Here is a 57671-nt window from a genome sequence, read left to right as displayed (position 1 = left end):
GAAAGCGAACGCGCCAAAAGCGGCCGTCCGATTGTACCGCCAATTTGAACAGCAATCGTTGCAAACCGTGCAGCACGGAACAATCCTCTCGTTTGGCAGCCATTTGGCCATGCTCCCGGACCGATGCCCGGATTTGTCCGGCTTGAAAGTGGTGCGCGCTGGCCTTCATCTTGGCGAGGCCAAAAAGGAGCGGTTTGAGCCGAACCATGCCCTCGCCTTGGCGCTGCGAGCGGACGAAGCGAAGCACGTGCTCGACTTATCAAGCGACAGCCGGGAATGCCTTCAGTATTGGCGCGGCGAAACGCTGTCCACCGGCGGCGACCGCGGCTGGCTGCTTGTGACGGTCGACGGGTTTCCATTCGGCTGGGGAAAAGAAGTCAAAGGGACGGTGAAAAACTTTTATCCGAAAGGGCTGCGCCTGATCTAACGGCGGGGCCGCACGAGGCTGGAACGGCCAAAAAAAGGTGTCTCATTGCCTTTGAGACACCTTTTTTCTTCCAAATAGACGCCGACAAGATTCACGATGTTGCACGGAAACGTTGACGTCAACGTTTTTACCGCGGACGGTTTGTCGGGATCGTTAAGGTAAATACGATTTCATCGGCCGCCAAATCGATTTTTTTCGCCGCTACTTGATACCCGTTGCCAAAACGAATCTCATGGAGCGCCACATAAATGCGGGCCCGTCCCGGATCGATGATGACTTCATCCGGCAGCGGCGCATGCTTTTGCAAGTAGCGAAGCACGTACGTCACCGGCAGCTTCCAGTCGCCGAGCGAAATGACCGGTTCGACAAGTTCGACGTTCCCGCCTTTCACGACTTTCGGCACAAACGAGACGACGAGCTCGACGTTGCGCCCAAAGATCGGAATTTCACTCGAGACGTAAACGCGGTCGGCGAGCCAAACGTCATAGCGAAGCGGATGGTCTTTCGTTTTTTCCGCCAAATAATCGTTAATGACAGCGTTCAAGTGCGCTTTTTTGGAGTACACCGTAAACGAAGCCCCTTCCACATCCGGGCGCTCCGGCCGTTTCACCGGCGGAGACGGCTGCAGCAGCCAAACAGCGGCAAGAATGAGCACAACAGCATTCACAGCCGCCAAAACGAAAAACGATCGTTTCCAATTCATTCCAACATACTCCTTATGCTGCTTCATTTCGTTTCCATCAGTTCGCCCACCACTCTTTTCGCGCATCGAGCGACTCATACACCCGCACTGCCATTTGCGCATATCCCTCGGCGTTCGGGTGAAATTCATCGCGGTGAAGCAAATCATCGCGGTTGGCAAACATGTCTTGAATATCCACAAAGATCGTGCGCGGATAGCGGGAAACCACTGCTTGGCTTGTGCGGTTCCATTCGGCGATGACATCATCGATTTCCGGGATGTTCGGCAACGTGGCGGAAAACGGATTGTACAAGCCGATCAGGACAACGACCGCATCCGGGTTGATCGTGCGCAACAACATCAACAAATGATCGAGCCGCTCGGCAAATCGTTGGCTCTCGTTCGCAAACCGCTCGTACGATAAGTCAAAAAAATGAGCGCGGACGACATTCATCACGTCATTGCCGCCGATCGTGATCATGACGATATGAGCCCGCTCAAGCTCCGCCTGATGGGCGCGAATAACCGGTTCAAGTTCGGTGATGCGCCGGCCGCGCTTTCCGGCATTCGTGACGGTCACCGTCCGCACCCCATCCTCCGCCGCCAAAAGCGGGACAAGGCGGCCGACATAGCCGCCTTTCCTTTCACCGTCTCCGACTCCTTCGGTCAATGAATCGCCTAACGCGACGAGGTGAATGTCTTTCGGCAACGGCTTCGCTTCCGGCTGGCTGACGGCGGTTTCATGCGGGCGGTCCGGCTTCCCGCCGGCCGGGAGCACCGTGCACCCGGCAAGCAACACCCCCACCATGATGAGCCATCCCCATCGCATCATGTGTGACACCTGCCTTTTGCCGCAACAGGGGAAAGACGAAAAGAAGGCAAAACGGCGTCCGTTTTTGCCTTATCGCGACGACTGCAAAATTTCAATATGCTCTAAAATCGTATCGTACGGCACATCTTGCACACCGCTGTACGTCTGAACCACTTTTCCGTCCGGCCCGACTAAATAAAAGCTTGTGCCGTGGATGACTTGGTCATCGCCAGCCGGCTTTTGCACCATCGTTTTAAAGCTTTTTTGCGCCAGCTCGCTGATCTCGGTTGGGCGGTACCCGGTCAGGAAATGCCAGTTTGCTAGGTCATTTGTAAATTGTTTCGCATAAGCCGCCAGTTTTTCCGGCGTGTCAACTTCCGGGTCGACACTGAACGAAACAAATTCAACATCGAGCCCCTTTTCTTCCGCCTTCTCTTTCAGTTTGGCCATGTGGGCGGTCATCGGCGGACACACCGTTTCGCAATTGGTAAAAATAAAATCGGCGACCCACACTTTTCCTTTCAGATCGCGAAGTCCAAACGGCTTGCCGGTCTGATCGACAAACGTAAAGTCAGCGACCGGCCAGTTTTTGGCATCCGGAATTGTTTTTCCGCACGCGGCAAGCAAACAAACGGCTGCCATCATCATGATTCGTTTCCACATCCACTGCTCGTCCCTTTCATCCTGTATCGCTTTGTTTCAAACTGCGCCCGACCCCTTGTGCTCCCCTTCTTCCGTATAATACATCAGCGCAAGCGCGCCGGGTCCGGTATGAATCGAAATAACCGGCGTCGTTTCAACAATGTCAACCGGCACAGAACCGATCGCCTCAGCGACTGCTTCTCTCAGCCGCTCCGCCCAGCGCCCGGCATCGGCATGGGCAATGGCGACCGCGCGCACCGGCGCTTCCGCCTTCTCCTCAACCAACCGGCCCGCTAAATCGGCGATGGCTTGCGAAAAGCTGCGCACGTTCGACACCGGTGTATACAGCCCGTCAACAAGCGCAGCGATCGGCTTGATGCGCAGCAACGAGCCGACGAGCGCTTTGCCGCGGCCGATGCGGCCGCCTTTCGCTAAATGATCGAGCGTATCGAGCACCACATACAGCCGCGTACGACGGCGCACGTCGTCTAAGCGCCGGATGATCTCGTCAACGCTTCGACCCGCCTTCGCCAAGCGGGCGGCTTCAAGCACTTGGAATCCAAGCGCATACGAAATGAATTGGGAATCGACGACCGTCACGTTCGCTTTGGTCAGGGCCGCCGCATGCTCAGCCGAACGGACCGTGCCGCTCAGCTCGCCGGCCATATGGATCGATATGATCTCGCTTCCGTCCGCCCCGAGCCGGTCATAGACAGCTAGAAACTCACCGACCGACGGTTGCGAGCTTTTCGGCAGTTCACGCGCTGCCTTCATCTTCGCCATAAACTGCCCTGGTGTGATCGTCACCCGGTCGATAAACGCCTCCCCATCCACTGTCAAATGAAGCGGAACGACTTCAACGCCGTGCTCGGCAAGCACCGCCGCCGGCACATCGACCGTTGAGTCGGTTACAATTTTGATTGATTTCATTCGTTCACTCCTAATACTGATGATCTCGTTTCCATTATATAATGAAACCGGCGAAAATCCCACCAAAAAAAAGTTGTTTTGCCGCCAAGGGCAAAACAACAACAGTCATGCATTATGCTTTAACGCCGTTTCTTTAAAGATCTGTTCATATACAGGCCATTTCAGCACTTTCTTCAAATGTTCGCGGAACGAATACACAGAACGGCTCGTTCTCGATCGGTACACCTTTGCAATAAACGCCTCCAAGCGCAGTTGGATCATGAATCGGTATGTGTTCTCTTCCTCCAATACTGGGATTTCGATAATCTTGACCTTCTGCCCATACGCGTTTTGAAACTCGAGGCTTTTGAATAGCAAAATATCAATCCTCTTTTTCACCGATTTACTTTTATTATACACCAATCCGGTGAAAAAGTATGTCGGAATGCGGCGAATTTGTTCCGACTTTTTTCGTCAAATCAATAGATGGAACAAGTTCGGGTCTTTGTTGACCTCTTGGAACGGGAAACCTTTTTTCTTCATCCGCTCGATGAGCGGTGCGTAGTCTTCGCGCCGTTTCAGCTCGATGCCCACAAGCGCCGGTCCGCTTTCTTTGTTGTTTTTCTTCGTGTATTCAAACCGGGTGATGTCATCCGTCGGCCCAAGCACTTCATCCAAAAACTCGCGCAGCGCCCCGGCCCGCTGCGGGAAGTTGACGATGAAATAGTGCTGCAGCCCTTCGTAAATCATCGAGCGCTCTTTAATTTCCTGCATCCGGTCGATGTCGTTGTTGCCGCCGCTCACCACGCAAACGACCGTCTTGCCGCGGATATGTTCCTTGTAAAACTCGAGCGCGGCGATCGGCAGCGCCCCAGCCGGCTCGGCGACGATGGCGTTTTCGTTGTACAGCTCCAAAATCGTCGTGCACACTTTCCCTTCTGGAACGACGACGATGTCATCAAGCACCCCGCGGCATAAGGCAAACGTTTTTTCCCCGACCGTTTTGACGGCGGCGCCGTCCACGAACTTGTCAATCTCCTCAAGCGTGACGACACGTCCATGCTCGAGCGCCGTTTTCATCGATGGGGCGCCGGCCGGTTCGACGCCAATCACTTTAGTGGACGGGGAAATGCTTTTCACATACGTCCCCAGCCCAGCCATCAATCCACCGCCCCCGATGCTGGCAAACAAAAAGTCAATCGGCTCATCGCAGTCGTTGAGCACCTCGACGCCAATCGTCCCCTGTCCGGCGATGACGTATTCGTCATCAAACGGATGGATGAACGTCCGCCCTTCCGCCTCGGCGCACTTCACCGCTTCGTTGTAGGAATCGTCAAACGTGTCGCCGACAAGCACGATCTCAACCATGTCTTTGCCAAACAGCTGCACTTGCGACACTTTTTGCCGCGGCGTCGTCGCCGGCATATAAATTTTCCCATGCACGCCAAGCGCTCGGCATGAATAGGCCACCCCTTGGGCATGGTTGCCGGCGCTGGCGCATACCACCCCGTTTCTCCGCTCCTCATCCGTTAAATGCTTCATCCTGTTGTACGCCCCGCGCAGCTTAAACGAACGCACGACTTGCAAATCCTCGCGCTTTAAGTAGACATTGCATTCGTAGCGCTCGGATAACAGCGGATTTTTTTGCAGCGGCGTATGGAACACAACATCCTTCAACGTATGATACGCGATCAAAATGTCCTCGACGTATACTGCCCCTTGCTTTCGTTTCAGCTGTTGTTCCATGTTCTCGTTCCCTTTCTTTTCTAAGTTGTCTTTGATTTGTAGATTATATCACAAATTCGTAAAAAGAAAAGGGAATTTTCGAAAAGTTTTTGAGTGAAGAGGGGCTGGCTCGCGATCATCGCGATAATCCCGCTTTACCGGACGCTTCCGCGGTCCTAGCTTGACGTCATCGGATGAGCTTCTAGAAACCTCTTCCACTCGGCCAATACAGGCACAGCGAACGGCTCGTTCATGCGCAAGCGGACCGAAAAAACGACCGGCGCTATGTCCGGTCGTCCTCTTTTTTAAACTCTTCTTCCTCGGCAAATTCCGTTGCCCATCTTCCTTCATCATACCAGCGGTGCTCTTCTTCCCTCCTTGCCTCTTCGAGAACATGGCTTTCCATATACAAGTGGAAAAACGCTTCAACCGCCCCGATCGCCAAGGCGCTGAAAAATGCGCCGTATGCCATGTTGACGGACGGGGCAATGAGGGCAAAGCTGGACGGCCAAATCAACAAAAAGGAAAGCGGCACGTCAAGTGCGGCAGCAACAAAATGGCCGACGCGCGGCAAGATGAACACATCGCCGATGACGTAAGACACGAGCGCCGTGATGACCGTCATGAGCGAAATCAACGAAAGCGGGGCGTTGAAGATCGTAAACATGGAAAATAAGACGACGCTCCAAGCGGCGAGCTTGACGATAAAAGGAACGATATGCTTCATTTGTCTTCCTCCATTTCCATTGTTGGGTCTTACTTGTTATCGTTCCTTGTTCGCCCCGCTTCTATGCAAAAAGACGCGCCCAGCCAAAAGCTAAGCGCGCCCTGTTTTTCGCTCATAAATGAGAAAGGCGTGATCGTATCGGTTTTTTTCATCGATCGTTCCTTGCGTATATGAAACGATCTCCCACTCTTGCTCGGAAATCGGCGGATAAAACGTATCGCCAGGGAACGAGGCGAAAATTTTCGTCACATACAGTCGGTCGGCAAGCGGCATCGTCGCCTGAAACAGTTCCGCTCCTCCGATGATAAACACCTCTTCATCGTTGCGGCCGGCGGCCCACTGTTTCACCTCGTCGAGCGAGTGAAGCACAAGGCAGCCTTCCGGGCGAAACGAACGGTTGCGCGTGACGACGATGTTTTCCCGGCCGGGAAGCGGCCGGCCGATCGCCTCAAACGTTTTTCGCCCCATCACGATGGCATGCCCCATCGTCACCCGTTTGAAATACGCCAAATCAGCCGGCAAATGCCAAGGCAAACCGTTGTCTTTGCCGATCACCCGGTTTTCATCCATCGCCACAATGTGCGACATCATCGCGCTCTCCCCTTCACACCGCCACCGGCGCTTTAATCGCCGGATGCGGATCGTAGCCGACGATTTCAAAGTCGTCGTATTCATAGTCAAAGATAGACGGCGGCTTCCGTTTGATCACGAGCTTCGGCAGCGGGCGCGGCTCGCGCGTCAGCTGCAGTTTCGCTTGTTCCAGATGATTTTTGTACAAATGGACGTCGCCGCCGGTGAAAATGAGTTCGCCGACATCGAGGTCGCACTGCTGGGCGATCATATGCGTCAACAACGCGTAGCTCGCGATGTTAAACGGCAACCCTAAAAACGTATCAACGGAGCGCTGCTGCCACATGCATGACAACCGGCCGTTGGCGACGTAAAACTGGAAGGCGTAATGGCACGGCGGCAGCTTCATCTCGTCCAATTCCGCTACATTCCAAGCGCTCACCAGCAGCCGGCGTGAATGCGGATTTCGTTTGATCTCTTCGACAACCCATGCGATCTGGTCGATGGTTTTCCCGTCTGCTCCCTTCCACGAGCGCCATTGCGCGCCGTAAATCGGGCCGAGATCGCCGTTTTCGTCCGCCCACTCGTCCCAAATCGTCACGCCATTCTCCTGCAAATAGCGGACGTTCGTATCGCCTTTTAAAAACCAAAGCAGTTCATAAATGATGGAGCGGATATGCAATTTTTTCGTTGTCACGAGCGGAAATCCATCTTGTAAGTTGAAGCGGAGCTGGCGGCCGAACACCGACAGCGTGCCGACGCCCGTTCGGTCTTCTTTTTCGACGCCGTTTTCCAAAATATCCTCCAAAAGCTGTAAATATTGCCGCAATGTCCTCACCTCACGCTCTATCATACCATAAAGCAACACATGGTGAACCATTTGTCCATAAAAAAACGAGCCTTTTACGAGGCCCGCTCCGCCAATCCACGGATGAATGCGTATGTGTTCGGCGCTGCCGCCCGCAGCGTGTGCCGCGTCTCTTCACTTGCGTAATAATAGGCAAACGACTCGGCAAAATACTCTTCTGGATAGGTCAAAAAATAAGATTCGCCAGGAAAAAGCCGCGGCGCCTCCTCCCGCCAAATCGCTTGAAATTCGTCCGTTTCATGAATGCGGTCAAATACGATGTAATCGAGCGAATGAGCAAACTCATGCAGCTCCAAATTGACCGAGCCGTGTCCTTTCCCTTTTTCGCTATGGCCGAGACGGACGAGCACCAAATGCGACCCGCCGATGCCCGGCACGTCATCCCATGTTTTGGATCCCGGCGCATAGCCGCGCGGGGTTTTCCCACGCAAGTGGCGAGCTGTCGGTTCATTCGTAATAGGGCCTGTCAACAGCTGAATGTAAATATGATGAGCAGCCGCCTGCTCTAAAATGCTGCGATCCATGCGGGCAAGCGTCTGAATGGTCTTGTTCGCCTCCGCAGCGGGAAACGCTGTCTCGGGCACGATCACAATGCGGCCGAGCACGTCACGGGACGGAATGTCCCGAAGATCAAGGCCGCTTTCTTGAAGCAGCACGCCGTGGGCGGCCGGGTACGGCGAAAGCGATAGAAGCGGAATCGCGAACAGCGCTGCCAACAAACTAGTCCACAATCGTTTCATGGTGTTCCCCCGCTTCTTTTATTCTATGAAAATGATATCATAGAACGAAGCAGGGAAAAACGCGCAAAATCAGGAAAGAACCGCAAGCGGTTTATGTGCGCCAATTCGGCGGCGTATTTTTGGACCAGTAGATTTTCCCGAGTTCATAGTGAGCTTGAAAGCCATCATCGCAAGTATGATAGTGAAATTGAAACCAGTACCCGTCCTGCGGCGGATGTTCGCGGCGGACGTGGAAGCGAATGACATCTTCTCCCGTATCGGCGCGGTAAATATGGAAAATGCGTTCTCCTTGCCCGCCGGACGGATTTTCCGATACGGCCAAATAACGGAGCTCTTCTTCCGGACAGCGTTCAGCCAGCCCGGCAATCACCTCTTCGATGCGCGGCAAGATGACGGTGCGAAATTCATCTTCAATAACCGGGGCGATTTTGCGGCCGAACTTTTCGTACGACTGCGCCACTGCCTTTTCCATCGTCTCTTCGATAAACTGTTCACGAGTTAACGAAACAGAAACAGCTTCCGCCGCATGGTCTGCTTGGGAATGCTTCCAATCGGGAGACGGGGCGTCATCTGACGGCGGCTCTTTGGCCGCGAGCAGCGAAGCGGGCGGTGTGACGAGTCCAAACGTGCAGACGGTAATGGCGACAACAAGCGTTTTTCGAAGCCAAGACGGCAGCTTCATCGCCTTCACCTCCCACTACCGCCGATCAGCGGCTAAAGACGCAAACAAGCCGGTCGCTTTTAATTTGGCGACCGCCCGGCGCAACACCGCCTCCGGCTGGACGAGGGCGATGCGCACATAGCCCTCGCCGCTTGGCCCAAACGCGTGCCCGGGCGTGACGACGACGCCCGCTTGGTCGATGAGCGCCTTCGCAAACGAAAGCGATGTAAAGCCGTCCGGAATTTTCGCCCACACGAACATACCGGCTTGCGGACGGTCAACCGCCCAGCCGATGTCGGCCAACCCGTCAACGAGCGCATCGCGGCGCGATTGATATATCGCGCGGCTTTCGGCGCAAAAGTCGGCCCCATGACGCAGCACTTCGGCCGCCGCTTTTTGAATCGGCCAAAAGACGCCATAATCCAAATTCGACTTAAACTCGGCGAACGTGCGAATCACCTCGGCATTTCCGCACAAATAGCCGACCCGGCAGCCGGCCATGTTGTAGCTTTTGGACAACGAATTGATCTCCACGCCAACGTCCTTTGCGCCTGGAACAGAAAGAAAACTCACCGGTTTGTTTCCGTCATAATACAGCTCGCCGTAAGCAAAATCGGACACAACGAGAATATCGTACCGCTTCGCAAACTCGACCACTTCGCGATAAAACGATTCTGTCGCTATAGATGGAACTGGATTTCCAGGGAAGTTGATAAACATGATTGTCGCCCGTTTGGCAATGTCCTCCGGGATCGCACGCAAATCCGGCAAAAAGCGGTTTTCCTCCCTCAGCGGCAGAAAATACGGCTCCGCTTCCGCCATTGCCACCCCCGCCGCATACGCCGGATACCCGGGATCCGGCAATAAAATGACATCCCCCGGGTCGGCGAACACCATCGGCAAATGCACGAGCCCGTCCTGTGATCCGATGACGTACGTTACTTCCGTCTCCGGATCGAGCACGACGCCATGCGCCGTGCGATAATAGTCGGCGACCGCTTCATGAAACTCGCGAATGCCCCTTAATGTGTAGCCGTACGCATTCGGCTCGTTGGCGTAGCGGGCGATCGCCTCACGCACAAACGGCGCCGGGGGCAAATCCGGGCTGCCGACGCTTAAATCGATCCACTCGTCATGAAGATGGCGCCGCTGTTGGCGATACGCCGCCAATTCGGCAAAAATCGATGCAGAAAATGCGTTCATTCGTTTCGCCCTTTTCATCGTCTTTCCTCTCCCTTGCCAAAACAAAAACCGCTTTTCCTTTTCACTTTTGTTGGTATATACTATGATTACATGAATAGTGTATCATATGTTCAAGGGGAAAACATAGACAGAAAGGCGGGAAAACAGCGATGACAACCATCTTTTTTGCGGCCAGCCTCATTACGTTGTTGTATTTCATTTACAGCTGCATCGCCAATGCCTGACGGCGGCAGCGAAAACGGAGCTCCGCACAGGAGCTCCGTTTTCTTTCAGTCGATTTTCGTTTTTTTGCGCGCAGAATCAAGCTCGTAGGCGCCTGTTTCCGTTTGCGTCGTGCCTTGTCCCCTCACCTCCGGGGCGCTGACGCCCGTTTTCGAACGGTCTTTTTTCCGCTTCGGCACGCCGATCACCTCCGCCCTTATCGTTCCCCGGCGCCGGCAGCGGTATGCAAGGCCTGGGAAGGCATAAGGCATCAGTTGCAATATTTGTCAAACGCAGCCAAAATGTTTTCCATCACGTCCTCCATCGAGTGAAACTCGATGTCTTCGCGCGGGATAAAATGAACAACTTCCTTTCCTTTTAAGAGCGCCATCGACGGCGAGGACGGCGCATAGCCGACAAAGTACTCGCGCATTTTCGCCGTCGCCTCTTTGTCTTGGCCGGCGAATACCGTCACAAGATGATCCGGCTTTTTCTCGCTCCTAAGCACCGCCTGCGTCGCGGCCGGGCGCGCCAGTCCGGCGGCGCAGCCGCACACTGAGTTGACAAAGACAAACGTCGTTCCTTCCACTTGTTCCATAAACTGCTCGACTTCCTCACTCGTGCGCAATTCGCGGAAACCGGCGCGGACGAGCTCATCGCGCATCGGCTGCACGAGCTGACGCATATATTCTTCATATGCCATCGACATGGCCATCATCCCTCCATATGATCATCGTTGTGCTATCAGCATACTATACTTCGCACGAAAAAATCAATGAAGACGGCTGCCAGCGGCAAGTGAAAAGCCGATGGCCGGGGGAAGACGCCCCTCCAAATCAGCGCCGGCTGGGAAACAGCCGCAAACCCGAAAATGAAGTGGCTGCCGTCAGTGACTGCAGCGTGGAACATTCAAATAGAATGAACGTATCTTGAGCACAACCGTGACGACTTAACAAGAATCGCTTGTTTGGCCAAAGAAAGAGACGCGCCGGCCGGCGCGCCTTTTTTTATTTCTCCGTCTTGTTCTCTTTTTTTCGACTTTCCGTCATTTGCTTCCAGACGGAGCCTTTCGCCTCTTCGCCGCCTTCAATCCGTTCGATCGCCATTTTCACTTGCAAGCTGACCTCAAATTCCGGATCGTTTTCCGCCGCTTTTAACGCCGGCAAGGCCGATTCATCGCCGACTTCGTACAAAAACATAGCCGCGCGCCAACGAACGAGCTTGCTTTCGTCCTTGAGCGCCTCGATCATGGCCGGAATGGCCTCCGGATCGCCGATGTCGGACAAACAGTCGCCGGCAGTGCGGCGGACAGCGACAGCCGGATCTTTTAGCGCTTTGTACAAATACGGAAGCACCTTTTTCCCGCCGATCATGCCAAGGTATGCCGTCGCCAGGCGGCGAATCGCCATTTTTTCATCCTTGAGCGCCTTGGCCAACACCGGGATATCGTCCTCGGTCGGCTCAGCCATTTGTTCGAGCGCGGCATACCGTTTGCGCCAGTCCGGGTCATCGAGCATCTCGCTTGTCACTTTGATGCCCGGCCGTTTTTGCACCGTTTTTTCCTGCTCGCCGCGGTGGAACATGTTGACGATTCGCTCGAGCCGCTCCGGCGGGTAGGCGGCTGACAGCTCGTCGACGATTTCGCGGCCGATTTCTTCGAATGTGCCGTAACGCACCCCTTTTTCGACCCATTTGCGCTCAAGCACAACATTTCCCGCGTATTTTTGCGCCTCAATGACTGCGTCCATAAACGGTTTCGGCAGCCCGACGCGGTGTTCGCGCTCCCCATCGACAAGCTTCACTTGCATCGGCAGACCGTACAGCATTTGCACGAACACTTTCACTTCGCCAAAATGTTCGTTCACCGTCGGCTTTTCCTCTTCCGCTTCCCCCACATCTTCGCCGAACACTTCGCGCACTTTCGTCAAAATGTCGCGCCAATCGTACTTCGGATGACGCTCGACGGCCAGAAAATCGGCGACATGGTAAATGCCTTTCACCCCTTCAATGCGCATGAGCGCCTGGATGATCGGCGGCGCGGCGGCGACGTTGTCCGGCTTGTAGTTATGGCTCGTGCCAAACGGCAGCTCTTCATCAAGCAGCACTTTCATCGTATTCGGGCTTGGTGTCGGTTCAATCGCTTTAATGCGCAAGCGCAACCCCCTCCTTTGACTGTCCCACTGTCTTACAGCAGTTTTTCGATGTCTTCTTTCAGCTCACTCGGCTTTGTTTGCGGAGCGAAGCGGGCGACGACGCGTCCATGGCGGTCAACCAAAAACTTTGTGAAATTCCATTTGATCGCCTTTGTCCCCAACGCCCCCGGCGCCTCTTCTTTTAAATATTGAAACAATGGATGGGTGTTATCGCCATTCACATCCACTTTCGCAAACAGCGGGAACGTCACGCCATAATTCAACTGACAAAACTGCTCGATCTCCGCTTCCGTCCCCGGCTCTTGGCCGCCGAACTGGTTGCACGGAAAGCCGAGCACCACAAACCCGCGATCACGATATTCGTCATACAGCTCCTGCAGTTCTTTATACTGCGGGGTAAAGCCGCAACGGCTCGCCGTGTTGACGATCAACAACACTTTTCCTCGATAGGCAGACAACGGCTGTTCTTCTCCGCGAATCGTTTTGACGCTGAATTCATACACACTCATCGTTCTCACCTCACCCCCATCATAGCCGATTTCTCCGGTTGTTTCCACTTTTTGCACCGTTACTGGTCGGCAAATGGCTGCAGCTGTTCGAGCGAGGAAATCATATACGGCACCATTTCCGGTAAATCGGCCGCGTTTTCTTCGTAAATAAGGCGGGCAAATTCGACCACGGCTTCATTTTCATACGAGCCGCGTTCATGCGGAAACGGAAAGCGGAGCGTTTGCCGAATGATTCGCTCCTTGCCCCAAATCGTCCGCAGCGTTCCTTCGATAAGCGCACAAACGGACAGGCGGCGCACCGGCAAGGCGAACGAGACCGCAAGCCGGCAGCCGGCCTGGCCGTGATGGAGCCGTTCATTCACCAGTTCGGCAAAATCGATCGCAAGCCGCACCGTGCAGACGACCGGCGGTTCAGGCGCACCGGCCTGTTGAAAGGAAATGGCGTACTCGCGCGACAGGCGGGCCAAATCGGCGAGATCGCGGCGGTCGGTGACGGCAATGCGCCCTTGCAAGTCGGCATCATAGACGGCTCCTTCCAACACCGTTTTCAAATTGTCAAACGCCGTCGGATCCATTCGTTCCCCCCCTTATTTTCTTTCGCTGTTGAATGTCCACGAACGAAAAAATGAATTGAAGAAAGTCAATAAACTTTTTATAATGGAATTATTTAAAAAACGAGAACGAAACGGAGGGGACATCGTTGCCAATCAACATTCCAAAAGATTTGCCAGCAAAAGAAATCCTCGAACAAGAAAACATTTTCGTCATGGACGAAGAACGGGCGTATTCGCAAGATATCCGCCCGCTCAATATCGTTATTTTAAACTTAATGCCGGAAAAAGAAAAAGCGGAAACGCAGCTATTGCGCCTGCTCGGCAACTCGCCGCTGCAAGTGAACATCACCTTTTTGCGCCCAGAAACCCATGAGCCGAAAACGACAAGCAAACATCATTTAGAACAATTTTACACCATTTTCCCGCATATTCGCCATCGCAAGTTCGACGGGATGATCATCACCGGAGCGCCGGTCGAGCAAATGCCGTTTGAAGAGGTCAACTATTGGAGAGAGTTGACGGAAATAATGAAATGGACGAAAACGAACGTCACCTCGACGTTGCACATTTGCTGGGGAGCACAGGCCGGCTTGTATTACCATTACGGCATCCCGAAACATCCGCTGCCAAAAAAATGCTTTGGCGTGTTCAACCATACGCTCGAAGTGAAAAATGTCAAACTGCTGCGCGGGTTTGATGATGTGTTCCGCATGCCGCACTCCCGCCATACGGATGTCAAACGCGAGGACATTGAAAAAGTGCCGGAGCTGACGATTTTGTCGACCGCCGACAAAGCCGGTGTTTCTCTCGTCGCTTCGAACGACGGGCGGCAAATTTTCTTGACCGGCCATCCAGAATATGATGCGACAACGCTCAAAGAAGAATATGAACGCGACTTGGCGAAAGGGCTACCGATTCACATTCCGGAATCATACTTTCCGAACGATGACCCAAGCCAGCCGCCGCTGAACACATGGCGCTCGCATGCCAATTTACTGTTTGTCAACTGGCTGAACTATTACGTGTATCAAGAAACGCCTTATGAATGGGAATGAAATCAATATATGCAATCATTTCACTTGAACCATCCCGAAAAAACGCCTTGCTGAAACATATGCAAGGCGTTTTTCTCATTTTGGACGATTGTTTTCGTGTTTCGACAATCGCCCTGTTCTTTTAGTTTTTTTTGACATACAATACGATAGATTCCACCAGGAGGTGAACATGATGGGCGCTTGGCATGGAAACAGCTTTGCGTTGATTGTCGTTCTGTTTATTTTGTTGATTATTGTTGGATGTGCCTGCTTGGGCGGATATGCCTACTAACCGAAATCACTGATTGCCTTCATCCGGCCGGCTTGCAGCGGGAACACGAACGCTTCCCGCTTTTTTTATGCTGGGCTGTAGACAACCATGCATAGGAATGAAGGCATCGTCCATGCTAAACGTATGACAACGGCAGCCAAAGGAGGTGGAGCTCATGACGAAACGCCCAAACAACGGCAGCCGCAATCAAAACGCGCCAACGCAAGATCCGATGGCCTTGCTTCGCGGCCCGGTTTCCGGCGATAACAGTAAAGGACGTCGGCAAAACAAAATCCAAAATGACAAAACCGATGAAAATGCCTAACCTGCAAAAAAGCGGCTAAAAAACGGCCGCTTTTTTGCTTCTAAAATTCAATCCCTTTCATCGCGGTCCTTCCTTGTTCATAGTCATGCTTGACCCACTTCATTTCCGTAACGATATCGGCAGCCGCCATCAACTCCGGGCGCGCCGCGCGCCCCGTGATGACAAGATGGAGCGACGGCGGGCGCGTGCGGATCAGCTCGAGCACCTCGCTGACTGATACGATATCTTCAACGGGAAAGCGGTCAATGGCCAACACATTGTTCAGTTCATCGAGCACAATCATATCATACCGTCCGGAATACACATATTCTTTGGCCACCGCCCAGGCACGCTTCAATGCTTCCCGGTGGATGTCCGGCGTTTTCGTCCAAGTGAAGCCAGCGCCGAGTTGGCGCACCTCGACACCGAGGCGGCGAAGGGCGAGCTGCTCGCCGTACGTGCGCTCTGGAGACTTGACAAATTGCAAAATGGCGACGTTCATTCCCCGCCCAACCGCGCGCAGGGCAAGCCCCAATGCGGCCGTCGTTTTTCCTTTTCCATCGCCCGTATACACGATGACACGCCCGCTACGACGAGGCGTCGGCATTGACCACGCCTCCTTGCCCCTCTGGAAACCATTGAATCGTCTCACGCAGGCGAACGACATCGCCGATGATGATGATGGCCGGATGGGAAATGCCGGCCTTTCGCGCTTCAACCGGCAACGTCGCCAGCGGCGCCGCCACGGTGCGCTGCCGCTCAGTCGTCCCCCATTCAATGACGGCCGCCGGTGCATCCGACGGCTTGCCCGCCGCCATCAGCCGGCCGCAAATATCCGGTAAATTGGCCGCTCCCATGTAGACAAGGATCGTATCGCATCCGCGGGAGAGCGCCTCCCAATCGACTTGCTCGCTCCGATGCCCGCTGACGATCGCCACCGAGTCAGCGTAATCCCGGTGGGTGACCGGAATGCCGGCATACGCCGGAACAGCGATGCCGGATGTCACCCCGGGAACGATTTCAAACGGAATGCCGGCTTTCGCCAACACTTCCGCTTCTTCGCCAACGCGGCCAAACACACACGGATCGCCGCCTTTTAAGCGGACGACCGTTTTGCCTTGTTGCGCATGCCAAACGAGCAGCTCGTGAATTTGTTCTTGAACGGTGTCATGTTTTCCCGGCTCTTTGCCGCAGTAAAGAACCTCAGCGCCCGGCTTTGCGTAGCGCAGCAGCTTCCGGTTGATGAGCCGGTCGTAAATAATGACATCCGCCCGCTCTAGGCATTCGCGGCCGTAAACCGTGATGAGCTTTTCATCGCCCGGCCCGGCGCCGACTAAATACACTTTGCCGATGGTCATTTCCCGTTCTCCCCTTTCGCATCAGCGGTGGAAACGCCTGCCGAAGCGAATGTCGCCATTTCGTTCACCATCGCCGTTGCGGACACCAAGAGCGGAAACGCCACAGCAGCTCCGCTTCCTTCGCCAAGGCGCAGGCCAAGATCCAAAAGCGGCTCTTTCCCAAGCAAACGAAGGGCTATGCTGTGCCCCGGCTCTTCGGAACGATGGCCGGCAATCATATAGTCGGCGACGTTCCCGGCAAACTGGCGGGCCACAAGGGCAGCCACCGTGCAAATAAAGCCGTCAAGCAAAATCGGAATGCGCCGTTCAGCGGCTGCCAACATCGCCCCGGCCATAGCCGCAATCTCCAACCCGCCGATTTTCGAAAGCCATTCAACCGGCTTCGCCGGATTGGGGCGATGAAGCAAGAGCGCCCGGCGGATGACGTCCCGTTTATGGGCAAGCATCTCCTCTTGAATGCCGCTTCCTTTGCCAACGATGCGCTCAAGCGGCTCCTCGGAGAGCGTGGCCAATAAAGCGCTCGCAGCGGTTGTATTGCCGATGCCCATTTCGCCGACAATAAGCGTGCGGGCGCCTTGTTCAATGATGGATGCCGCCTGCTCGTAACCGACATAAAGCGCCTGTTCGGCCTCGGACGGCGTCATCGCTTCCGTTTTGGCGAAATTGTTCGTTCCCGGGCGCACCTTCTTCTGAATGACACGCTCATCAGCAATTGGCACGGCGACACCGACATCAATGACTTGAAGCAACGCGCCGATTTGCCGGCTGAAGGCGTTGATTGCCGCTCCGCCGTTGGCAAAGTTGTACACCATTTGCGCCGTCACTTCGGCTGGATAGGCGGACACCCCTTCTTCCGCGACGCCATGGTCGGCCGCAAACACGAGCACTCCGGGCGGAGTGACGCGTGGGAGCAGCTCTCCAGTCATACCGGCAAGCGCGGCCGCCACTTCTTCCAGACGGCCGAGGCTGCCGGGCGGTTTCGTCAGCTGATTGATGTAATCACGTGCTTGTTCCACCATTTCACGGCGGATCGGTGGGATGGAAGCATTCATCACGGTCGCACCATATCCCCATCAAGCGGGAATAGGCGCTTCCTCCTTTCTCGTCTATGATTGAGGGGCGAAAAAGCAGCTTTCCCCCGTCACGCTTTAGCGAAGAGGAAGGCCGGCCACCTCCCGCTTTACAGAGGAATTCGCAGCCCCCAAACCGAGCCAATCGCTCGGCAAAAGCGGGCCATATCGGCCGTTCCTCCGCACCACCATTTTCCATATCGATCACAGCCGCTGAAATTGACGCATCATCTGTTCGATCCGTCCGACGTCGACATGCTCGCGGACATGGGCGGCAAGCCGGTCAAACATCGCTTCCTTACGGGTGTGAAACGATACAGCGCCGTGCAACGGAGCTCCCTTTTCGCGGCGAATAGCATTCAAAAAAGCGGTGCGGAACGCATCGTTATGAAACAAATCGTGCATGTACGTGCCCAGCACCCGCTCATCACTGTGCTTCGCCCCTTCATGACGGCCGTCCGCCTCAATAAGCGGCGCATAGCCAGAAAGCGGCGTCGAGCGGCCCATATGAATTTCGTATCCTTGCACGGCAAATCGCTCTCCGCCCCATGTAAGCACTCCTTCGGAACGGATCGTGATTTTCGTCCGCTCAAGCGTTGTTTCCATCGGCAGCAACCCAAGCCCTTTGACTTCCAAAAGCGGCGTCTCGACTCCATACGGATCGCGGATGACGGCGCCAAGCATTTGGTAGCCGCCGCATAAGCCGACGACCCTCGCTTTTCCTTCATTGACAAGCGACACAATGCGGGAAGCGAGTCCTCTTTTCTTCATATAAATCAAGTCTTCGATCGTGTTTTTGCTTCCCGGCAGCACGATCACATCCGGCTCGCCGAGTTCACCCGCGTGCGTCACCAACCGGACGCGGCAGTCCGGTTCGGCCAAAAGCGGGTCGATATCGGTGAAATTGGCGATTTTCGGATAGCGGATGACGGCGATGTCAATCGCTTCCTCTCCCCCGACAGATGAAGCAAACCGCTCAAGCGACAGCGAATCTTCCGCATCGATCGTCAAATCCGGCAAATAGGGGACAACGCCGAGCACCGGCACGCCGGTGCGCTGCTCAAACCAATCAAGCCCCGGTTTAAGCAGTGACACATCGCCGCGAAACTTGTTAATGATGACGCCGATGACCCGCTTTCGGTCCTCAGGCTCAAGCAGCGACAGCGTTCCGACGAGGCTCGCGAACACCCCGCCCCGCTCAATATCGCCGATCAACACGACCGGAGCGTTGGCGAGGCGGGCGATGCGCATGTTGACGAGCTCACGGTCGTTTAAATTCACTTCGGCCGGGCTTCCCGCTCCTTCGATGACAAGCCGATCGTATTCGTTCATCAGCGTTTCAAGCGACTGGCGAATGACGGCCAGTCCTTGGTCGAAAAACTCGTTTCGGTAGGCGAACGCCTGCATATTGGCATACGGTTTGCCAAGCACAACGATTTGCGACTCGTGATCGCGGCTTGGCTTAATCAAAATCGGATTCATCTCGACGCGCGCCGCCACTCCGGCCGCTTCCGCCTGAATGCCTTGCGCCCGGCCGATTTCTTTCCCGTCCGGCGTTACATATGAGTTTAACGACATGTTTTGCGACTTAAACGGCGCCGTCTTCCAGCCGTCTTGGGCAAACATGCGGCAAAAGGCGGTGGCGATGACGCTTTTGCCGGCATCGGAATGGGTGCCTTGAAACATGACTGGCAGCGCTCTAGCCATCGCGTTTCACCCGCTCGCATGCGGCGAGCCATCGTTCAGCCATCGCCGGGGCGGACGCGAAATGGAAATGGACGTAGCCGGCGACAAGCCGGTGCATTAGACAACCGTCCGGCTTTGTTCCTTTCCGGCCGCTCGTGTCATAAGCAAACGGCATCTCGCTCCGCGGTTCGTACACCGAATAATGGAATTCATGTCCGCGCGCTGTTTCTCCTTCCGGCAATAGAAAATTCCCTTTCCGCCCGCGCACTTCGCGATACCCAAGCGCCGCCAGCGTCCGCTGCATGACGACCCGCCCCGGAATGACGCCGACCATGTCGTACGCCTCCCCGCTCGTCGTCACAAGCTGTTCAGTGAGAAACATAAATCCGCCGCACTCAGCCAGCGTCGGCAAACCGGATTCAATCGCCGCCCGGATCGACTGTTTCGCCGCCGTCTGCCGCGCCAGCTCAGCGGCAAATTCCTCCGGGAAGCCACCGCCGATATACAGCCCGTCGGCGCCTTCCGGAAGCGGCTCGCCGGCGAGCGGGGAGAAATAAACAAGTTCCGCGCCATAGGCGGCCAATATCTCCAAGTTTTCTGGATAGTAAAAGTGGAAGGCGGCATCCTTCGCCACCGCGATGCGAACCGGATACGTCCGGCTTGGCTGGACAAGCGGCGCAGGCGCCTCCAGAGGCGGAGCGGACTCGGCGATTTGAAGCAGCGCCTCCCAATCGACTGTTTCCGCTACTTTTTCCCCAAGGGCGGCAAAAAAAGCATCCAATTCGCCGCGCTCCACCGACGGTACGAGCCCTAAATGCCGCTCGGGCAACGTCAGAGCCTCGTCTTTTGGCAAATAACCGACCGCCGGGATGCCGCACATTTGCTCGATGGCCGCCTGAATCAGCCGGAAATGCCCTTCGCCGCCGACGCGGTTCGCAAACACGCCGGCAATGCGGACGTTGGGGTGAAACGTTTGAAACCCGCGGACGATGGCAGCAGCGCTGCGGGCCATGCCGGCGGCGTCAATGACAAGCAGCACCGGGCTTTCCGTCAATGCCGCAATATCGGCTGTCGATCCTTCATCAGACAGCGGCTGCTTGCCGTCAAACAGCCCCATCACCCCCTCGATGATGGCGAGATCCGCCCCTTGGCAGCCGTTCGCCAACATTTGGCGCACGTTCGCACGGCCGGCCATCCAGCTGTCCAAGTTGCGCGCCGGCCGGCCGGTGACCGCCGTATGGTACGTCGGATCAATGTAGTCTGGTCCGCATTTAAACCCTTGCACCGTATATCCTTGCTGCCTCATGGCCGCCATCAAGCCGAGCGTTACAGTCGTTTTGCCGGCACCGCTTCCTGGCGCAGCGATGACAAGCCGTCGCATGGCTCGCTCTCCTTTCTGCGTCTGTGATCGATCAGTGCCACCGAAATCGTCACGTTGCCCGATTTCTTTTTCACGAGCGCCATTCGATCGGCCCCGCTGTACAATTTCGCCGCCGGCTCGCTCACCCCGTAGGCGCCGGTGTAGCGAAACACGGTCTCCGACGGCGCTTCGATCGGCACCGTGTTCAGCTCTTCTGGCGTATATGCAACCAATTCCCATCGATATTTGTTGACTACCTCCAAAAGGCCTTGTTCATCCTTTTTCAAGTCAATGGTGCACACCGCTTTGACGCTTTTGAGCGAAAAGCGCAGCTCATTGAGCGTCTCGCGGATGACCGCTTCGATTTCGTCAGCCGATGTGCCGCGGTTGCAGCCGATGCCAAGGGCGATCACTTTCGGGCGATACAAGACGCCGTTTTGCAAAATCGCTTCTTCTTCCGGCGCAAGCAGCCGGTGAGTGACCACAAGCGCTGCCGTCGGGCGGGCGGCCAGCGCCTCCGCGATCGAGCCGTACACGGTGATGTTTTTTGGCAGCGGGCGGCCCGCCGGCCACCAATTTGGTTCTCCTGACTCTTGCACAATGGCGACCGGTTCTTCATTGACAACAGCCGCGCTCACCGGCGTCAAGTTGTCATCCGACTCCCATTCCCAGCCGAATTCGCGGCCGAATAGATCAACAGCGATCGTCTGCTGCACATCGGAAGCGGTCGTAATGACCGGGCGGGCGCCCAATATGGCGGCCACACGCCGCGTCAGTTCGTTGGCGCCTCCTAAATGGCCGGATAATACGCTGATGACATGTTCTCCTTTATCATCAATGACGACAACCGCCGGATCGGTCTTTTTATCTTTCAGCAATGGAGCGATCATCCGGACGACCGCGCCGAGCGAAATGATGCAAATGAGCCCGTCGTAGCGGGCGAACAGCTCCGGCAGCAACGTCTTCACGTTGCCGGAAAACAAGCGGATCCCGTGCTCGGCTTCATCGCCGCGGGCGAATTTCTCCGTATAATACACGTCCGCTCCAACTAGAGCGCCGCCGAGCCGGCGGGCGATCTCGACCCCGTGTTTCGTAATGGCCACGACCGCATAGACGCCGTTCCTTTCGTTGTTTATGGCAACAGCCCCCACCTTACGCCTCCCCCTTTCGATATCCGTGCGTAAACGTCCGGTCATACAGCTTCGACCGATAGCCTTGTCCATGAATATGCGGATCGAGCGCCCAGCCGGCTAAGATGATGGCGTGCTTCGTCACACCATGGCGCCGCATATCCTCAGCCAATGTCGCCACCGTGGAGCGAATCACCACTTCATCCGGCCATGTCGCCTTATAGACGACCGCGACCGGCGTATCACCGCTCCAGCCCGCGTCAAGGAGCGCCGCGCTTACTTTTTTGGCAAGCGTCGCGCTTAAAAAAAGGACAAGGGTGCAATGATGCTGGGCCAGCTCCTGCAATTTCTCACGCGGCGGCACCGGCGTCCGCCCCTCGGCGCGGGTGAAAATGACCGTCTGCGTCAATTCGGGGACGGTGAGCTCGGCCTGCACGGCTGCCGCGGCCGCAAACGCCGAACTGACACCGGGGACGATTTCGACTTCAATTCCTTCTCCTTTCAATAAGGCGATTTGCTCGAGCGTCGCCCCGTAAATCGATGGATCACCCGTATGCACGCGGACGACGAGCCGGCCTTGCCTCACCTTGTCGGCCATCATCGCCACTATTTGTTCCAAATGCATGCCGGCTGTATGAAACACCTCTGCCTCCGGCTTCCGGTAACGCTCAATCAGTTCTTCGCTCACTAACGAGTCGGTGTAAAAAATGGCGTCCGCCGCGGCCAACAGCTCCGCTCCTCGAACGGTGATCAAATCCGGCGCTCCCGGCCCCGCTCCGATGATATACAGCTTCACTTTCTCACCACCAGCAATGTCAAATATTCGAGTTCTGCCCCTTCGAGCCGCTCAACGTCCCAAATGACTTCTTCCCTTGACGTCACTTTCGTCACCACTGCCGCCCGATGAAGCAAATCGAGCTCGCGCAGGAGGCGGATCATCAAGTCGATCACTTTTGCTACTTTAAAAAAGATGACACAATCATGTGCAAGAATCGCGGCTTTCATCGCTTCATAGTCGTCACGCGCCGGCACGATCGCCACTTGCTCATCGCCGTCCGCAAGCGGCAGGCGAAGCCGGGCGGCGGCGGCGTTCGCCGAGCTGACGCCGGGGACGACTTCGATCGGCGCGTCTGGATAGCGTCGCTCCATCACATGCATCAAATGGATGAACGTGCTGTACAACAGCGGATCGCCTTCGGTGACAAACGCCACATCGCGCCCAGCCGACAGTTCCGCCCAAATGGCGTCGGCTGCTTCGTTCCATTTTGGTTCAAGCACGGCCACGTCTTTTGTCATCGGAAAATGAAGCCCAAGCCGGCGTTTTTCCTCCGGCGCAAAATACGCGTCGATAATTTGTTCGGCATAGCTTTTGCTTTGCCGCCCTTTTTTTGGATAGGCGATCACCTCCGCCTCTTTTAGGCGGCGGTACGCCTTGACAGTCATCAGCTCCGGATCGCCTGGGCCCACGCCGATGCCATATAATGTTCCCGTCATTTCTCTCCCTCCCGCTTCGCGGCTATGATGTACACCGGATTGAGCGCCTCAAAGCGCGTCAAGTTCAAAATCGGCTTGCTTCGCGACACTTGCGCGAGCGTGATATCGACATGAAACCCGCGTTCGCTGAGCTCGCGGCTCGCTTCGGCTAGCGTCTCGATCGTCGCCGCATTGATGACGATGCGCCCATTTCGTTTCAAGCGGCGGCAGCACACATCCAGCAATGGCGCCATCGCCCCTGACGTGCCGCCGATAAAGATGGCGTCCGGGTCGGCAAATTCGTCGAGCCGATCGGGCGCCCTGCCGTGCACAAGCGTGATATCGACACGGAATTTGCGCAAGTTTTGCCGGCAAAGTTCGATATCTTGTTCATTTTTTTCAATCGCAAACACGGCGCCGTCGCGGGCGATTTTCGCCGCTTCAATCGCCACCGAACCGGTGCACGTTCCAATATCCCAGACGACGCTGTCCGGGCGCAAGCGCAAAGCGCTTAGACTTAAAACTCGGATTTCTTTTTTCGTAATCAATCCTTTGTCCGGCTTGCGCTGAAAAAACTCGTCATCCTCAATGCCGAGCGGCCAAACCGGACCGGGAGCGGTTTGCCGCAAAATGACTATATTTAATGGAAGAAACTCAGCTCCCGCCATCTCTTCCAACGAAAACAAGCGGCAACGCTCGTTCGGGCCGCCGAGCTCCTCACCGACAAACGCCTCATATTCCGTGATGCCGTACTCGAGCAAATAGCGGGCGATGACGGCCGGCGAGTTCGTCTCATCGGTTAAGATGGCGACTTTGCGCCGCCCGTCGATCCGTTGCACGAGGCCGGTGAGCGGGCGGCCATGGACGCTGATAAATGCGGCATCTTGCCAAGACTCCCCCATTTTCGCAAACGCCCATTGCACCGAGCTGACCGCCGGATACACCTCAATCGGCAATTTGCCGGCCAAATAGCTGCCGATGCCGTAAAAGAGCGGATCGCCAGACGCCAGCACGACAGTACGGCGCGTCTCGTGCCGAAGCCGCTCCACCAGCTCCGCCAGTCCGCGGCGGATGACGATCGTTTCTCCTTTGTAATCGGGAAACATCGCCAGCTGCCGCTCGCCGCCGACAAGCAGTTCGCTTTCATCAATCCAGCGCCGATACAGCTCAGGAAGACTTGCCTTCCCGTCAGCTCCCACGCCGATCAGTTTCATCGTCCCCATCAATTTGCACCGCCTTTCCTAATCGTTGTCCGTTCATGGTGTAAATGGACGTCGCCACCGTCAAGCCGCCTCCGACTTCGTTGAGCGCTGCCCGGCAACACGCCTCACACAACAGTTCGAAAAACTTCGTGCAGCCGGCTTCTTGCATCATGTCGCCGACTTGCGCCGCCGTGTTCGCGCCGCGCACCGCGGCCACCAACGCGGAAGAGGCGCCGGCTTGCTCAGCGAGCGCCGCCAAAAAACCGAAGTCAACCGGAGCGCTTTTCGAGTGCACCATCATCACCCCTTGGGCGACTTTCGAAAATTTCCCCATCATCCCGACCATCGACACCATCTTGATGCCAAGCCGTTTGCATTGCTTCAGCGTAAACCCGACAAAATCACCCATTTCAATAAATGCTTCTTCCGGCAAATGCGGATACTCTTGCATGGCATATTTCTCGCTCCGCCCCCCGGTCGTGATCACGACATGGCGGCAGCCGTTCGCTTTCGCCACTTGAAGCGCCTGTACGATGCTCGCCCGGTAGGCGGCGGTCGAGAACGGAACGACGATGCCCCGCGTTCCTAAAATCGAAATGCCGCCCATAATGCCAAGCCTCGGATTCAACGTTTTTTTGGCGATTTCCTCGCCGCCGGGCACGGAAATGACAACGTTCACCCCGCGATGTAAACCGTATTGCGCCAATACTTCGTTGACTGCTTCGCGGATCATTTGCCGCGGCACTGGATTGATCGCCGCTTCCCCGACCGGCACCGGCAAGCCGGGTTTGGTGACGCGTCCGACCCCTTCACCGCCGTCGATATGAACGCCCGGCGACGAGGCCCACGAGACAGTGGAAACGATGAGCGCACCGTGCGTCGCATCCGGATCATCGCCGCCGTCTTTCACCACAGCTGCAGTCGCCGTTTCGCCTTCGAACGAACAAGAGGCAAGTGAAAAGGTGACGACCCGCCCGATCGGAAGGCGAATCGTCGCGTCTGTCTGCACTTGGCCAGTGATGAGGGCTGTGAGCGCGGCTTTCGTGGCCGCTGCCGCGCACGATCCGGTCGTATACCCTTCACGCAGCGTTTTTTTCGTTTCCATCGTTCGTCACGCTCGCTCGGCAAGCAGCGATAACGCATTCAAAGCGGCGACCGTCACGGTGCTTCCTCCTTTGCGGCCGCGATTGGTGATGAACGGCACATCGAGCTTCGCCAATTCTTCTTTCGATTCCGCCGCCGAGACGAATCCGACCGGCAAGCCGATCACAAGCCCCGGCCGCGCTTCTCCTTCTTTGATGAGGCGAATGAGCTCCAATAACGCTGTCGGAGCGTTGCCGATGGCGAAAATGCCGCCTTCCGCTTCTTTCACCGCTTTGCGCATCGCCACGATCGCCCTCGTCGTATTCAGCCGTTTCGCTTCCGCGATCACGTCTTCATCAGAAATATAGACGCGCACCGCGCTGCCGAACTTCGCCAACCGCGCTTGATTGACGCCGGCTTGCACCATTTGCACATCGGCGACGACAAGCTTGCCGCTGCGGATGGCATCAATGCCTGAGCGAATCGCATCCGGGTGGAAAAGAAGACTTTTGCCAAGCTCAAAATCAGCCGATGCATGGATGACGCGCTGAACGATTCGATATTGTTCTTCCGTAAACGAATGCTCGCCGATCTCTTCATCAATGATTTGAAAACTTCGCGCTTCAATTTGTTCCGGCTGGACGGTGGCCGGACGAAACGTGGTATGAAACTCCATCTTTCACTCGCTCCTTTTTTCGCTTGATGTTCAGGGAACTCCCGCTAGCCAAATCTATTTTGTTTGACACTACGTGTGCGCTTTACCCAGCGGCATGGAGGAATGTCCATCCGTTTACGCCGTCGGAAGCGGGGCATGCTGCTTCAACGACTCAAGCACGCCGGCAAAATCGTGGTGCACGATGCCGTATGACAGCCGCGGGCGGCGGATGACGATGACCTCGATGCCGAGCTCCTCGGCGGCGGCGATTTTCTCATCCACAAACCCGACTTTGCCGCTTTCTTTCGTGACGACGACCGTGACGCCGAAATGACGGTACAGCGCCCGGTCGAGCTCTTGGGTAAACGGCCCCTGCATCATGACGATCTGCTCTTGCGAAAACCCAAGACGCTCGCATTTGTCCAAATTGTCTTTTCTCGGGAGCATCCGGGCGATCACCTTCACGTTTGGGCGATTGAGCAGTTTGGCGGCGAAAATGTCGAGCGTTTTGCTGCCGGTCGTCAGCATCACGACGCCGCCTTTTTCCGCCGCCAAGTCAGCCGCTTCTTCATAGCTGTCGACAAATGTCACCTTCTCGGATGAAAACGAAGACGCCTGCCGCTCGTAGCGAATGTAGGGCAACCCGGCGTCTGCTGCCGCTTGCATGGCGTTTTTTGACGCCTCTTCCGCAAATGGATGGCTCGCGTCGACAATCGCTTTGGCCCCCTCGGCTTTGGCCAGATCGGCAAGCTGGGACGCATCCAAGCGGCCGACATAGGCGCGAATGCCGGCCGATCGGAGCTGTTCGGCCGCGTGATCGGTGACGACCGTCGCGGTTACGTTATAGCCGGCTTGTTGGATCATCACCGCCAATTCGCGGGCATCGCTTGTTCCAGCTAACAATAAAATCATCGGACGCTTCCTCCTTCAATGATGGTGATGATGATGGTGATGATGGGCGGCGTGCAGCCGATATTGACAGACATCGCAATTCATCGCCACCGTTTGGCCGAGCACCTCGTTGAGGCGGTCAAGCACGATCTCCTCAAGCTTCGGATGAAATCCAAAATAGCCGGCAAGCGCAAACGAGATATGCGAGTGCTCAGCTTGGTATTGCGCCACTTGCTGCTCAAGCCGCTTAATCAGGATGCCGGTGAATAAAAAATACGGAAGAACAATGATCCGCCTAGCTCCGAGCATGAGACAGCGGCGAACGGCGTCATCAAGCGACGGCGTCGTCACCCCCATAAACGCCGGCTCGATGAACGCATAGCCCGTTTGTTCCCAAAACAAGCGGGCGATTTTATACAAGTCGCTGTTCGCGTCCGGGTCGCTCCCGCCGCGGCCGAGCAAAATGACCGCTGTGCCGTCGTCTGGCTCTTCCGGCCGCTCGCCGATTTCTTGCAGACGCTCGCGCAAAATCGCGAACGTCTGCTCATGAACGCCGATCGGCCGTCCATATCGAAACATGATGTGCGGATAGCGCGCTTTCGCCTCATCGATTTCCGCCGGGATGTGCAGCTTCGAATGCCCAGCCGGCAATAAAATGAGCGGAATGACCGCCACTTCCGCCGCTCCGGCCTCAACGCACCGCGCGATTCCTTCGCTGATCGACGGACGGCCAAACTCTAGAAAACTCGTTTCAACATGGAAAGAAGCAGAAAGACGCGGCCGCAGGCGGTCGACAAACTGCTGTACTTGCTCATTTCCTTCCGGGTCGCGGCTTCCATGGCCGACAAACAAAATGGCTCTCATATTCGCTCTCCTCTCTTTTATATCGCTCCATCCGAGGTTACTCACCGCATGCCGGCGTTTCGATCTTCGCCGCCGTCTTGGCCTCCTCGTACGAAAAGCGGCCGATTTGTTTCACGCGGGCAAAAAACTTATGAAATCGTTCGTTCGGATGAGCATGTTCTTTGTACTGTTCAATGATGTCCGCCACAATGGCCACCATCTCTTCCGGCGGGATGCCTTCCGCAACGAGCTGGCCAGGATGGGCGTTGCGGCCGACCGTTTTCCCGCCTAAAAACAAGTCAAATTTCCCTTTCCGGTACACAAGCCCGATGTCTTCGCGCACCGCGCCGTAGCATGCCATGCCGCAGCCGTTGATGCCAAGCTTCAACTCTTTCGGCAGCGCCATGCCCCCAAATCGCCGCGCCAATTCCTCGGCATATGGAATCGCGTCTTTTTTCTCTCCATCGCAAAAGTCGCATGCCTTCACCGTCAGCACATCACCAACCGGCATCACCATCAGTCCGACAGCAGCGAGCCGATCGACAAGCCCTTTTGGATCCTCTGTCACCCGCTCGATTTTGATATAATGATCCGGCGTGTACGTCATTTTCCCGTCCGGTCCGACCGCTTCGGCGAGCGCGATGAGCTGTTCCAGAGTGAACTGCTTGTTGGCCACCCCTGGGCTCACTGCCGCTTCGAACAGCACGGCGGACGCCTTCTTTGTCGTTCTTCTTTCCAATGCTGCAAGCGCGTCCTCCGCTGTTTCTCTCACCCGATGCAACAGAGCGGATGACGGCCGGTTTTCCGTTTGGACGAATGGCTCCTCCGGCAGCGGAAAAGCGGAAGCTGCCGGCGCCAATCCAGCTTCCTTCGCGGCCGCGTCCACAGCCGGCGGCAAAACCGCTACGGCGGCAAAACCGCGGTCTTTCTCGTCCCCGAAAGCGGAGGCAGCCGCGGCAAACGGCCGAAACGCTTCTCCGTTTTCTTCGTCCGGCTCTCTCAGCGGCTTCGTCTGGTCGAGCGCCCATGGCTCCGCCTCTTTGCGCAGCCGCTCATGCGGCTTGAGCGGCTGGACGGCGGCAGTCAACTGGTATTTGCGCTGGTAGCCGCGCGGCGTGATCATGAGCCCATCGTAAACAAAAGTCGTCGAGTTGCCGATAATGACCGTCGTCAACATGCCGATTTCATGGTCCAGCATATGCGCCAAGTCGGTGAGGACGATATGCTGACGCTCGCGATACGCGCTTTTTACCAGACCGACCGGGGTCTCCGGAGACCGGTGGCGAAGCAGGATGCGCTGCGCCTCCACAATCTGCCGAGTGCGCCGCCCGCTTTTCGGGTTGTACAGCGCGATGACAAAATCGGCCGCCGCCGCGGCGTCAATCCGCTTTTCAATCAGCTCCCACGGCGTCAAATGATCGCTCAAACTGATCGTACAGGCATCGTGCATAATCGGGGCGCCAAGCAGCGCCGCGCACGAATGAATCGCGGAAATGCCAGGGATGACTTCGACTTCAATCGGACTCGCTTTCGTCCACCCTTTTTCGATCAACACTTCATACACGAGCCCCGCCATGCCGTACAACCCGGCGTCGCCGCTGGAGATGACGGCAACCGTTTTGCCGCGCTCGGCCCACTTCACCGCCGCTTGGGCGCGGCTCACTTCTTCGGTCATGCCCGTGCTAATGATCTCTTTTCCAGCAATGAGATCGCGCACAAGTTCGATGTACGTTTTGTAGCCGATGATGACGTCGCTTTCTTCAATCGCTTCCCGAGCCCGTTTCGTCATATGGTCGACGCTTCCCGGGCCGAAGCCGACAATGAGCAATTTGCCGCTCATCATGATCCCTCCTTTTGCCGACTAGCACCCATTTTTCACACTCCATTCGCCGCTCATGTCCCTTTCACGGCGCAACACATCGGGGGACGATCTTTTCCTCTGGCCGCCATGCTTGCCAAAGCCGCACGAACAGCGGAACATCCAAGCGAATGTCCAACAGCCGCTGGCGGTCGGCGAATACGTCTTCGGGTGCCCCTTGCATCACGATCCGTCCTTCGTGCATGACCGCGACGACATCCGCCCACTGCCAGACGAAATCCATGTCATGGGTGGCGATCAACACAGTCGTCCCCGCCTGGTGAATGGCGTCAATTTGTTTGAGAAACTGCTTTGTCTGATGCTGATCCAAATAGGCGGTCGGTTCGTCCAATACGAGCAAGTCCGGCTTGGCCGCCATCGTACAGCAGAGCGTCAGCCATTTTTTCTGTCCGAGACTGAATTGATGGGTCGGGCGGTCCAGCCAAGATTGAAGGTGGTATTCCGCCGTAATCGCGGCAAGCGCCTCCCCCATTTTTTCTCGATCGATTCCGGCATGGACTAAGCTGATCGCCAATTCATCACGCACGAGCGGGGCGAGGATTTGATGCTCCGGGTTTTGAAAGACGATGCCGACTTCACGCCGCCATTGCGTCCAATCCGCTCCTCGTTCATACATGTTGCGCCCTTTCCAATACACCGCTCCTTCCTGCGCCCGCAGCAGCCCGTTCAAATGAAGAAACAACGTCGTTTTGCCGCAGCCGTTTGGCCCGATCAAGGCGCATTTTTTTCGCTCTGGAATTTCCCAATCAATCCCATTCAGCACATACCGTTCTGCTTGATAAGCGTATTTCACTCGTTCCATTCGCAGCAGCAACGTTTTCACCCTTTCCGCCATGCCCACCCAAGCAGCAAGGCCATGATGATGCCGGCCGCAACATCGACAAGAGGCACATGCGCTTTTTCCCGCTGATGCGTATGCCCAGCCGACGCGACGCCTCCACGCGCCGCAAGCGAACGGCTGAACGCTTCATACGACTGCCACGTTTTCATCCATAGTTGGTACATCAGCATCCCGCCATGCCGCCAATGCGTTCCCCCGCTGCGGGCCCGCAACGCCAGCATCAGCTCTGCGGCCGCCTGCTCGAGCAAAAAGATAAAGCGATACATAAGAAAGCAAAGTTCCACGAGCGCCGCCGGCAGCCGCATTCGCCTCAGCACCGCAATCAAGTCCGGCGCCGGCGTCGTAATGAGAAGGAAAAACAAGCACGACCAGGCGGCAAGGGAGCGGACGGCGAGCTTTGCAGCCGGCTGCAGCTGGCTGTCGATGAAAGTTATTTGAAAAGGAACCGACACGGACACAACGAGCGTCAGCAGGCTGAGCCCTAAAAAAACGGAGGCGGCGAGCATCGCTTTTCCATACACGGAAAACGGCACTCGTGCACGAGCGACAATCCAATACGCCATTCCGATGAGCACAAGCCATTGTTCGCGCCAGCCGCCCATCATGACAACGGCAAGCATAACAAACGCCACGATCAGCTTCCACTCCGCCCGCCATGCCCGCAGCCGGTTGTCATACGCCCAACGGTCAAACTCGCGAATCATGGCTGTTTTTCCGCTCCGAACGCCCTTTGTACAACCCGACGACGTAGCCGATCACGCCGGCGCCAAGCGCGGCTTGCAGCGAGAACAGAAGCGTTTCGACTTCGCCGCCTGGAGGGGTGAAGATCGACTCAAACCACGGCCGGTAATGCGGGTTGAGCGTTTGAATGGCTTTTTCCGCCTGATCGTCCGTTCCACCGAATTCCGATCCGCGCGCCCACCAAAGCGGAATGATGACAAGCAAAGCAGCCAGCAACACGAGCAAGCCATTTTTCTTCATCGCATTACGCCCCCTTTTCCTTTTGGAACAGCGGAGAAGCTTGATAGGAGGAAAGCCAGTTCCAGACGATTACCGTTATGATGCCTTCCGTCACCGCCAACGGCACTTGAGTAATGGCAAAAATGCCGGCGAATTTCAAAAACGAGGCGGTGACTCCCCCATCAGGAGACGGAAACGCCAGGGCAAGCTGCAGGGACGTCATGACATATGTAGCCAAATCAGACAAACAAGCGGCAAGAAACAAAGCCGCTCGATTGGATACCGCCCCTTTTCGGCACAGTTGATACACTCCGTACGCGACGAACGGGCCGACGATCGCCATTGACATCGCATTGGCCCCAAGCGTCGTCACTCCTCCGTGGGCAAGAAGCAGCGCTTGAAAGAGAAGAACGACTGTGCCGATCACCACCATCACCCATGGTCCAAACAAAACCGAGCCGAAGCCGATCCCGGTCGGATGCGAGCTGCTGCCGGTGACGGATGGAATTTTCAACGCCGACAATACAAATGTAAACGCGCCAGCTAACGCCATCAGAAGCTTATGTTCGGGGTGCTGCTTCGAAGCATGAACAAGCCTGCGCAGCCCAAACAAGAAAAACGGCAAAAACAGGATCCACCAAAACAGCGCCCATTTGACAGGCAAAAAACCTTCCATAATATGCATGGCATTTACTTCGTTTTCATTGGTGAGCCAAAAATATACAACGAATAAAGCCATCATCCCGCTCCATCGAACGGTTCTTTTCATTTATCTGCTTGCTCCTTTCTCGATATGCTCGTTTTTTCGTTTTCCACTTGCCGCCTCACGCTCGCCGATCGGCGTCAACACCAATTCCCCTTCATACTCATACGTCGCCCACTCCCGCAGCGGAACACCCTCACCCAAATGGACGCGCGCGACTTCTTTCGCCTTCTCTGGCGTCATCTGCCGGTACCAGACGCCGTCCGGGTAGACGATCATCACGCATGCGTCTTGGCAACGACCGTTGCAGCGCGTCCTTGTTGTATGGACAGCGTCGTCAAGCCCAAGGCGGGCGATTTCCTCGCGCACCGCGGTTGTCACGTCATCTCCGCCATGGCGGAGGCACGTCCCTCCGTTGCAAATGAGCACATGATGCTTCATTCCCCGCAAATCCCATGTCGCCACCGAATCCCCCCTTTTTGGCTAGAATGATAGAATTTAGACGCAGACAGACGGGCAGGTTTTCGACAAAAGAAAAAGCACCTCTACAGCAGAGGTGCAGAAAAATGTATACGAAAGCCGTAAACGGCCCAAACAGGGCCCCTAAAGCCGTCATTCTCCCGCACGTCTGCCTATAGTCCCGTAGGCATCCGTCCGATCCAAACAAGGCAGGTCTCCTGACTTAGGATCATCGCTTGGCGGCGTCTTCCCGAAGCATCCTTCAGTGACTTGTTGCCGCAAAGCTCCCCATCACAGTGGCGGGCACCGTGCCGGATTTTCACCGAGCTTCCCTTTTCACCCAAGCCCTAAGCGGGCTAGGCACCTTGTTTGTCTTACCGCCATATATGCGCTGTCATGGAACAAGCATCCGTTTTCATCGTAGTACAACCAATGCGTTGCCGTCAACCGTTTTTTGCCGACAAATCTTTGTTGGCGACGACAACGCCGTCCGCATCAGCGTACACGTACGCCCCTGGCTCCCAGCGGACGCCGCCAAACTCGAGCGCAACGTCGCGGGCGCCTTTTCCTTCTTTTTGGCATTTCGAGCGGGCGTTCCATTTCAACCAGAACGATACATCTCCAACTTGTCCAGGTCTAAGACAAATCCAGCGCCCAGCAATATATCCAATCCTAACAAACCGTTAATCCCCTCATAGTCCATCCCGCTAAAATCAATTTCATACTCTCTTAGCTGGAAAGAATCTAGCTGAATACAGTCTAATTTTTTTGTAAACGCGTACTCTTTCCCACCGATTCCGTAATAAGCCACAATACGATCGCCCGGCTCTACCCGCAAATGAATATCTTCTACTGCATTTTGAGAAATCACTGTTTTCGCCGCACCAGTATCAATCACCATATTATGAATCAACTTAGACCTTCCTTGATAAACGATTTCGATCGATGCAAACAGCAAGCCTTCACGATATTCAATCTGCATAATGAAATTTCCCTCTCAGGCCAATCGCTCCCCGAACTTTTAAAACAATCTCCTTGTGGCTAGTATGATAAACAAGCTGATTCCCTTTCGATTGCAGCAACTCACGAGTTGCATCCTTGTCCGAAACCGTTCCGATAACAGCCACCTCTTCAATGATTTCTTGATCTCCCTCTAAATGGGACTTTAATACTTGTAATTTCACAAATTGATTTGGATACAATGAACGCACTTCCTGCCATTCCATCTCCATCGCCTCAACCTGTTCGTTGTATTGAACGAGACTCGACCGCAGCCGTCAACCATTTTTCGCCAACAAATCTTTGTTGGCGACGACAACGCCGTCCGCATCAGCGTACACGTACGCCCCTGGCTCCCAGCGGACGCCGCCAAACTCGAGCGCAACGTCGCGTGAGCCTTTTCCCTCTTTTTTGCTTTTCACCGGGCATGTGCCGATCGCCATCACGCCAATCGGCATGGCGCCAATTTCCGCTGAATCGCGGATGCAGCCGTGGATGATGACGCCAGCAAGCCCCCTCTCGCAAGCGATTTGCGCCAGCCGGTCGCCTAATAGCGCGACGCGGCGCGAGCCTTTTCCATCGACCACGAGCACCGTCCCCGGCGGCACCGTCTCCAGCGCTTCTCGGACAAGGACGTTGTCTTCAAACACATCGACCGTCGCGATCGGCCCGGAAAACATCCGTTTTCCGCCGTACGATTGGAACGGCAACTCGCATACTTGCAACTCGTCTAAAAATTGATCGCATAAATCGGCTGTTTTCATTGTCGCTCTCCCCTTTCATGTTTTGCATTCGCCGTCATTCGCCAAAATCCTTCTGCCTCAGCAGTTTTTTGTCGACGATCTTTCATTCGAACGACTGACACGAACGCGGCGATGTGAACCAAACCATTGTGTGGCCGTCAATCGCTTCGATGTATTCCACCGATCGCATTGAAACCATAAAAAACGGCCCCGCGCCGATATATAGCGGAGACCGTTTTCACCGGCTCAAAGCCCCTCCGGTTTGACCAGACGTTCAGCTGGGCTAGCTGGATTCGAACCAGCGCATCACGGAGTCAAAGTCCGTTGCCTTACCGCTTGGCTATAGCCCAACGTTTTGTTGTCGTTTACAGTATGCGGCATGATAACGCACTTTATGCATCAAACTGAATATCCCTTTGCTTGATGTGCGACACTATCGGTACAAGCATCCTTTTCCCACTATATCACCTCGTTTTTCCCTCGCACTTGTTTTCCCGATATGATATACTGAAAGGGGAGAGATGTATATGCGCCGGATCACGGTTTTTCGCTCCTATCTTTGCGCATTGTTTTTGTTATCGTTGCCGATCGTCTTAGCGGCCGCGGCTGCCTGGCAGCCACCCAGCCAGCCGAAAACCGCCGTCATCGCCCACCGCGGCGCGTCCGGACACGCGCCGGAGCATACGCTCTCATCCTACCGCCTCGCCGCCCTCATGAATGCCGATTATATCGAAGTCGATGTGCGCGCAACGAAAGACGGGAAGCTCGTTGCCCTGCATGATGCGACGCTCGCCCGGACGACAAATGCCGAAACGGTTTACCCGCACCGGTCGCCATGGCGGGTCAGCGATTTTTCATTGCGTGAGCTCAAAAAATTGGATGCCGGGTCGTGGTTTCATCCACGCTTTGCCGGCGAGCGCATCCCGACGCTTGATGAGGTGATTCAGATGCTGAAAGCGGAGCGTGTGGAAGCCCCGTTGTACATCGAAACGAAACAGCCCGGCATCGAACGGGCGGTCGTCCATCTATTGAAAAAACACGGTTTCCTGCAACAGCGCCGCGTCATGTTTCAATCGTTCCATCCAGAAAGTTTGCAGGCGCTCCGCCCGCTCATCCCGCGCGGCGTCCCGCTCATTCAATTGGTCGGCGAAAAGGAAGCGCGAAGTGGCCGCGACGAGCTGTTGCAACAAATCGCCGTCTATGCCGATGGCATCGGCTTGCCGCTCTCAGCCGTCACCGAAGAGTGGGTGCGCGCCGCCCATGGCCGCGGGCTCATGGTTCACGTCTATACCGTCAATGAACCACACGATCTCGCTCGCCTATGCGCCATGGGCGTGGACGGTGTGTTCACCGATTATCCAGACCGCCCTGGCCGCATTGCCGCCTGCCGTCGTTTGCCCCGTCATTGACCCGCCTTCAGGGAGCCAGGGGGAGCTTATTGTTTGCATAATGTTATTATGGTTAATAAAAACGAAAATCGTTCCCATTTGACCCGATTCGGTTCATCATTTGAGAAAAAGGAGGCCAGATCGGCGGGCCGCCATCGGTCCGCCTTTTCGCCAAGCGCTCCATCCTTTCCTCCCCCGCCCTTGTCACCGCTTCGGAAACTGAAACGATAATTTCTTCTCGTTTTCATCCCAGACAAGGATGGCGTCAAACGTTTTTTCGCCTTTTTTGAATCCTTTGATGACATTCGTTTTTCCTTGAGAAAGCAGTTTTTTCACATTGGCCGCCGAAATCGATTTGCCGAGAATGCGTTTGGAAATCGTAAACGAGCATTTTGTTTTCGCGTACTGGTCGCAACCGTACAACGTTCCTTTGTCGACGACGGTCCCGCCGCAAAGCGGGCACGGTCCAAGCTTCTCGCCCATCGTTTTTTTCTTCCTTGTCCGCTGGATCGAGGCGGTGTCAACCCCTCTGAAATTCCAATTCGGCGCGGCGGCGATGGCGTCAGCGACCACTTTTTGCGCCAACTTTTTCACCTGTTCCATAAAGGCGGCGGGCGAGGCGCTCCCTTCGCCGATTTCGCTTAAGCGCTGCTCCCATTTCGCCGTCATTTCCGGCGAGGCGAGGATCGTGCCGCCAAGCGCCTCGATCAACACTTTCGCCTTGTCGGTCGCGTACACGAGGTTCTTTTTCACTTCAATATACTTCCGCTCTTTCAGCATGGTAATGATCGCCGCCCTTGTTGCTTCCGTGCCGAGCCCTTCCGTTTTGGCGAGCACTTTTTCCAGTTCCTCATCGTCCAAAAATTTTCCCGCCGTTTTCATCAAGGTGATGAGTTCGCCTTCTGTATACCGTTTCGGCGGCTCGGTCTTCCCTTCTTTCACCTTGACAGCGGCCGCTTTCCCCGCCTCCCCTCGCTCAAGGGGAGGCAGCGCAGCATCTTTCTCCTCCTCATGCGGGCGGATGACCGCGCGCCATCCTTCCTCGACGACTTGTCTTCCTTTCGAAACGAAGCGAGCCCGGCCGTCAACGAGCGTCGTGACGGTCGTATAATCGATGACCGCCGCCTGGTGGTGGGCGGCAATTAGGCGGCGGACGACCAAATCGTACACCTTCCGTTCGTCGGCTGACAGCTTCTCGGGATCCACCACTTGCTCGGTCGGGATAATGGCGTAATGGTCCGTCACCTTTTTCTCGTTTACATAACGTTTATTTTGTAAAATCGACGGCTGCGGCAACGGAAAATACGAAGCGTACGCCGGAAACGAGGACAGCTTTTGCAAAATGGCAGGGAACGTTTCCGCTTCCCCTTTCGTCACATGCATCGAATCGGAACGAGGATACGAAACGATCCCTTTTTGGTAGAGTGACTGCAGCACATCAAGCGTCTTTTTCGGCGAGAAGCGATACAACTTGTTCGCTGTCGCTTGCAGCGTCGATAAGTTGAACAACAGCGGCGGCTGATACGTTTTCCGCTCCGTGTGGACGTCGGCGACTTCCGCCCGTTTTCCTTGGCAAAAGGCAGCGATCTTTTTCGCCATCTCCTCGTCCCCAAGACGCGTTTGGCCGTTTTTATCCGTCCATTTTCCTTCATAACGCTTGTCGCCAATGACAAACGAGGCGACGACTTCCCAAAACGGTTCAGGGCGGAACTGCTCAATTTCCCGCTCACGCCGGACGATCAGCGCCAATGTCGGCGTCTGCACGCGCCCGACGGAAAACACATCATTCATCCCGCGCTCCTTCAGCAAGAGGCTGTACACGCGCGAGGCGTTCATGCCGACGAGCCAATCCGCGCAGGCGCGAGCGTACGCTTCCTCATAGAGCGGGCGCGTCGTCCGTTCATCAAGCAGGCGGCGGAACCCTTCCTCGATCGCCTTCGGGGTCAAGGACGACAGCCAAAGCCGCTTCATCGGCTTGTTCACGCCGCTTAGGCGGATGAGGTTGCGCACAATGAGCTCCCCTTCGCGCCCCGCGTCGCCGGCGTGAATGATTTCCGTCACTTCCGGCTTTCGCAGCAATTCTTTCACAACCTTGAACTGTTTCGCCTTCGCTTTTTCGATCTCATACTCAAACCGTTCCGGGATGATCGGCAACGTGCCGAGCGTCCACCGCTTCCACTCCGGCCGATACCGCTCCGGCGGGGCGAGCTGGAACAAATGCCCGATCGCCCATGTCATATACGCCCCGTCGGGAAACAAGTCATTCGGCAAAATTTCGATATAGCCTTGCCGTTTTTTCGTCCGAAAAATCGAGGCGAGCGTCGCCCCTTGGTCCGGCTTTTCCGCGATAATGACCTTCATCGTCCTCTCCCCTTACGGCACATCATGCCCCATGGAGCTTTGTAAGATAGCGAACCATTGCTCGCGGGAAAGCGGAAGCGACAACGCCCGCACCGCCCGCTCGATGCGTTCTTGTTTCCCCGAGCCGACAATCGGCATCATCCGCGCTGGATGAACGAGAAGCCACGCGTACAACACTTCGTCGATCGTCTCAGCGCCCACCTCACCCCGCACTTGTTCAAGCGTCCCGCGCAACCGCACCGCCCGGTCATCGTCAGCGGAAAAAATCGCCCCGCCGGTGAGCGGCGACCATACCATTGGCGGAATGCGCTTCTCAAGGCAAAGGTCAACGGTGCCGTCTTCAAGATTTTCCAACCGATACGCCGATACTTCGATTTGGTTGGTCACGAGCGGAAACGGCAAATACGACTGAAGCATTTCCCACTGCGAACGTTTAAAGTTGGAAACGCCAAAATAGCGCACTTTTCCATCCTGCTTGAGTTGGAGAAACGCCTCGGCCACCTCTTCCGGGTTCATAAACGGATCCGGGCGGTGGATAAGCAATACATCAATATAATCGGTATGGAAGTGTCGAAGGGATTGCTCAACCGAAGCGATGATATGATTTTTGCTTGTATCATATAATTTCATCCCGTATTTTGGCGGCCGCTTGATGCCGCATTTCGTCACGATCTCGATCTGACCGCGCAAGCTTGGCTTTAACGCCAGTGCTTCGCCAAAGCGCGATTCACACGTGTAGTCGCCGTAAATATCAGCATGGTCAAACGTCGTAATGCCGCGCTCAAGACAAAATTCAATGAGCCCGAGCAGCTGCTCGCGCGAATAGCCCCAGTCCGCAAGCCGCGAACAGCCGTGAATGAGGCGGGAAAACGTCAAATCGTCCGCCAACCGAATTCGTTCCATTGATTGTCTCCCTTTCTTTATTTTTGGCTAAAATCGTTCCGCTTGCGCATACTACCAACAAGAGGAAAAAACGGAAAGGACGTGATGATATGAAGCGCTGGCTTCTTGGGCTCGCCGCCGTGCTTCTTTTCGCCTCCCCATGGCCGACATCAGCCGCCGAAACCGCATACGAATGGAACCTAGCCGACATTTATCCATCCGAAGCCGAGTGGATGCACGACTACAAGGCGGTGCAAAACGCCTTGCCGAAACTGGCGGCGTTTGAAGGAAAACTCGATAATGCAAAGACGATCGCCAAACTGTTCGCCCTAAACGAACAAACAGCCCGCAAGCTCGAAAAACTGTCGCTTTACACCCATTTAAAACGCGATATCAACATTGAAGATGAAACGGCGGCCCGGCTTGGGGCAAAAGTGGAAGCGCTCGCCGCCCAATATGCGGCGAAAACAGCGTTTATCGAGCCGGAACTGCTCGCCCTACCCGAGCGGACGCTCAGGAAGCTCCAAACGAGCAAAGAGCTGAAAGCGTACCGCTATTACTTCCATGAGTTGCGCGAGCAAAAGCCGCATACGCTTACGAAACGCGAAGAACGGCTGCTCGCGAAACTATCGCCGGCGCTCGGCGAGGCGGAGAACATTTATGACCACGCCGCCCGCGGCGATTACGAGCCGCCGTCTGTCACGATGCCGAATGGAAAAACAGTGACATTGACCGACGACCAATACGCCGCCATGCTCGAGCACCCGGACCGCCGCTATCGAAAGGCGGCGTTTGAAGCGAAAGCCAAAAGTTATGAAGCCATGGAACAAACCGCAGCCGCGACGCTGTATGCCTCGGTCAAAGCGGATGAATTGTATGCGAACGTGCGCCGCTATCCATCCGGCCTGGCCGCCGCGCTGGCCGCCGACGATGTCCCGAAGGAAGTGTTCGACAACTTAATCGCCGCCACCCGCCGCCATTTGCCGGCGCTGCACCGCTATATCGAATTGCGGCGGCTCGCGCTCGGGCTTGACCGCGTTCACAGCTATGATTTGTACGTGCCGCTTGTCGGCGAAACGGCGAAATCGATCCCAGTTGAAACAGCGAAAACGTTCATTGTCGAAGGGCTCAAGCCGCTCGGCGCCGACTATATCAAACAGGTGCACCGAGCGTTTCAAGAGCGATGGCTTGATGTCTTCCCGCGCCCGAAAAAATATACCGGCGGCTACAACACGGGAGCGTATGACACCCATCCGTTCATCTTGCTCAATTACAACGGTTCGCTTGATGGCGTATTGACGATGGCCCACGAGCTTGGGCACGCCATGCATTCCGTCTACACGAACCGCGCGCAGCCGTACCATTATGCCGGCCATTCGATTTTCACCGCCGAAGTCGCCTCGACCGCAAACGAATGGCTCATGCTCGATTATTTATACAAACAGGCAAAAACAAAAGAAGAAAAACTCCGCCTGCTCGTCGAACAAATCGAGCAAATCCGCGGCACGTTGTACACGCAAGTGATGTATTCCGAATTCGAGAAGATGATTCATGACAAGGTGCGCCAAGGCGGCAGCTTGACGGCGGACGAACTGAACCAGCTTTGGCTTGGCCTGCTGAAAACGTATTATGGCCCGGCGTACGCCGCCGATCCCGGCGCCGCGCGCGGCTGGCTGCGCATTCCGCATTTTTATGACGCCTTTTATGTATACAAATATGCCACTTCGCTCGCCGCATCGTACACCATTGTGAGCGGCATTCAAACCGATGCAAGCGGCAAGGCGGTGAAGCGGTACAAACAATTTTTGCGCTCCGGCGCATCCGATGACCCGATCCGTCTGCTCAAACGTGCCGGAGTAGATATGACAAGCCCCGAACCGATCGAGCGGGTCTTAGATCATTTCGCCGAACTCGTTGACGAACTCGATCGGCAGCTGTCAAGCCAAAACCGTCAGCGGTCTACATGAAAGAGGTGTCCCGCGCCGTTCGGGACACCTTTGTTATTGCGGCGGAAAGAAGAATATCACTTTGCGCTGCAACGCGCCGAGCTTCAATCGGACGCCAGCGCGCAAAGCGGAACCGTTCGCTTGCCCCGCAGCCAAGACGGTTATTCACTTAAAGATGCGCCGGCAATTTTTTCTTTCACCTTGCGGATGTTTTCCATCTTATTGTCCCAACACGCTTGGCTCAAATCGACGGGATATTGCTCGGGATTGAGCGTCCGTTTGTACTCCTCCCAAAACAAGCGCAAGCTTTCTTTTGCGTACGCTTGAATGTCCGGAAGCGGCGGCGACGTATACACCAGCCGGCCGTTGTCGAAGATCGTCACATGCAAGTCACGCGCTTCGAAATTGGTGACGAATTTGCTGATGAACGTGTACACCGGATGGAACATTTTCAGCCGCTCTTCTTGCTGCGGGTTTTCGCTCTCTAAGGCGATGTAGTCGCCTTCCGCTTTATGGTTGATTTTGTTGACGATGCGGTACACCCGCTTCAGCCCCGGCGTCGTCACTTTCTCTGGATTGCCGCTGATTTTGATTGTATCGACCATCTCACCGCGTTCGTTTTCAATCGCCACCATTTTGTACACGGCGCCGAGCGCTGGCTGATCGTACGCCGTAATGAGTTTGGTGCCGATCCCCCACACATCGATTTTCGCCCCTTGCGACTTCAAGTTTAAAATCGTATCTTCGTCCAAATCGTTTGAGGCGAAAATTTTCGCGTTCGGAAATCCGGCTTCATCGAGCATTTTCCGCGCTTCTTTCGACAAATAGGCCAAATCGCCGCTGTCGATGCGGATGCCGATAAAGTTGATTTGGTCGCCCAGCTCCTTCGCGACGCGAATGGCGTTTGGCACCCCCGACTTCAACGTATCGTACGTATCGACAAGAAAGACACAGTCTTTATGGCGGCGTGCATACTTCAAAAAGGCCGTGTATTCATCCTGATACGCTTGAATCATTGAATGGGCGTGCGTTCCGGCGACCGGAATGCCAAACAGCTTCCCGGCACGCACGTTTGATGTCGCCTCAATCCCGCCGATATACGCTGCGCGCGCGCCCCAAAGCGCCGCATCCATCTCCTGCGCCCGCCGGCTGCCGAACTCCAAGGCCGGCTCATCCCCGAGAATATGCTTAATGCGCGACGCTTTCGTGGCGATGAGCGTCTGAAAATTGATGATGTTTAAAATGGCGGTTTCAATGAGCTGCGCCTCCGCAAGCGGCGCCTCAATGCGCATAATCGGCTCGTTGGCAAACACCACTTCCCCTTCGCGCATCGAACGGACCGTGCCGGTGAAGCGAAGCGTCCGCAAATAGTCTAAAAAGTCATCACGGTAGCCAAGCTCTTGGCGCAAATAGTCGATGTCGCTGTCAGAAAATCGGAACTGTTGCAAAAACTGAATGACACGCTCCAACCCAGCGAACACCGCATAGCCGTTGCCAAACGGCAGCTTGCGGAAAAACACTTCAAACACAGCGCGGCGCTCATGCATACGATCTTCCCAATACGTCTCGACCATATTGATTTGATATAAGTCCGTATGAAGCATCAAACTGTCATCAGCATATGTCTTCATGAATTGCTACCTCCAACACACGAATGACGGCGCCGCCGAATAAAACAATGTTCATCGTCTATTCTATCACGTTTTCTCCATTATTCCACTATTTCCGCGCCTAGCGTATGGCGAAAATGGCGGAGCGCCCATTCGTGTCCCGCCGCGTCGAAGCTCGCCACCGCCCGCCGGTGGACGACGATGCGAAATCCTTTGTTGTACGCATCGACCGCCGTATGAAGAACGCAAATATCGGTGCAGCAGCCGACCAAATGCACTTCCGTGATGCCTCTCTCGCGCAATTTCAGCTCCAAATCGGTCCCGGCGAACGCGCTGTAGCGCGTTTTGTCCATCCAGTAGACGTTGTCTTTATGCTTATTTGCTTGATACACCTCTTCGAGCTCCCCGTACAGCTTTCGGCCCTCCGTCCCTTCAATGTTATGCGGCGGAAACAACTTCGTTTCCGGATGATAGTCGTCTCCCGCCACATGTTTGTCAATGGCAAAGACGACAAAATCACCGTTGTCAATAAACTGTTTCGTCACCCGCACGAGCTCTTTTTCAATCGCCTGCCCCGGTTTCCCGCATGTAAGCGCGCCATGATCGGCGATGAAATCGACGGTGTAGTCGATGTTAATAAGCGCTTTGTTCATTCCCGTTCACTCCTTTTCCTCTTCCTGCATGGTCGGGTTGCTGTTTTTTCATCCGCCTACATCTTTTTGGGCTTTTCTACCATTATACCATAGCAATATGGACAGCAGACAAGACAACAAATCCCCTGCCTGCTTTGAAGCAGACAGGGGATTGTCGAAGTCGTTTTAGCTGTTTTCCGCCGCTTTGGCCGCTTTCATTTGAGCACGCAAAATGAGCGACTGGATGATCGAGAAGCAGCCGCCGACGACCCAATAGAGCGACAGCGCCGATGGAACGGAGCTGGCGCCGATAAAAATCATGACCGGCACGATGTACGACATCATCACCATTTGCGGCATTTGTTCTTCAGCCATCGACGGCGACAGGCGGAGCGAGATGAACGTCGTCAACGCCGCTAAAACGGGCAAAATGAAATACGGATCGCGATGGCCGAGCTCGACCCATAAGAACGAATGCGTTTTAATTTCTTGCGTCCGCGAAATCGCGTAATACAGCGCCATAAAAATCGGCATTTGAATGAGCACCGGCAGGCAGCCGCTCGCCGGGTTGACGCCGTGCTTTTGATACAGCTGCATCATTTCTTGCTGGAGCTTGCGCTGCGTTTCCGGGTCTTTGCTTTTATATTTTTCTTGCAGCTTCATAAGCTCCGGGCGCAGTTTTTGCATGGCGATCGATGCGCGGAACTGCTTCAAAATGAGCGGCAGCAAGCAAAAGCGGACGATGAGCGTCAGCACGATAATGGCGATGCCGTAATTGTCGCCAAACCAGTGCCCAAGCGTCAAAAGAAGCTTCGACATTGGATAGACAAAATAATGGTTCCAAATGCCTTGGCTATGTTCGTCGATCGGTTCGTTGCGGTTGCAGCCGGCAAGAAGCAAAACGGCGCCAAGCAGCACCAATACCCATTTTTTCATGAAAAGCCCTCCTTCAATATCATGTTGCAAAATCATGCCGTTTCAACATAAAGGAAAGGGCCTTCCATCCTCATCCGTTCGGCTTGTCCGTTCCCGAACGGGAATTTTCCGCCGTTGCGGCAAAAACAGCGGGCGCCATGGAAGCGCCGCCCGTTCGGCGCCTCCCTCTGCTTCATGCTCGCGAACCGCGGCCAACGCCGGTTCATAAAACAGCGAACCTGCCATCCGGCGCGCGCTCGTATGTCCTTTCATGATGATCCATAGCGCGCCGACAAGCGACATATACACAAGCAAATCAATAGGCGCTTCCATGCGTCCACCTCCCTTTCGCCTGTCGATTGTTCTCTTTCCATACAATAGCAAACTTTCAACCGAAAGAAAAGCAACAATTGATCACATCCGCTCCAAGCGGTGAAATGCCGGCTCGTCGGCTGCCAAGACGGCCAGCTCCCCGCTTTCATCGGCCGCCAGCGCCGCCCGAAGCTCTTCTTTCGCCTCATCGAAGCGTCCAAGCAGCGCGAGATAGCGGGCTCGTTCGTAGCGAAGCCGGGCATCGTTGGCCATATGGACGCACCGCTCGATGGCCGCGAGCGCCTGATCGATGCGCCCCGCTTCTTCATAAACAGCCGCAAGCTGCATATGGAACTCTTCATCCTCAGGATACCAATCGGCATAGCGCTCCCAAAGCGCCGCCGCTTCTTGATAGCGGCCCGTTTCCATATAATGCTCGCCAAGCAACATGAGCGCCTCACGGGCGAGCGGTTCTTCCGCCACAATCTCCTCGAGCTGCCGCTCGGCTTTCTCGCGCTGTCCTTCTTGAAGCCAAACGACCGCCTGCAACACGCGCAGGTCGACATCATCCGGGTCATCAGCCAGCAGCCGCTCCAGCCAGCGCTTCGCTTCCTCGCGTTTTCTTTCCTCATCGGCGGCCAATAAATATTCCACAAATTCTTGCGCCAAAGACGGATCCCAAACGCGGGCGAGCGCTTTGCGCCACGTTTTCACGGCATCGCTGTCCAATTCGAGCGCGGCATATAAGCGGGCGAGCCGCCTGTAGGCTTCCGCATCGCTACGGTTGAGGCGAATCGCTTCGTCGTAGAAATCGGTCACAATCGAAAACAAGACAACGGTGCCGACCCATTCTTTCGCTTTTGTCCACCATCGCACCGGTTCGTCATGCCCCCCCTGCTCCTCGCCAAAATACGGGAAAAGAGCCGAGGCGGTGTTCCGATACATCACGCTTTTCGCCTCGCGGCTTGCCTTCAGCCGCTCGAGTCGATGGCGCAGCTTCCCTAAGCCGCGCATCGTTTTCGGAAAGAGAGCCACATACAACGGGTACAACGATTCATCGTCCGGATGGCGCACCATCAACTGTTCGAGCAGGTTCGCCGCCTCTTTTTGGCTTCCTTCCGCGATCAGCACCATCGCCCAATGGCGGAGCACTTCAGGATGGTCCGGGTCAAGAGCAAGCGCCTTCTCGACGGCCGCCTTTTCTTGATCGCGCCGTCCGAGCGCTCCATAAACATATCCAAGGCTGTCGTAATACCACACCTCCCCTGCATGCGGACGGGCATCAGCCAGCGCGCGGAGAAGCGCGGAAGGCTCCGCGATCGCGGCAAGCTGCTCCATATCGATGCGCTTCGGGGCCAAGCGCACCGCCTGAAGCAAATGCGCGTGCTGCCGCTCTTCGTTTCCTTCTGCCTCATAGAGCGCAGCTAAGCGAAAATGGCAGAGGACAAACGACGGATCGGCTTTGAGACACGCCTCATAATGTTGTTTCGCCTCTTGGTAGCGTCCGAGCGAGGCGCACAGCTCCGCGAGCCGGAAGAGGGAAAGCGCATGGCCCATGGCGGCAGCTTCTCGGTAAAACGCCATGGCCTTCGACGGCCGGCCTTGCCGTTCATAAAGGGCGCCGAGAGCGGAATGGGCCGAAGCGAGTGTCGGGCGAGCCGAGACAAGCTGCTCTAAAAACGCCCGGCCGCGTTCCTCTAAAGACGGCGTTGCCAGCTGATCAAGGTAAAACTCGTACGCTTCTTCCGCCTCAAACTCAGCCAGACGCAATCCTTCTTCCAACCACGACAGCGCCGTCTCGCGTCCTTCCTCCTCGTCGGCGAACCCATGGGCGACAAGCCATCTTCCCGCGTTCAGCCAATATTCGCTGTTGGCGGCAAAACGGGCGCGCTGCTCGATCACATACCGGCGCGCCGCTTCCATATCCCCGCGCTCCGCAAAGGCAGACGCCAAGCCGAGATGGGCGAACACGTCATCGCGGTCATGACGGACCGCCTCTTTGTAGCACGAAACCGCTTGTTCCGCCTCCCCTTCCTCCATATAGAGATCGCCAAGACGGACGTAAAGCGGCGCCAAGCGTCTGGCAGCGGCCAGCCCCTCTTCCAGCACCGCTTTCGCTTTTTCCCGATCACCGGCATCATCATACAAGTCAGCCAACATCAAATACGGATGCGGTTCCTGCGGGTCGAGCGCTTTGGCGACGCCAAAGCCGCGTTCCGCCTTGCGCCGGCGGCCGAGCTCCCGATCACAGCGGGCCCGCTCATACCAAAGCTGGGCATCCCGCCGCTCGCGGCGCACAAGACGATCAAACCAGGCGCGCGCTTCGGCAAACCGCTTCGCGTGGAACAACAGCACACCATGGTTCGTTTCGATAAACAAATCGCCCGGATACAGGCTGACTGCCACGCGCGAAGAGATGAGCCCTTTTTCGATATGACCGGCGTACGCCGAGGTGAGCCCGAAATAGCTCCACACTTCCGGCTGGTCTGGGTCCAACTGGAGCGAGGTGCGAAAATAGCGGGCCGCCTCTTCATAGCGGCTGGCAAAAAAGGCGATTCGGCCGCGCAAATAATGGTAGAGCGGGCTTTGCGCCTTTCCTTTCACCCGTTTGAGCACGTCTTCAGCCTTCTCCATTTCTTGCGTGTAGACATACGCTTTCGCCGCCATCAGCAGCAAGTCGTTATGTTCGGGATACTCGCTCAAGACGCGCCTGGTGTAATCAAACACAAGCGGCTTCGCCTCATCGCTGCTAAAATGCTTCATGACATACAGCCATGTGTACGGGATGTGCTCATGCTTGCGCAAAAAGGCAACAAACGCGTCGAAATGCGCCTGCTCGTCCTCATCCATCTTTTCGGCCAACGCATGCAATTCGCGGAAATAGCGGTCTTCCTCTTCGGGGAGCTCGGCGGCGAGCGCCGCTTTTTCCCGGGGAAGCGCCACAATCGACAAATAATGCGTCCCTGCATACCATTTGGCAAGCTCGTCCTCGGAAACAACAAACGGATCAAATAGATTCGGGTCTTGCACGTACAACGCCCCAAGCCGCTCGTCATAGCCAAACAGCACTTGCACGTGCGATGACTGTTCATAATCGACGCTTAACAGCACCGGAACGCCCTCATCAATCAGCCGCTTCCAACGAAGCGGCGAGCCGACGAAAAAGCGGCAAACAAAGCCAAGCTCTTCCAAATAATGAACCGTCGTCGACAATTTCGATCCGCGCACATCAAAAATATGTTGAGCCACTTCATCCTGCGTACGGGGGGAGCCAAGCAATCGAAGCATCATTTCCAGACTCGCCGGCACGCAATAGTTATGCTTTTGCACGACCGGCACAAGCGGCAGCGCCACCGACCGTTTCCCTTGCCGCCCAAGCGCGCGGGCGTACGGCGTTTTTTCAAGCTGCGGCTCCGCTTTCACAAGCGATTCAAGCTTCTCCCATTCGTCAAGCTGGTAATACAATTCGGCGCGCAAATGGGCAAAATAACGGCGATGCATATGAAACGGATTCAAACGGTCAAGCTCCTCCATCGCCGCGAGCGCCTCGCGGTAGGCGCGCACATCGCGCAGGCGGCGCACGCGCTCAGCGTAAAACGCTAACACTTGCGGAAAACGCTGCTTTCCTTCTTCCAAAACGGCAAGCGCCTCGCGGTGGCGGCCATCGAGCGCATACAAATCGGCAAGAAGCAAATAGCACATATCGCCGCGCTCCGAGTCGTCGAGACCGGCGCGAATCGCCTGTTCCGCGTTTTTCCGGTCGCCGGTCTCGATATAAAAGTAGCCCCATTTGTCATGCATCGGCGCCGTCTCATAGCGGGCAACCACATCCATCCATTCCCGCGCCTCCTCGACCCGCTGCATATCCAATAAAGCGCGCACCAACGCAAACGCCGCCCGGGCGATCGCTTCCCTCGGCTCCTCCACCCGGCCTTCGAGCGCGGCGGTCAGGCGCGGAGTGAGCGCCTCTTCCACATCGAGCGGCCGGCGTTGATCGAGCCATTCGTCGCACAACCACGCGAGCGTCTGCAGCGTGTTGAACTTCCGGTGGGCGTACCGGGCGACAAGCCCGCTATGCCGGTACATAAGCGCGTAGTCGAACAGGCGGACAAGCGTCCGAAACGGTTCGATCTCGTCCCACGAAGCCATGAGCGGCCGCCACCAGAACAAGTCCGTATGTTGTAAATAAGGTTTGATTCTGTCAAGAGCCTCTATTATTCTCTTTTCTTGAATAAGCAACGAAATTTGTTCCATCATCATGCAACTGAAAGCTCCTTTATCATTTTCACTATCATTAGTTTAGAACAAGCCGTCGAAAACAGCCACCTATTTTTTTAGAAAAATAACGACAACAAAAATCGATGAACCCGTTTTGTTCGCCGCCTGCACTATGAAAATAGCCGCTCGGAACGCCCGTTATGTTACAAAAAAATGCCCTGCCCTAATTTGGCAGGACAAGGCCGGAAACAGAGATGTTCAATCCGCATGCTTAGCGAAAAATTCGAGCGATCGTTCGATAATGACCGGTTGATCATAGTCAAGCGTCGCCACATGATAGCTGTTTTGAAGACGGACCATTTCTTTTTGCGCCGATGGAATGCGTTGAAAAATGAGATCGGCGTTTTCTGGCGGCACGACATGGTCTTCGTTCGAGACGAAAATCAACGCCGGGCAGGCCACGCGTTCCAGCTCGCTTTTCACTTGCTCCATCAGCCTAGCCAGCTGAAGAAGCGAAGCCGTCGGCGTTTTCTCGTACGCCAGCTCTTTCACATCCGGATTTTTCAAATCCGAACCGATCGAGTCGAGATATCTTGGCAGCTCACCCCCGGCCGCCATCCCAGCGCGGATGGCCGGAATATCGATGGCCGCATTGATCAAGACGATGCCGCGGATGGACGGGTAACGTTCTGCCATGTAAAGCGTCAGCGTCCCGCCCATCGACAGCCCGGTGACAAAAATGGTTTGGCATCGTTGTTTCAGCCATCCATATCCTTCTTCGACCGAGGCGACCCAATCGTGGAACGTCGTCCGTTCCATGTCTTCGTAATGCGTTCCGTGCCCTTTTAAGCGCGGCAGGCAAACGGTATAGCCGGCTTTCGCATACGCTTCAGCGAGCGGGCGCATGCTGTGGGGCGTGCCGGTGAACCCGTGCACGAGCAGCACCCCGGCCGGCCCGTTTTCGGCATAAAACGGCTCGGCGCCCGAGAGCACCGGATATTGTTCGCTCATCTTCCTCTCCCCCTTATCTAGTCAAATCCGTTCCTCTCACTATATTCGCCGCCGCACCTCTTTTTTCCTTTTTTGATCGGACGCCGTTACCACATCGACAACCATGACCGCCACCATTCGTGAAACAAGCCGTTGACGCCAAAATAGACGAATGCGATCCAAGCGATGCCAACCAATGCTTTCTCCATCCCTTTTCCCGTCCGATAGAGCGGCACTTTCCACCGCTTGGACGAAAACGGCCAAAACAGCGGCACCCCTTGAACAGAAAAAAAGTCTTCCACAATATGAAACAAGTAGCCGAGCACGAGCCCAGCGGTAAACGGCGACGCCGAGTCGCGCCAGACGAGGGCGGCAAGCACCCCCCAGACGATGAGCGAATGCGTCATGCCGCGATGGCCGAACGCTTCTTTTACTTTCCCCGCGACGCCGAACGAACGGCGGCCGACGTATGACGACGGCTCGTCAATGTCAGGAAGAAGGCTGCCGATGACAAGCCCCGCCGTATAGGCGGCGGTAAACGGCAGCGTTGTATGCGCGGCCGCCGCCGCGCCGAGGCATAATGTGGCAATGACATGGCTGGAGTATCGCAACGAAATCCCCTCAAACTTTTATCGTTTTCCCCATTATACCACAGAAAAGAATATTCGTTCGTTTCTTTGACGGATTTGTGACAATGATGCCAAGTGTGACAAAGTTAACATCGCGTTATTGACATCATGGCTATAGTTAAAAGTACACAACGCTAATAAGGAGTGAAGCAAATGAAACGAAAACGATCTCCGCTCACCAACCGTTTCAAATATATTCGGCCGATCGAGCGCCAAGCCGACGGCCATAGCGAAACAACCTACGGCGACCGCGCCTGGGAAGATGCGTACCGTCGCCGCTGGCAGCACGACAAAGTCGTCCGCTCGACTCACGGCGTCAACTGCACGGGGTCGTGCAGCTGGAACATTTACGTCAAAAACGGCATCGTCACCTGGGAAGGACAGCAGCTCAACTATCCGTCGACCGGGCCGGATATGCCGGACTTTGAACCGCGCGGCTGCCCGCGCGGCGCGAGCTTCTCATGGTATATGTACAGCCCGCTGCGCGTCAAATACCCGTATGTCCGCGGCATCTTGCTTGACATGTGGCGCGAGGCGCTCTCCCATCATCCAAACAACCCGCTTGAGGCGTGGAAAAGCATCGTTGAAGACCGCGAAAAAGCGAAGCGCTACAAACAGGCGCGCGGGAAGGGCGGATTCGTGCGCGTCAGCTGGGATGAAGCATTGACGCTTGTCGCCGCTTCTTTATTGTATACGGTTGTGAAATACGGCCCGGACCGCAACGTCGGCTTCTCCCCGATTCCAGCCATGTCGATGGTCAGCCATGCCGCCGGATCGCGCTTCATGCAGCTGATGGGCGGGCCGATGTTAAGCTTCTATGATTGGTACGCCGACTTGCCGCCGGCGTCGCCGCAAATTTGGGGCGACCAAACGGACGTGCCGGAGTCAAGCGACTGGTACAACGCCGGCTACATCATCACCTGGGGCTCGAACGTCCCGCTCACCCGGACTCCGGACGCTCACTTTTTAGCCGAAGTGCGCTACCGCGGCACGAAAGTCGTCTCCGTCAGCCCAGATTACGCCGAGTCGACAAAATTCGCCGACGACTGGCTGTCGGTGAAGCAAGGGACGGACGGCGCCTTGGCGATGGCGATGGGACATGTTATTTTAAACGAATATTACGTCAAACGGACCGTTCCATATTTTGAACGATATGCCAAAACGTACACCGATTTTCCGTTTGTCGTCACCTTAAAACAAAACGGCGGCACATGGACGGCCGGCCGCTTCTTGTTGGCGAAAGACCTTGGCAAACAAACGAACAATGCCGAATGGAAGCCGGTCATCTATGATGAAAACACCGACTCGTTTGTCGTGCCGAATGGAACGATCGGCGCTCGCTGGGAAGACAAAGGAAAATGGAACTTGCATCTTGTTGATGAGGAAACAGAACAGCCGCTTGAGCCACGCCTGTCGTTTTTAGGGAGCGAAGATGAAGTCATCTCGATCCAGCTTCCATATTTCACCGCTGAGGGCGGAAAAACGATCGAACGCGCGGTTCCAGTGAAAAAAGTGCAAACCGTAACAGGAGACGTTTACGTCACGACCGTCTATGATTTGATTTTGGCCAACTACGGCATTGACCGCGGCATCGGCGGCACAGTCGCCCGCTCGTACGATGACGAGGTGCCATTCACGCCAGCATGGCAAGAAGCGATCACCGGCGTCGACCGCGAACTCGTCGTGAAAATCGCCCGTGAGTTTGCCGACAACGCGATCGACACAAACGGCCGGTCGATGATCATCGTCGGCGCCGGGATCAACCATTGGTTCAACTCCGATACGATTTACCGCGCCGTCTTGAACCTTGTCTTGTTCGTCGGCGCCCAAGGGGTGAATGGCGGCGGTTGGGCCCATTACGTCGGGCAGGAAAAGCTGCGGCCGGTGGAAGGATGGCAGACAATCGCCACCGCTCGCGACTGGGTCGGACCAGCGAAATTGCAAAACGGCACGTCATTCTTTTACTTTGCGACCGACCAATGGCGCTATGAAGAGCGGCCGGTCGATGAGCTCATCTCACCGCTGGCCAAAAAAGCGCGCTATTCACACCCTGGCGATTACAACGTCTTGGCCGCGCGGCTTGGCTGGCTGCCGTCGTACCCGACGTTTAACAAAAACGGCATCGAGCTGTATAACGAAGCAGTAAGCCATGGAGCCCGCACGCCGGAAGAGATCGGCGCCTACGTCGCGAAACAGCTGAAAAAGAAAGAATTGCAGTTTGCGATCGAAGATCCGGACAACGAGGCGAATTTTCCGCGCAACTTGATCGTCTGGCGCGCCAACTTAATCTCAAGCTCCGGCAAAGGGCACGAATACTTCTTAAAACATTTGCTTGGCACGACGAACGGCTTGTTAAACGATGACCGCGACAGCCTGCGCCCGGAAGAAATCCGCTGGCGCGATGAAGCGCCGGAAGGCAAGCTCGATCTGCTTGTCAACTTGGACTTCCGCATGGCCGGCACAGCGCTCTACTCCGATGTCGTCCTGCCGGCAGCGACATGGTATGAAAAACATGACTTAAGCAGCACGGATATGCATCCGTTCGTCCATCCATTCAATCCAGCCGTGCCTCCGCTCTGGGAAGCGCGCTCGGACTGGGATATTTTCAAATCACTCGCGAAAGCCGTATCTGATGTCGCCAAACAAGCCGGCTTAAAGCCAATGAAAGAAGTCGTCGCCACTCCGCTGTTGCACGATACGGCGCAAGAGCTGGCGCAGCCGTTCGGTGAAGTGAAAGACTGGAGCAAAGGCGAAACTGAACCGATTCCGGGCAAAACGATGCCGAACATTCACGTCATTGAACGCGACTATACCCTTCTTTACGACCAAATGACCGCCTTAGGTCCAAATGTCGCCCGCCAGCCGATCGGCACAAAAGGGATTGCCTGGTCAGCGAAAGACGAGTATGAACAGTTGAAACGCCGGCTCGGCACTGTCCGGCGCGCTTCCATCGCCGACGGCTGCCCGGATATCAGCGAAGCGAAAAAAGCGGCTGAAGCGATTTTGACGCTGTCATCAACTACAAACGGCAAAATGGCGGTGAAAGCGTGGGAGGCGCTTGAGAAAAAGACGGATTTGAAATTGGCCGATTTAGCGAAAGAACGCGAGGAAGAATGCTTTACGTTTGAACAAATCACCGCCCAGCCGAAAACGGTCATCACCTCGCCGGCGTTCAGCGGCTCGGAAAAAGGCGGGCGGCGCTACTCGCCGTTTACGACGAACGTCGAACGGCTCATCCCGTGGCGGACGTTGACCGGCCGGCAGTCGTTTTACATCGATCATGAACTGATGCACGAGTTTGGCGAAACGATGGCGACGTTCAAGCCGGTGTTGCCGCACCGTCCGTTTTCAAACAAACGCCCGAAAGAAAACGGAAAGGAAGTCATCTTGAACTATTTGACGCCGCATAACAAATGGTCGATCCACAGCATGTATTTCGACTCCTTGCCGATGTTGACGCTTTTCCGCGGCGGGCCGACCGTGTGGATGAACAAAGATGATGCGGCCGAAGCCGGCATCAACGACAACGACTGGATCGAATGTTTCAACGAAAACGGCGTCGTCGTCGCCCGCGCCGTCGTCTCCCACCGGCTGCCGCGCGGCATGGCGTTTATGCACCACGCGCAAGACCGCCATATTAACGTGCCGGGCACGAAGCTGACAAACAACCGCGGCGGCACACACAACAGCCCGACGCGCATCCACGTAAAGCCGACGCATATGATCGGCGGATATGCACAGTTAAGCTACGGATTCAACTATTACGGACCGACGGGCAACCAACGCGATCTGTACGTCGTCATCCGCAAACTCGAGGAGGTTGATTGGCTTGAAGATTAAAGCGCAAGTCGGCATGGTGATGAATTTGGATAAATGCATCGGCTGCCATACGTGCAGCGTCACGTGCAAAAACACATGGACGAACCGCCCCGGCGCTGAATACATGTACTTTAACAACGTTGAAACGAAACCCGGAATCGGCTATCCGAAACAATGGGAAAACCAAGAGAAGTATAGAGGCGGCTGGGAGTTGAAAAACGGCGAACTGCGGCTCAAATCCGGCTCGAAAGCGATGCGGCTCGTCAACTTGTTCTACAATCCGTACCAGCCTACGATCGACGATTACTACGAACCGTGGAATTACGACTATGAAACGTTGACGAACAGCCCGCTAAAACAATACCAGCCAGTGGCGCGGCCGAAATCAAGCATCACCGGCGAATGGATGGAGCTGTCATGGGGGCCGAACTGGGAAGACGATCTGGCCGGCGTCCATATCACCGGTTTGCGTGATCCGAACGTTGTCAAAATGGAGCAGGCGATCCAAACGGAATTTGAGAATGTCTTTATGATGTACTTGCCGCGCATTTGCGAGCATTGCCTCAATCCGTCATGCGTATCGAGCTGCCCGTCAGGCGCCATGTACAAACGCGACGAGGACGGCATCGTCCTCGTCGACCAAAACGCCTGCCGCGCTTGGCGGTATTGCGTCACAAGCTGCCCGTACAAAAAAGTGTATTTCAACTGGCAAACGAACAAAGCGGAAAAATGCACGCTCTGCTTCCCGCGCATCGAAGCCGGCATGCCGACGATTTGTTCGGAAACGTGCGTCGGCCGCATCCGTTACATCGGTGTGATGCTGTATGACGCTGACAAAGTGAAAGAAGCGGCGAGCGTCACAGATGAGAAACAGCTGTACCACGCCCAGCTTGATATTTTCCTTGATCCAAACGATCCAGCCGTCGCCGCCGCCGCGAAAGAAGCGGGCATCCCAGACGAATGGATCGCCGCCGCACAGCGCTCGCCGATTTACAAAATGATCGTCGACTGGAAAATCGCTTTGCCGCTGCATCCGGAATACCGGACGCTGCCAATGGTATGGTACATTCCGCCGCTGAGCCCGATCATGAATACGATCGAAGGAAAAGGAAGCCAAGCGAGCGCCGATGACATCTTCCCGGCCATTGATGAAATGCGCATTCCGATCGAATATTTGGCGAATTTGCTGACGGCGGGCGATACGGCGCACATCCGCACGACATTGAAAAAAATGGCGGCCATGCGCTCATACATGCGGGCGAAACAAACGAACAAACAGCCGGACATCCGCCTCATTGAATCGCTCGGCTTAAGCCGTGAAGACATTGAAGAGATGTACCGTTTGCTCGCGATTGCCAAATACGAAGACCGCTTCGTCATTCCAGCATCGCACCACGAAGAAGTCGCTGACCTCTACGCCGAACAAGGCAGCTGCGGGCTGGCGTTCGCCGGCGGCCCGGGCGCTTGCGGCACGCTGTAAAAGGAGAAAGAAGGCGAGCCCCGCCCCCTTCAATAATGAAATGGAGGATTTACGATGAACAGCGAACAACAACAAACGGTCTTTCTATGTGTATCGTATTTGTTGTCTTACCCGGACGAACAGTGGGCCGAATCGCTTCCTGACTGCCTAGACGCCATCCGCTCGCTTGACGATGAAACCGTCCGCGCGCCGCTTTTGGCAGTGGCCGAACAGCTCGCGGTCCCCCCGGCTCGAGAGCGGATGGAGCAATATGTCGAAACATTTGATTTCGGCAAAAAAACGAATTTGTACTTGACGTATATGACAAACGGCGAACAGCGGGAGCGCGGAATCGAACTCGTCGCCTTAAAAGCGCGCTACGAGGCGGCCGGATTCGCCGTCTCCGATCACGAGCTGCCCGACTACTTGCCGCTCATGCTTGAATGGATGGCCTATGCAGATCAAGAGCATACGACCGCCTTGCTCGCCGATTATGCCGGCCATATCCGCGAAATCGGCGACCGGCTGGCAGCGGCAGGCAGCCCGTATGCACAGCTGTTTGACGCGCTCAATCACACATTCACTCAACTCGGCGTGACGCCGCTCCCGAAAGGAGGTGCAACGGCATGGCCAGCCAATTTCTCTGGGTGATTGTTCCGTATTTGGCGCTTGTCCTATTTGTCGCCGGCCATATTTGGCGCTACCAGCGCGACCAGTTTGGCTGGACATCCAAATCAAGCGAACTGCTTGAAAAACGGCAGTTGCGCCTTGGAAGCCTTCTCTTTCACTGGGGCATTTTGTTCGTGTTTGTCGGCCACGTGATGGGCATTCTCATTCCCGAGCCGTTTTACGAGGCGCTTGGCGTGACAGAAGAGATGTACCACGCCCTCGCCTTGGCAGGCGGCATTCCGGCCGGCTTGGCGGCCTTCGTTGGTTTCGTGATCCTTTTTCGCCGCCGCTTGACGGTCAAGCGCGTACGGACGACAAGCAGCACCGGCGACTGGGTCGCGCTCGGATTTTTGCTTGTCGTGATCGCCAGCGGGTTGTCGTCGACGTTTCTGAACATCGATTCGCACGGGTTTGATTACCGGACGACAATCGGCCCGTGGTTTCGCGGCCTTCTTACGTTCCGTCCGAACCCAGCTTATATGGAAGCGGTGCCGCTTTGGTTTCAGATTCATATTCTCGCTGCATTCGGTTTGTTCGCCGTCTGGCCGTTCACCCGTCTCGTTCACGTATTCAGCTTCCCGCTCCGCTACTTGCAGCGCAGCTACGTCGTCTATCGAAAGCGAATGCCAAAACAAGCAGAGCCGGTCAACCGCGCCAAGTAAGCGAGCGGCGGGCGTCACATCAGGAACCCTAAACTGAACAGGCGGAGGGGGCAAACCGATTGCCTAACAGCCGGCCTGTCAACTTTAACGGCGGCGGGAACGAAACAACGTGCGCTTCCGCATACCCTAACGATCATGCATAACAACCGGCCAACAAATGAACCAATAATAAAAAACAGGATGCCCGTCGTTTGGGGCATCCTGTTTTTTATTTGTTACTTAGTTAATGCGCGCAAACAGCTCCTCTTTCTCCGCATCGGACAACAACCGCTCGGCCATCGGGAAGAGCACGTTCTCCTCTTTCATGAAGTGCTCATCCAAAATATGATACGCCTCAATCACCGCGCCGGCAAGCGTCAACGCCTGCCTGCTGTCGATGTTCTCCGGCAGCTGGGCGGTCTTTTCTAAAAACATGGAAAGGCGCGTTTTCGCCTGTTCGTGTTCGTATTCCATAACGGCGATAGGGCCGGTCGTCCGCCCGATGTACCGAGCCATCATTGGGAACAATACGCCTTCTTCCCGCTCCGAATGCGGATCTAAGGCGGCGACGAACGATTCAACTTTTTCTCTCAAATCAGCGAGCGGCTCACGCCAGTTGCGGTCATTTTCCCCGCGGCCGATCGCCTCCGCTGCGGCAAGCAGCTGCTCCATTTGGGCGCGCAGCGGGCCGTGTTCTTGTTTTAATTGCGCCAGACCGGCGCATAATTTCACCCCTTCAGGGCCGCCCATATGGCAAAATGAATGCATCATCAATTCCTCCCTCTAGAAATGTTGATTTATCAAGGCTTTTCGGCCCCTCAGGGGTGTCCAAAAAATATTTTTCGACAAAATCCCTTACATCCTTTTTCAGTTT

At 55.6% G+C, this 57671-nt stretch carries 59 protein-coding genes, 1 tRNA gene, 1 pseudogene and 1 riboswitch (1 of these 62 running past the window's edge); of the genes and pseudogenes, 10 read left to right on the top strand and 51 right to left on the bottom strand.

The genetic code is table 11. From position 1 onward, the window contains the following. Positions 1–427 carry the end of an RsmF rRNA methyltransferase first C-terminal domain-containing protein gene (locus CV945_RS04540; RefSeq protein WP_044742850.1) on the top strand. 938 nt of this gene lie to the left of the window's left edge, so only the last 427 of its 1365 coding nucleotides appear in the window; the start codon falls outside the window, past its left edge; it ends in the stop codon at positions 425–427. A 127-nt stretch (positions 428–554) separates the two neighbouring features. On the opposite strand, the gene CV945_RS04535 is transcribed toward CV945_RS04540, so the two are convergent. The 17 genes from CV945_RS04535 to CV945_RS04455 form a co-directional block, all read right to left on the bottom strand. Continuing rightward, entirely contained in the window at positions 555–1130 is a 576-nt protein-coding gene (locus CV945_RS04535) for a YpmS family protein (RefSeq protein ID WP_033009998.1), read from the bottom strand. Positions 1131–1167: 37 nt separating this feature from the next. Next, a complete protein-coding gene (locus tag CV945_RS04530; protein ID WP_033009999.1) occupies positions 1168–1941 on the bottom strand; it encodes an SGNH/GDSL hydrolase family protein in 774 nt (257 codons plus the stop codon). A 69-nt stretch (positions 1942–2010) separates the two neighbouring features. Next, positions 2011–2583 carry an SCO family protein gene (locus CV945_RS04525; protein ID WP_061580917.1) on the bottom strand — a complete coding sequence of 191 codons (573 nt, stop codon included), beginning with the start codon at positions 2581–2583 and terminating at the stop codon, positions 2011–2013. Between the two features lie 36 nt (positions 2584–2619). Then, complete coding sequence (locus tag CV945_RS04520) at positions 2620–3492, bottom strand: DegV family protein (RefSeq protein ID WP_100659230.1); 873 nt, start codon at positions 3490–3492, stop codon at positions 2620–2622. A 105-nt stretch (positions 3493–3597) separates the two neighbouring features. Further along, positions 3598–3849 carry a YpmP family protein gene (locus CV945_RS04515; RefSeq protein WP_033010003.1) on the bottom strand — a complete coding sequence of 84 codons (252 nt, stop codon included), beginning with the start codon at positions 3847–3849 and terminating at the stop codon, positions 3598–3600. 96 nt (positions 3850–3945) lie between these two features. Beyond that, positions 3946–5217 carry a threonine ammonia-lyase IlvA gene (gene ilvA, locus CV945_RS04510; protein ID WP_033010004.1) on the bottom strand — a complete coding sequence of 424 codons (1272 nt, stop codon included), beginning with the start codon at positions 5215–5217 and terminating at the stop codon, positions 3946–3948. A 262-nt stretch (positions 5218–5479) separates the two neighbouring features. Then, the gene (locus CV945_RS04505; RefSeq protein WP_063211610.1) at positions 5480–5923 is read right to left on the bottom strand and encodes a YndM family protein; all 444 of its coding nucleotides are present in this window, start codon (positions 5921–5923) and stop codon (positions 5480–5482) included. Positions 5924–6013: 90 nt separating this feature from the next. After that, positions 6014–6514, bottom strand: a complete 501-nt coding sequence (locus tag CV945_RS04500) for a dihydrofolate reductase (protein ID WP_033010007.1) — start codon at positions 6512–6514, stop codon at positions 6014–6016. 13 nt (positions 6515–6527) lie between these two features. Further along, positions 6528–7322 carry a thymidylate synthase gene (gene thyA, locus CV945_RS04495; RefSeq protein WP_033014075.1) on the bottom strand — a complete coding sequence of 265 codons (795 nt, stop codon included), beginning with the start codon at positions 7320–7322 and terminating at the stop codon, positions 6528–6530. 74 nt (positions 7323–7396) lie between these two features. After that, entirely contained in the window at positions 7397–8101 is a 705-nt protein-coding gene (locus CV945_RS04490) for an anthrax toxin lethal factor-related metalloendopeptidase (RefSeq protein ID WP_033010009.1), read from the bottom strand. A 91-nt stretch (positions 8102–8192) separates the two neighbouring features. Next, a complete protein-coding gene (locus tag CV945_RS04485) occupies positions 8193–8783 on the bottom strand; it encodes a YpjP family protein (protein ID WP_094238714.1) in 591 nt (196 codons plus the stop codon). Positions 8784–8798: 15 nt separating this feature from the next. Continuing rightward, a complete protein-coding gene (locus tag CV945_RS04480) occupies positions 8799–9983 on the bottom strand; it encodes an LL-diaminopimelate aminotransferase (protein WP_100659229.1) in 1185 nt (394 codons plus the stop codon). Positions 9984–10234: 251 nt separating this feature from the next. Next, entirely contained in the window at positions 10235–10366 is a 132-nt protein-coding gene (locus tag CV945_RS04475; RefSeq protein WP_080729592.1) for a YuzL family protein, read from the bottom strand. Between the two features lie 71 nt (positions 10367–10437). Continuing rightward, positions 10438–10875: a BrxA/BrxB family bacilliredoxin gene (locus CV945_RS04470; protein WP_033010047.1), complete on the bottom strand. Its 438-nt coding sequence runs from the start codon at positions 10873–10875 to the stop codon at positions 10438–10440. 298 nt (positions 10876–11173) lie between these two features. After that, the gene (locus CV945_RS04465) at positions 11174–12319 is read right to left on the bottom strand and encodes a conserved virulence factor C family protein (RefSeq protein WP_100659228.1); all 1146 of its coding nucleotides are present in this window, start codon (positions 12317–12319) and stop codon (positions 11174–11176) included. Positions 12320–12351: 32 nt separating this feature from the next. Beyond that, positions 12352–12828, bottom strand: coding sequence for a glutathione peroxidase (locus CV945_RS04460; protein WP_100659227.1), 477 nt, complete (start codon positions 12826–12828; stop codon positions 12352–12354). Between the two features lie 59 nt (positions 12829–12887). Next, the gene (locus tag CV945_RS04455; protein ID WP_100659226.1) at positions 12888–13403 is read right to left on the bottom strand and encodes a hypothetical protein; all 516 of its coding nucleotides are present in this window, start codon (positions 13401–13403) and stop codon (positions 12888–12890) included. A 125-nt stretch (positions 13404–13528) separates the two neighbouring features. Here CV945_RS04455 and metA point away from each other — a divergent pair, with 125 nt between their 5' ends. The 3 genes from metA (at position 13529) to CV945_RS17190 (ending at position 15012) form a co-directional block, all read left to right on the top strand. Next, complete coding sequence (gene metA / locus CV945_RS04450; RefSeq protein WP_100659225.1) at positions 13529–14437, top strand: homoserine O-acetyltransferase MetA; 909 nt, start codon at positions 13529–13531, stop codon at positions 14435–14437. Positions 14438–14609: 172 nt separating this feature from the next. After that, positions 14610–14708 carry a YjcZ family sporulation protein gene (locus CV945_RS04445; RefSeq protein ID WP_011231280.1) on the top strand — a complete coding sequence of 33 codons (99 nt, stop codon included), beginning with the start codon at positions 14610–14612 and terminating at the stop codon, positions 14706–14708. A 154-nt stretch (positions 14709–14862) separates the two neighbouring features. Then, positions 14863–15012: a hypothetical protein gene (locus CV945_RS17190; RefSeq protein WP_011231282.1), complete on the top strand. Its 150-nt coding sequence runs from the start codon at positions 14863–14865 to the stop codon at positions 15010–15012. Positions 15013–15052: 40 nt separating this feature from the next. Here CV945_RS17190 and cobO read toward each other — a convergent pair whose 3' ends face one another. The 24 genes and pseudogenes from cobO to CV945_RS04325 form a co-directional block, all read right to left on the bottom strand. Further along, entirely contained in the window at positions 15053–15598 is a 546-nt protein-coding gene (gene cobO / locus CV945_RS04440) for a cob(I)yrinic acid a,c-diamide adenosyltransferase (protein WP_100659224.1), read from the bottom strand. Next, on the bottom strand, positions 15579–16349 hold the full coding sequence (cobA, locus tag CV945_RS04435) for a uroporphyrinogen-III C-methyltransferase (RefSeq protein ID WP_100659223.1): 771 nt from the start codon (positions 16347–16349) through the stop codon (positions 15579–15581). The genes cobO and cobA overlap by 20 nt, the downstream gene beginning before the upstream one ends. Further along, on the bottom strand, positions 16346–17401 hold the full coding sequence (gene cobT, locus CV945_RS04430; RefSeq protein ID WP_050367284.1) for a nicotinate-nucleotide--dimethylbenzimidazole phosphoribosyltransferase: 1056 nt from the start codon (positions 17399–17401) through the stop codon (positions 16346–16348). Before cobT ends, cobA begins: the two co-directional genes overlap by 4 nt. A 222-nt stretch (positions 17402–17623) precedes the next feature. Further along, complete coding sequence (locus CV945_RS04425) at positions 17624–19126, bottom strand: cobyric acid synthase (protein WP_100659222.1); 1503 nt, start codon at positions 19124–19126, stop codon at positions 17624–17626. Continuing rightward, the gene (locus tag CV945_RS04420; RefSeq protein ID WP_033010019.1) at positions 19119–20486 is read right to left on the bottom strand and encodes a cobyrinic acid a,c-diamide synthase CobB; all 1368 of its coding nucleotides are present in this window, start codon (positions 20484–20486) and stop codon (positions 19119–19121) included. The genes CV945_RS04425 and CV945_RS04420 overlap by 8 nt, the downstream gene beginning before the upstream one ends. Then, a complete protein-coding gene (locus CV945_RS04415) occupies positions 20432–21616 on the bottom strand; it encodes a cobalt-precorrin 5A hydrolase (protein ID WP_100659221.1) in 1185 nt (394 codons plus the stop codon). Before CV945_RS04415 ends, CV945_RS04420 begins: the two co-directional genes overlap by 55 nt. 1 nt (position 21617) lies before the next feature. Continuing rightward, the gene (cobM, locus tag CV945_RS04410) at positions 21618–22391 is read right to left on the bottom strand and encodes a precorrin-4 C(11)-methyltransferase (RefSeq protein ID WP_100659220.1); all 774 of its coding nucleotides are present in this window, start codon (positions 22389–22391) and stop codon (positions 21618–21620) included. Further along, complete coding sequence (cobI, locus tag CV945_RS04405; RefSeq protein ID WP_011887473.1) at positions 22388–23089, bottom strand: precorrin-2 C(20)-methyltransferase; 702 nt, start codon at positions 23087–23089, stop codon at positions 22388–22390. Before cobI ends, cobM begins: the two co-directional genes overlap by 4 nt. Next, a complete protein-coding gene (gene cbiE, locus CV945_RS04400; RefSeq protein ID WP_100659219.1) occupies positions 23086–24291 on the bottom strand; it encodes a precorrin-6y C5,15-methyltransferase (decarboxylating) subunit CbiE in 1206 nt (401 codons plus the stop codon). The genes cobI and cbiE overlap by 4 nt, the downstream gene beginning before the upstream one ends. Continuing rightward, positions 24257–25375 carry a cobalt-precorrin-5B (C(1))-methyltransferase gene (locus tag CV945_RS04395; protein WP_044742813.1) on the bottom strand — a complete coding sequence of 373 codons (1119 nt, stop codon included), beginning with the start codon at positions 25373–25375 and terminating at the stop codon, positions 24257–24259. Before CV945_RS04395 ends, cbiE begins: the two co-directional genes overlap by 35 nt. Before the next feature lie 6 nt (positions 25376–25381). Further along, positions 25382–26029: a precorrin-8X methylmutase gene (locus tag CV945_RS04390; RefSeq protein ID WP_011231292.1), complete on the bottom strand. Its 648-nt coding sequence runs from the start codon at positions 26027–26029 to the stop codon at positions 25382–25384. A 114-nt stretch (positions 26030–26143) separates the two neighbouring features. After that, positions 26144–26920: a precorrin-6A reductase gene (gene cobK, locus CV945_RS04385; protein ID WP_100659218.1), complete on the bottom strand. Its 777-nt coding sequence runs from the start codon at positions 26918–26920 to the stop codon at positions 26144–26146. Between the two features lie 15 nt (positions 26921–26935). Continuing rightward, complete coding sequence (locus CV945_RS04380; protein ID WP_100659217.1) at positions 26936–27763, bottom strand: sirohydrochlorin chelatase; 828 nt, start codon at positions 27761–27763, stop codon at positions 26936–26938. A gap of 37 nt (positions 27764–27800) precedes the next feature. Continuing rightward, positions 27801–29585: a precorrin-3B C(17)-methyltransferase gene (gene cobJ / locus CV945_RS04375; RefSeq protein ID WP_100659216.1), complete on the bottom strand. Its 1785-nt coding sequence runs from the start codon at positions 29583–29585 to the stop codon at positions 27801–27803. A 61-nt stretch (positions 29586–29646) separates the two neighbouring features. Beyond that, complete coding sequence (locus CV945_RS04370; RefSeq protein ID WP_011231296.1) at positions 29647–30435, bottom strand: energy-coupling factor ABC transporter ATP-binding protein; 789 nt, start codon at positions 30433–30435, stop codon at positions 29647–29649. A 5-nt stretch (positions 30436–30440) separates the two neighbouring features. Further along, positions 30441–31166: an energy-coupling factor transporter transmembrane component T family protein gene (locus CV945_RS04365; RefSeq protein WP_011231297.1), complete on the bottom strand. Its 726-nt coding sequence runs from the start codon at positions 31164–31166 to the stop codon at positions 30441–30443. Further along, positions 31150–31443, bottom strand: coding sequence for an energy-coupling factor ABC transporter substrate-binding protein (locus CV945_RS04360; RefSeq protein ID WP_011231298.1), 294 nt, complete (start codon positions 31441–31443; stop codon positions 31150–31152). Before CV945_RS04360 ends, CV945_RS04365 begins: the two co-directional genes overlap by 17 nt. A gap of 4 nt (positions 31444–31447) precedes the next feature. Then, a complete protein-coding gene (locus CV945_RS04355; RefSeq protein WP_100659215.1) occupies positions 31448–32191 on the bottom strand; it encodes an energy-coupling factor ABC transporter permease in 744 nt (247 codons plus the stop codon). Next, a complete protein-coding gene (locus tag CV945_RS04350; protein WP_008880147.1) occupies positions 32192–32590 on the bottom strand; it encodes a (2Fe-2S) ferredoxin domain-containing protein in 399 nt (132 codons plus the stop codon). 185 nt (positions 32591–32775) lie between these two features. After that, positions 32776–32967, bottom strand: a riboswitch (cobalamin riboswitch). 60 nt (positions 32968–33027) lie between these two features. Next, positions 33028–33168: pseudogene (locus tag CV945_RS04345) on the bottom strand (RraA family protein); the annotation flags it as partial. 17 nt (positions 33169–33185) lie between these two features. Then, positions 33186–33566, bottom strand: coding sequence for a retropepsin-like aspartic protease (locus tag CV945_RS04340; protein ID WP_008880146.1), 381 nt, complete (start codon positions 33564–33566; stop codon positions 33186–33188). After that, positions 33556–33810: a hypothetical protein gene (locus CV945_RS04335; RefSeq protein WP_008880145.1), complete on the bottom strand. Its 255-nt coding sequence runs from the start codon at positions 33808–33810 to the stop codon at positions 33556–33558. Before CV945_RS04335 ends, CV945_RS04340 begins: the two co-directional genes overlap by 11 nt. 51 nt (positions 33811–33861) lie before the next feature. Continuing rightward, on the bottom strand, positions 33862–34347 hold the full coding sequence (gene rraA, locus CV945_RS04330) for a ribonuclease E activity regulator RraA (RefSeq protein ID WP_100659214.1): 486 nt from the start codon (positions 34345–34347) through the stop codon (positions 33862–33864). 257 nt (positions 34348–34604) lie between these two features. Beyond that, a tRNA-Gln gene (locus CV945_RS04325) sits at positions 34605–34676 on the bottom strand. 177 nt (positions 34677–34853) lie between these two features. Here CV945_RS04325 and CV945_RS04320 point away from each other — a divergent pair. Next, the gene (locus CV945_RS04320) at positions 34854–35735 is read left to right on the top strand and encodes a glycerophosphodiester phosphodiesterase family protein (protein ID WP_198518481.1); all 882 of its coding nucleotides are present in this window, start codon (positions 34854–34856) and stop codon (positions 35733–35735) included. A 183-nt stretch (positions 35736–35918) separates the two neighbouring features. Here the strand turns inward: CV945_RS04320 and CV945_RS04315 are convergent, their stop codons facing one another. Both CV945_RS04315 and CV945_RS04310 read right to left on the bottom strand, forming a co-directional pair. Next, complete coding sequence (locus CV945_RS04315) at positions 35919–38075, bottom strand: DNA topoisomerase III (protein ID WP_100659212.1); 2157 nt, start codon at positions 38073–38075, stop codon at positions 35919–35921. A 12-nt stretch (positions 38076–38087) separates the two neighbouring features. Continuing rightward, entirely contained in the window at positions 38088–38978 is an 891-nt protein-coding gene (locus CV945_RS04310; RefSeq protein ID WP_100659211.1) for an aldo/keto reductase, read from the bottom strand. A gap of 89 nt (positions 38979–39067) precedes the next feature. On the opposite strand from CV945_RS04310, the gene pepF reads away from it, so the two are divergent. Then, on the top strand, positions 39068–40924 hold the full coding sequence (gene pepF / locus CV945_RS04305) for an oligoendopeptidase F (RefSeq protein WP_100659210.1): 1857 nt from the start codon (positions 39068–39070) through the stop codon (positions 40922–40924). A gap of 140 nt (positions 40925–41064) precedes the next feature. On the opposite strand, the gene CV945_RS04300 is transcribed toward pepF, so the two are convergent. The 7 genes from CV945_RS04300 to CV945_RS04270 all read right to left on the bottom strand — a co-directional run bounded on the left by CV945_RS04300 (position 41065) and on the right by CV945_RS04270 (position 50191). Continuing rightward, on the bottom strand, positions 41065–42534 hold the full coding sequence (locus tag CV945_RS04300) for a nicotinate phosphoribosyltransferase (RefSeq protein WP_015374911.1): 1470 nt from the start codon (positions 42532–42534) through the stop codon (positions 41065–41067). Positions 42535–42614: 80 nt separating this feature from the next. After that, entirely contained in the window at positions 42615–43166 is a 552-nt protein-coding gene (locus CV945_RS04295; protein ID WP_044742870.1) for a cysteine hydrolase family protein, read from the bottom strand. Positions 43167–43331: 165 nt separating this feature from the next. Continuing rightward, positions 43332–44081, bottom strand: a complete 750-nt coding sequence (gene yidC, locus CV945_RS04290; protein ID WP_100659234.1) for a membrane protein insertase YidC — start codon at positions 44079–44081, stop codon at positions 43332–43334. A 42-nt stretch (positions 44082–44123) separates the two neighbouring features. Continuing rightward, entirely contained in the window at positions 44124–44393 is a 270-nt protein-coding gene (locus CV945_RS04285) for a hypothetical protein (RefSeq protein WP_015374914.1), read from the bottom strand. 81 nt (positions 44394–44474) lie between these two features. Further along, positions 44475–48632, bottom strand: coding sequence for a bacteriocin-processing peptidase family protein (locus CV945_RS04280; protein ID WP_100659209.1), 4158 nt, complete (start codon positions 48630–48632; stop codon positions 44475–44477). Between the two features lie 216 nt (positions 48633–48848). Then, positions 48849–49601 carry an alpha/beta hydrolase gene (locus tag CV945_RS04275; RefSeq protein ID WP_100659208.1) on the bottom strand — a complete coding sequence of 251 codons (753 nt, stop codon included), beginning with the start codon at positions 49599–49601 and terminating at the stop codon, positions 48849–48851. An 86-nt stretch (positions 49602–49687) separates the two neighbouring features. Beyond that, complete coding sequence (locus CV945_RS04270) at positions 49688–50191, bottom strand: metal-dependent hydrolase (protein ID WP_020756115.1); 504 nt, start codon at positions 50189–50191, stop codon at positions 49688–49690. 171 nt (positions 50192–50362) lie between these two features. Here CV945_RS04270 and CV945_RS04265 point away from each other — a divergent pair, with 171 nt between their 5' ends. The 4 genes from CV945_RS04265 to narI are packed head-to-tail and all read left to right on the top strand — an operon-like array spanning position 50363 to position 56818. Then, entirely contained in the window at positions 50363–54049 is a 3687-nt protein-coding gene (locus tag CV945_RS04265) for a nitrate reductase subunit alpha (RefSeq protein ID WP_100659207.1), read from the top strand. Beyond that, the gene (gene narH, locus CV945_RS04260; protein ID WP_100659206.1) at positions 54039–55508 is read left to right on the top strand and encodes a nitrate reductase subunit beta; all 1470 of its coding nucleotides are present in this window, start codon (positions 54039–54041) and stop codon (positions 55506–55508) included. Before CV945_RS04265 ends, narH begins: the two co-directional genes overlap by 11 nt. 54 nt (positions 55509–55562) lie before the next feature. Then, a complete protein-coding gene (narJ, locus tag CV945_RS04255; RefSeq protein ID WP_100659205.1) occupies positions 55563–56138 on the top strand; it encodes a nitrate reductase molybdenum cofactor assembly chaperone in 576 nt (191 codons plus the stop codon). Beyond that, the gene (gene narI / locus CV945_RS04250) at positions 56114–56818 is read left to right on the top strand and encodes a respiratory nitrate reductase subunit gamma (protein WP_023634577.1); all 705 of its coding nucleotides are present in this window, start codon (positions 56114–56116) and stop codon (positions 56816–56818) included. The genes narJ and narI overlap by 25 nt, the downstream gene beginning before the upstream one ends. Before the next feature lie 219 nt (positions 56819–57037). On the opposite strand, the gene CV945_RS04245 is transcribed toward narI, so the two are convergent. Further along, positions 57038–57565: a hemerythrin domain-containing protein gene (locus tag CV945_RS04245; protein ID WP_020278823.1), complete on the bottom strand. Its 528-nt coding sequence runs from the start codon at positions 57563–57565 to the stop codon at positions 57038–57040. Between the last annotated feature and the right edge of the window lie 106 nt (positions 57566–57671).

This window comes from Geobacillus sp. Manikaran-105 (assembly GCF_002809955.1).
Classification (GTDB): Bacteria; Bacillota; Bacilli; order Bacillales; family Anoxybacillaceae; genus Geobacillus; species Geobacillus thermophilus.
This window is presented reverse-complemented; position numbering and strand designations above follow the sequence as displayed.

Excerpts from the sequence above, each read along its gene's own strand:
- ilvA (WP_033010004.1), bottom strand. The coding sequence starts at position 5,217 with ATGGAACAACAGCTGAAACGAAAGCAAGGGGCAGTATACGTCGAGGAC.
- CV945_RS04470 (WP_033010047.1), bottom strand. The coding sequence starts at position 10,875 with ATGTCGATGGCATATGAAGAATATATGCGTCAGCTCGTGCAGCCGATG.
- rraA (WP_100659214.1), bottom strand. The coding sequence starts at position 34,347 with ATGAAAACAGCCGATTTATGCGATCAATTTTTAGACGAGTTGCAAGTA.
- CV945_RS04310 (WP_100659211.1), bottom strand. The coding sequence starts at position 38,978 with ATGGAACGAATTCGGTTGGCGGACGATTTGACGTTTTCCCGCCTCATT.
- CV945_RS04535 (WP_033009998.1), bottom strand. The coding sequence starts at position 1,130 with ATGAATTGGAAACGATCGTTTTTCGTTTTGGCGGCTGTGAATGCTGTT.
- CV945_RS04520 (WP_100659230.1), bottom strand. The coding sequence starts at position 3,492 with ATGAAATCAATCAAAATTGTAACCGACTCAACGGTCGATGTGCCGGCG.
- CV945_RS04315 (WP_100659212.1), bottom strand. The coding sequence starts at position 38,075 with ATGAAGGTCATTATCGCGGAAAAGCCGGACCAAGGGGCGACGCTCGCC.
- CV945_RS04390 (WP_011231292.1), bottom strand. The coding sequence starts at position 26,029 with ATGGAGTTTCATACCACGTTTCGTCCGGCCACCGTCCAGCCGGAACAA.
- CV945_RS04360 (WP_011231298.1), bottom strand. The coding sequence starts at position 31,443 with ATGAAGAAAAATGGCTTGCTCGTGTTGCTGGCTGCTTTGCTTGTCATC.
- CV945_RS04425 (WP_100659222.1), bottom strand. The coding sequence starts at position 19,126 with ATGGCTAGAGCGCTGCCAGTCATGTTTCAAGGCACCCATTCCGATGCC.
- CV945_RS04295 (WP_044742870.1), bottom strand. The coding sequence starts at position 43,166 with ATGAACAAAGCGCTTATTAACATCGACTACACCGTCGATTTCATCGCC.
- CV945_RS04525 (WP_061580917.1), bottom strand. The coding sequence starts at position 2,583 with ATGTGGAAACGAATCATGATGATGGCAGCCGTTTGTTTGCTTGCCGCG.
- cobI (WP_011887473.1), bottom strand. The coding sequence starts at position 23,089 with ATGACGGGAACATTATATGGCATCGGCGTGGGCCCAGGCGATCCGGAG.
- CV945_RS04275 (WP_100659208.1), bottom strand. The coding sequence starts at position 49,601 with ATGAGCGAACAATATCCGGTGCTCTCGGGCGCCGAGCCGTTTTATGCC.
- cobT (WP_050367284.1), bottom strand. The coding sequence starts at position 17,401 with ATGAATGCTTCCATCCCACCGATCCGCCGTGAAATGGTGGAACAAGCA.
- CV945_RS04300 (WP_015374911.1), bottom strand. The coding sequence starts at position 42,534 with ATGAAGACATATGCTGATGACAGTTTGATGCTTCATACGGACTTATAT.
- CV945_RS04500 (WP_033010007.1), bottom strand. The coding sequence starts at position 6,514 with ATGATGTCGCACATTGTGGCGATGGATGAAAACCGGGTGATCGGCAAA.
- cobJ (WP_100659216.1), bottom strand. The coding sequence starts at position 29,585 with ATGATGAGCGGCAAATTGCTCATTGTCGGCTTCGGCCCGGGAAGCGTC.
- yidC (WP_100659234.1), bottom strand. The coding sequence starts at position 44,081 with ATGAAAAAATGGGTATTGGTGCTGCTTGGCGCCGTTTTGCTTCTTGCC.
- CV945_RS04505 (WP_063211610.1), bottom strand. The coding sequence starts at position 5,923 with ATGAAGCATATCGTTCCTTTTATCGTCAAGCTCGCCGCTTGGAGCGTC.
- CV945_RS04320 (WP_198518481.1), top strand. The coding sequence starts at position 34,854 with ATGCGCCGGATCACGGTTTTTCGCTCCTATCTTTGCGCATTGTTTTTG.
- cbiE (WP_100659219.1), bottom strand. The coding sequence starts at position 24,291 with ATGGGGACGATGAAACTGATCGGCGTGGGAGCTGACGGGAAGGCAAGT.
- CV945_RS04285 (WP_015374914.1), bottom strand. The coding sequence starts at position 44,393 with ATGGAAGCGCCTATTGATTTGCTTGTGTATATGTCGCTTGTCGGCGCG.
- CV945_RS04480 (WP_100659229.1), bottom strand. The coding sequence starts at position 9,983 with ATGAAAAGGGCGAAACGAATGAACGCATTTTCTGCATCGATTTTTGCC.
- CV945_RS04365 (WP_011231297.1), bottom strand. The coding sequence starts at position 31,166 with ATGATTCGCGAGTTTGACCGTTGGGCGTATGACAACCGGCTGCGGGCA.
- cobO (WP_100659224.1), bottom strand. The coding sequence starts at position 15,598 with ATGCCGACGCCTCGTCGTAGCGGGCGTGTCATCGTGTATACGGGCGAT.
- CV945_RS04395 (WP_044742813.1), bottom strand. The coding sequence starts at position 25,375 with ATGGAAACGAAAAAAACGCTGCGTGAAGGGTATACGACCGGATCGTGC.
- narI (WP_023634577.1), top strand. The coding sequence starts at position 56,114 with ATGGCCAGCCAATTTCTCTGGGTGATTGTTCCGTATTTGGCGCTTGTC.
- CV945_RS04245 (WP_020278823.1), bottom strand. The coding sequence starts at position 57,565 with ATGCATTCATTTTGCCATATGGGCGGCCCTGAAGGGGTGAAATTATGC.
- CV945_RS04265 (WP_100659207.1), top strand. The coding sequence starts at position 50,363 with ATGAAACGAAAACGATCTCCGCTCACCAACCGTTTCAAATATATTCGG.
- CV945_RS04460 (WP_100659227.1), bottom strand. The coding sequence starts at position 12,828 with ATGAGTGTGTATGAATTCAGCGTCAAAACGATTCGCGGAGAAGAACAG.
- CV945_RS04340 (WP_008880146.1), bottom strand. The coding sequence starts at position 33,566 with ATGCAGATTGAATATCGTGAAGGCTTGCTGTTTGCATCGATCGAAATC.
- CV945_RS04420 (WP_033010019.1), bottom strand. The coding sequence starts at position 20,486 with ATGCGACGGCTTGTCATCGCTGCGCCAGGAAGCGGTGCCGGCAAAACG.
- CV945_RS04445 (WP_011231280.1), top strand. The coding sequence starts at position 14,610 with ATGGGCGCTTGGCATGGAAACAGCTTTGCGTTGATTGTCGTTCTGTTT.
- cobA (WP_100659223.1), bottom strand. The coding sequence starts at position 16,349 with ATGACCATCGGCAAAGTGTATTTAGTCGGCGCCGGGCCGGGCGATGAA.
- cobK (WP_100659218.1), bottom strand. The coding sequence starts at position 26,920 with ATGATTTTATTGTTAGCTGGAACAAGCGATGCCCGCGAATTGGCGGTG.
- CV945_RS04280 (WP_100659209.1), bottom strand. The coding sequence starts at position 48,632 with ATGATGATGGAACAAATTTCGTTGCTTATTCAAGAAAAGAGAATAATA.
- pepF (WP_100659210.1), top strand. The coding sequence starts at position 39,068 with ATGAAGCGCTGGCTTCTTGGGCTCGCCGCCGTGCTTCTTTTCGCCTCC.
- CV945_RS04530 (WP_033009999.1), bottom strand. The coding sequence starts at position 1,941 with ATGATGCGATGGGGATGGCTCATCATGGTGGGGGTGTTGCTTGCCGGG.
- CV945_RS04355 (WP_100659215.1), bottom strand. The coding sequence starts at position 32,191 with ATGAAAAGAACCGTTCGATGGAGCGGGATGATGGCTTTATTCGTTGTA.
- CV945_RS04380 (WP_100659217.1), bottom strand. The coding sequence starts at position 27,763 with ATGAGAGCCATTTTGTTTGTCGGCCATGGAAGCCGCGACCCGGAAGGA.
- CV945_RS17190 (WP_011231282.1), top strand. The coding sequence starts at position 14,863 with ATGACGAAACGCCCAAACAACGGCAGCCGCAATCAAAACGCGCCAACG.
- narJ (WP_100659205.1), top strand. The coding sequence starts at position 55,563 with ATGAACAGCGAACAACAACAAACGGTCTTTCTATGTGTATCGTATTTG.
- CV945_RS04490 (WP_033010009.1), bottom strand. The coding sequence starts at position 8,101 with ATGAAACGATTGTGGACTAGTTTGTTGGCAGCGCTGTTCGCGATTCCG.
- CV945_RS04335 (WP_008880145.1), bottom strand. The coding sequence starts at position 33,810 with ATGGAATGGCAGGAAGTGCGTTCATTGTATCCAAATCAATTTGTGAAA.
- CV945_RS04485 (WP_094238714.1), bottom strand. The coding sequence starts at position 8,783 with ATGAAGCTGCCGTCTTGGCTTCGAAAAACGCTTGTTGTCGCCATTACC.
- CV945_RS04455 (WP_100659226.1), bottom strand. The coding sequence starts at position 13,403 with ATGGATCCGACGGCGTTTGACAATTTGAAAACGGTGTTGGAAGGAGCC.